Source organism: Allobosea massiliensis (assembly GCF_042655245.1).
GTDB lineage: Bacteria > Pseudomonadota > Alphaproteobacteria > Rhizobiales > Beijerinckiaceae > Allobosea > Allobosea massiliensis.
This window is the reverse complement of sequence record NZ_JBHSLU010000063.1, coordinates 115,581-169,693: the sequence shown is the minus strand read 5'-3', so window position 1 is coordinate 169,693 and position 54,113 is coordinate 115,581. Positions and strand designations below refer to the sequence as shown.

Below are 54,113 nucleotides of genomic sequence, written 5' to 3'. Positions count from 1 at the left end.
GGAAGACGGTGGTGTAGGCCGTTGCCAGCATGCGCGGCAGCGTGCGCTGCGAGCGGGCGCCGAGCGCGACGATTAGGCCGAGGGCCAGCCCGAAGGGCAGCGTCGCCAGCGCGATCGAGATGGTGATGCCGGCGCCCTGGAGCAGAGCGAGCCCCCAGCCGCCTTCGCCGAAACCGAGGAGCGCGAACTTGTCGAACATCGATGAGGGGTGCCGGGCCGGGGAGGCTCAAGCCGGCGCGGGAAGCCGCGCCGGCCGCGAAGGGCGAGCCGATCAGAGGATCGGAATCTTGAAGTACTTGTCGGCGATCTTCTTGTGCGAGCCGTCGGCTATGGTCTCGGCGATGGCCTTGTCGAACATCGCCTTGAGTGCGGTGTCCTCCTTGCGGACGGCGCCGCCGACGCCGGGGCCGTGGATGGTGGGATCGCGGGTGATCTCGCCGATCTTCTTGCAGCAGTCCTTGCCCTTGCCGTTGAGGAAATCCTCGAGCGAGAGCGAATCGGCGATGATGTAGTCGAGGCGGCCGCTGAGCAGGTCGAGGTTCGCCTCCTCCTGAGTCGGATAGGGCCGCGCGGTCGAATCCTTGTAGACCTTCTCGACATAGTTCGAATGGACGGTCGAGCCCTGGACGCCGATCGCCTTGCCCTTCAGGGCGGCGGGCGAGACATCGGTCGAGGTCGTGGTCTTCGGACCGATGATCCAGATCGGCGTCTTGGTGTAGACGGCGGTGAAATCGACGCGCTTCTTGCGCTCGTCGGTGGCGTTCATGCCGGCGATGATGATGTCGTATTTGTTCGAGAGCAGCGCCGGGATGATGCCGTCCCAGTCCTGCACGACCCAGGTGCACTTCACCTTCATCCGCTCGCAGAGCAGGTTGCCGTAGTCGATCTCAAAGCCCTCGAGCTCCTTCTTGGCGTTGAGATTGTTGAATGGCGGATAGGCGCCCTCGGTGCCGATCCGAACCTCCTTCCACTCCTTGGCCTGCGCCAGGGCGCCGCTGGCCCCGACGGCCGTCAGCAGGGCGGCGGCGATGACTCGTGCGAAACCTTTCATGGTACCTCCCAGTGGGTTCGGCCGGCCGGGCGTTCCCGGACCCGTTGCCGGCTCTGCCCACAGATTGGGCGATGGCGCCGCCGGCCCGCAAGGGGGCGCGAGCGGCTTTTGTGAGCCCGCGCGCCGAATTATGCGGCATGCGGATCGTCACCCTCCCGGAGAAGTCCGCTCTGGACGGCGATGCCGGGGTTGCCTACCACCGCCTCGCCCTCCCCTTCGGGAGCCCTGAGACTGTGAGACGCGCCCTTGATCCCCTGGACCCAGCTGGACACGGCCACCCTGCCCGGCGCCAAGGGGCGAGAATTGCGGCTGAAGCGCCGCGGCGCCGAGTTCTCGATCATGCTCGGCACGATCGAACTCATGAACAGCCGTCTCAGCGGCTCGGAGGAGGCACTCGCCACGCTGGTCGCGGCAAGGCTGGCGGGACACACCAAGCCCCGCATCTTGATCGGCGGACTCGGCCTGGGCTTCACGCTGCGCGCCGCGCTGGCGAGTTTCCCGGAGGCGGCCGAGATCACCGTGTCGGAGCTGATCCCCGCCGTGGTCGACTGGGCAAGAGGGCCGATGGCGGAGCTCTTCGCCGGCTGCCTCGACGATCCCCGCGTCAGCATTGCCGTTCAGGATGTCGGCCGCGTCATCGCCGATGGCGCCGGGCGTTACGACGCGATCCTGCTCGATGTCGACAATGGGCCGGAGGCGCTGACGGTCGCCGCCAACGATCGGCTCTACGAGGATGGCGGGCTCGGCCTCGCCAAGGCGGCGCTGCGCCCGGGCGGCATCCTCGCCGTCTGGTCGCAGGGCCCCGACCGGCGTTTCACCGGAAGGCTGCGCCATGCCGGCTTCGCGGTCGAGGAGGTGATGGTGCGGGCCCATCGCGGCAAGTCCGGCGCGCGGCACATCATCTGGCTGGCGCGGAAGGGGTGATCACGCCCCTTAAGGCCGCCCCTTCCCCAGCGCCCGCGCCTCGGCGATCAGGCAGAGTTCGGTGAAGAGCACCTGCGCCGCGCAATGGGCGGTGTTCGAGGTCGCGTCATATTGCGGGGCGATCTCGACCACGTCGGCGGCGACGATGTCGGCGCCCTTCAGCCCGCGCAGGATGGCGAGCGCCTCGCGCGGGGTCAGTCCGCCGACCTCGGGCGTGCCGGTGCCCGGCGCGAAGGCGGGATCGAGGGAATCGACGTCGAAGGAGACATAGGTCGGCCCGTCACCGATGACGGCAAGCGCCTTGGCGATCACGGCGTCGAGGCCGAGCCCGTCCATCTCGTCGGCATGGATCACGGTCATGCCGCTCTCATAGGAGAACTCCCAGAGATATTCGGCGCCGCCGCGGATGCCGATCTGGATGACGCGCTCCGGATCCAGCACGCCATCGAGCACCGCCTGACGGAACGGGCCGCCATGGTGGAACTTCGAGCCTTCATAGGGGCCGGACGTATCGCAATGGGCGTCGATATGGACCATGCCGACCGGCCGCTTCGCGCCGACCGCCTTCAGGATCGAATAGGTGATCGAGTGGTCGCCGCCGACGGCGAGCGGCGAGACGCCGGCCTCGACGATGGTGCGGAACGTCGCCTCGATGTCCTCGTGGCAGCTCTCCAGCGAATAGCGCGAGCGGAAGGGCACATCGCCGATATCGGCCGCCTTGAGCATGGTCAGCGGCGCGGTGCCCATGACATGGTCCATCGGGCCGATGCGCTCGATGGCCCGCACGGCACGGGGCCCGAGCCGCGTACCGGCGCGGTTGGTGACGCCGAGATCCATCGGCAGACCGATGATCGCGACATCGAGCCCTCCAAGGGCCGGAGCGGACAGCGCATCGGGGCGATAGGGCGCGCCGAGAAAGGTCGCGACGTCCGAGAACGGCCATTTCCGCTTGTCACCCTGGAACTGGCCGGCGGCGACCCTGGCGAAGTGGGGATCGTGGATTTCGGCGCCGCTGGCGTCCGCATAGCGCTGCCGCAGCCGCGCGAGCTTCTCTTGGTCCATTCTCACTCCTTGCGGCCTCTCAGGCCGGCAGACGTTCGAGCAGCGTCACGGAACTGCCGTGATAATCCGTCGATCGATAGCTCTTGTATCCGAGCTTGGAGGCGACCCGGAAGGAGGCTTCATGCGCAGGATCGATCATGCAGACGCAACGCCGGTCGCCCTGCGTCGCGGCGAACCAGCCTTGCGCTGCCCGCGCCGCCTCGCTCGCATAGCCCCTGCCATGGGCCGCGGCGGCGAGAATCCAGCCGATCTCGGGCGCCGCGTCGAAATCCGGCCCAAGGTCCCGGCGGCCGTAGAACAAGCCGACCTCTCCGATGACGGCACCGCTCGCCTTCTCCTCGACCATGAACAGGCCGTGCCCGAACAGCGACCAGTGTCCGGCGATGCGCAGGAGACGCTGCCACGCTTCCTCGCGATCGAGCGTGCGCCCTCCGACGAAGCGCACCACAGCAGGATCGCTGCGCCACGCGTGAAGCGCGTCGAGATCATCGGCCTGGGGTGGGCGCAGGCGCAGGCGTTCGGTGTCCAGCATCGGCTGCATTAACCACCTACGGCAACGCCTGGCCAAGAGGGCGCTCAACCTAGTCGAAAGTTGAATGCGACTTGCCCGAAAACGCTCGCGAAGGGCAGAGGCTTCCTCTAGAAAGCTGAGCAAGTCTCAATGCTTGGCGAGCGCGGCCGAACCGCCTCCCACCGCCACAACACTCCGAGGAGATGTCCCCACATGAAGCGCCGTCAGTTCATCCAGACCGCCACCGCAGGCGCCGCCGCCGCGGCGATCGCCTCCCCCGCCGTCGCGCAGGCGAATCCCGAGGTGAAGTGGCGTCTGGCATCCTCCTTCCCGAAGTCGCTGGACACGATCTATGGCGGCGCCGAGGTCATGGCGAAGATGGTCTCCGAGCTGACCGACGGGAAGTTCCAGATCCAGGTCTTCGCGGCCGGCGAAATCGTTCCGGCGCTGCAGGCTGCCGACGCCGTTACCAACGGCACGGTCGAGATGTGCCACACCGTCTCCTACTACTATGTCGGCAAGGACCCGACCTTCGCAGTGGCGGCCTCGGTGCCGTTCGGCCTGAATGCGCGCGGCCAGAACGCCTGGCTCTTCCAGGGCGGCGGCAACGACCTGTTCAACGAGTTCTACAAGAAGTTCAACATCTACGGCCTGCCCTGCGGCAACACCGGCGCCCAGATGGGCGGCTGGTTCCGCAAGGAAATCAAGACGCCGGCGGACCTGCAGGGCCTGAAGATGCGCATCGGCGGCATCGCCGGCCAGGTGCTCGCCAAGCTCGGCGTCGTGCCGCAGCAGATCGGCGGCGGCGACATCTATCCGGCGCTGGAAAAAGGCACCATCGACGGCGCCGAGTGGGTCGGCCCCTATGACGACGAGAAGCTCGGCTTCTCCAAGGTCGCGCCGTTCTACTACTATCCCGGCTTCTGGGAGGGTGGCCCGACCGTCCACGCCTTCGTCAACCTGGAAAAGTGGAACGCGCTGCCGAAGGCCTATCAGGCCGCGCTCACCGCCGCCTGCACCTATGCCAACACCCAGATGGCGGCCCGCTACGACATGCAGAACCCGGCCGCGCTGAAGCGCCTCGTCGGCGCCGGCACGCAGCTGCGCCCCTTCTCGCAGGAAATCCTGGAGGCCTGCCTCAAGGCCTCGAACGAGCTTTACAGCGAGATCTCGGCCAAGAACCCCGAGTTCAAGAAGGCGATCGACGCCATGGCTGCCTTCCGTGGCGACCAGTACCTCTGGTGGCAGGTGGCGGAGCTCAGCTTCGACGTCTTCCAGGTCCGCTCGCGCGCTCGCTGATCTCGCGCTGCGGAGGGCAGCGCCCTCATCCACGGGAAAGCCCGGCTTCGGCCGGGCTTTCTGCGTTTAGGGAACGGCACAGCCGCGCCTCGCGCAGGGCTCCGGCCTTCCCTAACGGAATTCATGCGAAGAACGCATGCTTTGCATGCATTTTTTGCTTGCGCTCACGCTCAGACCTGCTTTGCTGGCGAAATCGTGATGCTCGGCCAACGGGCACACAAGGCTCCAGGGGAGGAGACAGGAATGAAGCGTCGTCAATTTCTGAAGGTAGCGGGCACAGGGGCTGCCGCGGGTGTGATCGCCAGCCCGGCCATCGCGCAGGCGACGCCGGAGGTCCGCTGGCGCGTCACCTCCTCCTTCCCCAAATCGCTCGATACGATTTACGGCGCGTCCGAAGTGCTGGCCAAGGCGGTGTCGGAAGCGACGGACGGAAAGTTCCAGATCCAGGTCTTCGCCGCCGGCGAGATCGTGCCCGGCCTTCAGGCGGCCGACGCGGTGACCAACGGCACCGTCGAGATGTGCCACACCGCATCGTACTACTATGTCGGCAAGGATCCGACCTTCGCCTTCGGCACGGCCGTGCCCTTCGGGCTGAATGCGCGCCAGCAGAACGCCTGGTTCTACCATGGCGGCGGCAACGAGCTGCTGAACGAATTCTACAAGAAATACAACATCTATGCCCTTCCCGGCGGCAATACCGGCTGCCAGATGGGTGGCTGGTTCCGCAAGGAGATCAAGACGGTCGCCGACCTGCAGGGCGTGAAGATGCGCATTGGCGGCTTCGCCGGGCAGGTCTTGTCCAAGCTCGGCGTCGTGCCGCAGCAGATCGCCGGCGGGGACATCTATCCGGCGCTCGAAAAGGGCACCATCGACGCGGCTGAATGGGTGGGCCCCGCGGATGACGAGAAGCTCGGCTTCAACAAGGTCGCGCCGTTCTACTATTACCCCGGCTGGTGGGAGGGCGGCGCTTCGCTGCACTTCTTCCTGAATACGGCCAAATGGGACGCGCTGCCGAAGCTCTACAAATCCGTGCTCACCACCGCAGCGGCGCTGGCGAATGTCGATATGCAGGCCAAGTACGACGCCCGCAATCCTGGCGCGCTCAAGCGTCTCGTCGGCGCCGGAGCCCAGCTGCGGCCGTTCTCGCAGGAGATCCTCGAGGCCTGCCTGAAGGCGTCGAAGGAAGTCTATGCCGAGACCTCGGCGAAGAACCCGGACTTCAAGAAGGTCTACGACGCCATGTCGGCCTTCCGGAACGATGAGTATCTCTGGTTCCAGATCGCCGAATATACCTACGACAACTTCCTGATCCGCGCGCGCGCGGCCAATCAGCTCTGACAAGGAGCGACCGGCCGCTCCGCGGCCCAACTGACCCCACACCCCGGTCGCGAGGCCGGGGTTTTCCGATTCGGGGGCCCGCCCTATGCTGGCGCCACAGCGCCGCCTTCTTGTGCGGCGAGCCTACGGAAGATTCCCTTCTCGGACCGAGCTCATGATCCGCGTAACCGCCACGGCCCTCGCCCTTCTGCTGACCGCGGCGGCGGCTCCGGCCCAGTCGATCGGCGAGCCCCTGCCCGGCCGCGGCCCTGCGAAGCAGCGCGTGAAGCCGGTCCCGGCCGATGTCGGCGGCACGCGCTCCTGCCCCGAATACGGGCCCGGCTTCGTGCGCGTCGAGGGGTCGACCTCCTGCGTCCGCGTCGGCGGGTCGGTGCGGGTCGAGATGGGCAAGAGTTCGCGCAGCGGCTTCGGCACCTCGACCGGCGCGCTGGTCCAGCTCGAAGGACGTGGCGAGTCGACGCTCGGGCCGGTGCGCGGCGTGCTGCGGATGCGCGGGCAGCTCGATCGCGGGCTCGACTCGGGCAGCTACAATTACCGCTGACCGGTTCGGCGTGACGCGCCTGCGCTCATGCCACCAGCCGAGCGACTTCGCGGCGGAGCACGGGCAAAAGCTCCTGCTCGAACCAAGGATGCTTCCGCAGCCAGCCATTGTTGCGCCAAGAGGGATGCGGCAGCGGGATGATGCGAGGCGTCAGCGGCCGATCGAGGATCGTCCGCCATTGCGCCACCGTCTGCGAGAGGGTCCCGCCGCGCGCGGGGCCGAGATGCCAGGCCTGGGCGTACTGCCCGATGGCCAGCACGAGTTCGACCGCAGGCAGCGCAGCGAAGACGCGGTCTCGCCAGAGCGGCGCGCATTCGGCTCGCGGCGGCAGGTCGCTGCCCTTCGCGTCAAGCCCAGGGAAACAATGGCCCATCGGCACGATCGCCACCCGCGACGCGTCGTAGAAGCGAGCCTCGTCGAGGCCGAGCCATTGCCGAAGCCGCACGCCGGACGGATCGGTGAAGGGCCGTCCGCTGGCATGGACCCGTGTCCCCGGCGCCTGCCCAGCGACGCAGAGCCGGGCCGTGGCCGAGGCCTGGACGACCGGACGTGGCTCATGGGGAAGCGGCGGACCGCGCAACGGTGCATCCCGGCAAACCCGGCAGGCCCGCAGCTCGCGCAGAAGGGTGTTCAGCCCGTCCTGCGTCGTCATCGGCGGGCGAGGCGTGCGGAAGGCGGCGCCGCGGAGATCAACCCGTCGCAGCTCCAGGCGGGCGCGCCGGCGCTGGCTCCTTCGGTATCGCCCGCCGCGACGGTTCCCATGGCATTGATCTCGCCACCCGGCTGCCGGCGCAGGATGTAGAGCCGCTCGCTGCGCTCGACCGTGAAGCAATAGGTCCGCCGCGTCTCGCGCGGGCCATAATAGTAGCAGACGGAATCGGCGGTGGTGGTCCAGCAGGCGTCGGTGTTGGGCACGCCGCGGTTATGGCCCGTGGCGCGGCCGTCGGGATGGTGATGTTCGCTGAAGGGGCGGTTGGTGCCGGCATAGCGGCCGGCGACGGTGTTGCCTTCGAAGGCCTTGCGGATCGCCTCGCCGTCGAGGCGCTCCGCGGCGCGCGCGGCGCCGCCCGCCCCCATGAGCACGATGAGGACCGACAGGGCGATCCGAGCCTGCATCACCGCGAAGCGACGCGCCGTCGCGTCATCGGGATCTCCGGCGCCTTCGAGATCAGCCCGTCGCAATACCAGGCCTCGCCATGGTCACTGTGCTTGCGCGGATTGCCCGGCTCGACCGAGGCCAGCGCATTGATCTGGCGATTGCCGGCATTGCGCAGGATGTAGAGGTCGCGGTTCAGCTCCACGGTGAAGCAATGCACCGTGCGCTCGCTCTGCGGGCCATAGTAATAGCAGACCTGGTCGGCGCGTGTGGTCCAGCAAGCGTCGCGGTTCGGCTGCCAGCCATTGTGCCCGAGCGCGCGGCCGTCCGGGTCGTGATACTCGGTGAAGAAGCCGCCATTGGTGTAGCGGCCGCTGACGGTGTTGCCCTCGAAGGCGCGCCGGATCGCACCGCCGTCGAGACGCTCGGCCGCCCGCGCCGGCCCGATCAGCGCGGCCAGCGCCGCCAGCAGGAGGAGGCCGGTCCGCATCAGGCCTTCCAGCTCGGTCGCGCGGTCAACTCGGCATGCCAGCGCCGGATCTGGACGAAATCCTCCGGCAGCGGAATGCGCGAGGGCTTCATGAAGTCAATCGCGATGCCGGCCGTGATGTCGGCGACCGTGAGCTCCTCGCCGCAGACCAAGCGGCTGCCGGCGAGCTGAAGTTCGAGCAGCCAGAGGTGATCGTCGATCTGCTCGCGATTGGCCTCGGCCCATTCGGGCACCTGCGTCTCGAGCTCCGCCATCGAGGGGTGGGAGTGGCGAAACACCGCCGCGACGGCGGCGAAGAGACCGAGCTCGATGCGCCGGTTCCACATCTCGACCAGGGCCTGCTCGCGCGCATCGCGGCCGAAGAGCGGCGGCAGCGGGTGCAGGCTCTCGACATAGCGGCAGATCGCGATGGTCTCGGCCAGGGCCGTCCCGTCGTCCAGCACCAGCACCGGCAGGCGCTGCGCGGGGTTGAGCTTCGTGAAGGCCTCGCTCTTGTGCTCGCGCTTGCCGATGTCGACCGGCACGAGTTCGGGCAGCGGCACGCCCTTCTCGGCGAAGAAAATCCGCACCCTGCGCGGATTGGGAGCCCGCCCGCCATCGTAAAGCTTCATCGAGATCCTCTCCCCGTCGCCGCGCGACCCGACCATGACGGGGGCGGAGCGGTCAATTCCTTTCCAGCCGTTTCGTGATGGTTCTGTGGCGGCCTTCAGTGCGGGTGCATCCGCCGCCAGGTCTCCGGCCGCTCGAACCGCAACGCCCAGAGGCCGCGCCCCGCCGCCTGGGCCTGCGCCTCCTCGCTGCGATAGCCGCCATAGGCGACGGCATGACCCTCGCGCACCAGGGTGGCGTTGATGTCGGTCTCGCCCTGCCGGCATTGCGCCAGCCCCCGGCCGTAGCGATCGATCTTGCCGATCTCGCAGGTGACGAGACCGCGCGCCAGAAGGGCCTCGAGCGCGCGGCGCGACGCGCGACCGCACTCCACCGTGCGCCCGCCGGGATCGGTGCAGGTCTGGCGGAATTCGGGGGCATCCAGGCCCTGCAGCCGCAACTCCTCGCCGGCCAGGCGCAGGGAATCGCCGTCGATCGCGCGGGCGATCCCGACCAGCGAGCGCGCCGGGCCGAGACGGTACTGCAGCACGGCACCCGCGATGGCGAGCAGGCCGAGCAGGCCCAGCGCCACGACGAGGTCGACCGGACGGCCGACCCGCCGCCAGCCGAGGGGGCCATCCTTCCAGCGGGGGAATCCGAAGCGCGCCATCAAGTCGAGCTTAACGATTTGCCGACCATGATGGCAGACCCGGCGCGCACCCCGTGCCCCGGCAGAGGATGTCGCGTTTCTCGACCATGGCGGAAGTGACGGCTGAACAGGTGCAGCGCGGGCGCGGGCCGGACCCGACGGCCGTCGCACGCCGCAAGCTCGTCACCCGCGAGGTCAAGTCCGTGCGCGAGCGGCTGACCTCGTCCACAGGGCTGGAGCGGGCTTTCGACAACGAATTGCTGCGTGTCTTCGCCGAGTATCGGATGAACGGCTCGGTCGGCACGCTGGTCCTGGCTCTCGCGATCGCCGCCGCCGCCTGCCTGTGGGTTCCGGTCTACAAGGTCACGCCCTGGGTCGGTGCGGTGCTGCTGTCGACCATGCTCGTCGTCGTGATGAGCCGGCGCTTCCTGGCGGAACCGGCCAGCGGGGTCGCCATCCGGCGCTGGCGGCGGGCCTTCGCCGTTGCCGAAGGGCTGCAGGGCATCACCTGGGCGCTGATGGTGGTGATCTTCGCGCAGGTGGATGCGCCCGGCGCCAAGGTCTTCGTGACGACGACGCTGCTGATCGTGAGCGCGCTCACCGTGATGCTGGCGGCCTCGATCCCCATGGCGGTTTATGCGGGCATCGTCCCGATCATGATCGGCATCGCCGCCTTCTTCTGGGGGCGCACCGACATGGACAGCCTGACGACCGCGGTCATGGCCGCCGCCGCGCAGCTGTTCTTCGTCTTCCTCGCCAATCGCCTCTATGCCAGCTCGGTCTCGACCATCGCCTTCCGGGCCGAGAAGGACGCGCTGATCGCGGAACTCGAGACCGCGAACGCCAATTCCGACGAGGCTCGGCGCAAGGCGGAAGAGGCCAATCTCGCCAAGTCGCGCTTCCTGGCGACGATGAGCCACGAACTGCGCACGCCGCTCAACGCCATCCTCGGCTTCTCCGAGGTGATGAAGAACGAGGTGTTCGGCGAGCACGCCAACGCCGCCTACAAGGAATATTCCGGCGACATCCATGGCTCGGGGCAGCACCTGCTCGAGCTGATCAACGAGATCCTCGACCTGTCGCGCATCGAGGCCGGCAAATACGAGCTGCATGAGGAGGCGCTGTCGCTCGCCGACATCACGGAGGACTGCCGGCACATGCTCAACCTGCGCGCCAAGGCGAAGAGCCAGACGATCAGGGAGGCGGTCGAGCCCGACCTGCCCAAGGTCTGGGCCGATGAGCGGGCAATCCGACAGGTCGTCCTCAACATCCTCTCGAATGCGATCAAGTTCACGCCGCCGGGCGGCGAGATCACCATCAAGGTCGGCTGGACGGCGAATGGCGGGCAGTATGTCTCGATCGCCGATACCGGCCCCGGCATTCCCGAGGACGAGATCCCGGTCGTCCTGCAGACCTTCGGGCGCGGTTCGCTGGCGATCAAGACGGCCGAACAGGGCTCGGGCCTCGGCCTCCCGATCGTCAAGGGCCTCATCGATCTTCATGGCGGCGGCTTCAGCCTGAAGTCCAAGCCGCGCGCCGGAACGGAGGTGACGGTCACGCTGCCGCCGGTGCGCGTCATGGACACGTTGGCCGCCCTGCCCGAACCCGAAACGCGCGCCGCGTGATTCCTGCCCGAATCGTGCCACAGCTTCCGCCGCCATCTTTCTACCGCCGACCTGCCCTCCCAGCCTCCCCCTGCCCTCGGACTGTTCGATCATGACCCGGAAAACGCGTGTCGCCGTGCTCTATGGCGGGAAATCGGGCGAGCACGAGGTCTCGCTGAAGTCGGCGGCGTCCGTGCTGCGCTATCTCGACCGTGAGCGCTTCGAGCCGGTGCCTGTGAGCATCGACAAGAATGGCCGCTGGCAGTGTCATGATCTGCGCCGGATCGAGGCCGCCAACACGGAGAGCCTGCCGATCCCGGCCGAGTCACCGTCGGTTCGCTTCGAGCCCCAGGCGGATGGACGAACCGCGATCCTGCCCAGCGACGCCGATGCCGCTGCGATCGCGCCCGTGGACGTCGTGTTCCCGGTGATCCATGGCCCGCTCTGCGAGGACGGCTCGCTGCAGGGGCTGCTCGAACTCGCGGGCGCCGCTTATGTCGGCTCGGGCGTGCTCGGCTCGGCGGTCTCGATGCACAAGGACATCGCCAAGCGGCTCGCGGCGCTGGCGGGCCTGCCCGTCGCGCCCTATTTTGCGGTCGCGCGCCGCGACTATCGCCGGGCCCCCGTCGCCGCGACCGAAGCCGCCCGCGCCGGGCTGACGCTGCCGGTCTTCGTCAAGCCCTGCAACATGGGCTCGAGCGTCGGCGTTCACAAAGTGAAGCGCTGGGAGGATCTCGACGCCGCGCTGGCGGACGCCTTCGAATACGACCTCAAGGTCCTCATCGAGCAGGGCATCGACGCCCGCGAGATCGAGGTGGCCGTCCTCGACGGCGAACCGCCGGTGGCGAGCGTCGCCAGCGAGCTCAATGCCGGCCCGCAGCACGAGTTCTACTCCTACGAGGCGAAATACATCGATCAGGACGGCGCCAGCGTCGACCTGCCCGCCCGGCTCGACGCGGCGCAGATGGCGCGCGTGCGGCAGCTCGCCATCGACGCCTTCGTGGCGCTCGACTGCAGCGGGCTGGCGCGCGTCGACTTCTTCCTCGACCGCCAGAGCGGGGCCTTCTACTTCAACGAGATCAACACGCTGCCGGGCTTCACCGCGATCAGCATGTATCCGAAGATGATGGAAGCCTCGGGCATGCCCTACCCCGCCCTTCTGACGCGGCTGGTCGAACTGGCGCAGGAGCGCCATGCCGAGCGGGCGGGGCTGAGGACGAGCTACGAGGCCTGATCCTTCCCCGCCACGCCAGCCTGCGCGAAGGTCGCCATGCCGTTGTGGATCGCGGCCGCCGCCTTGACGAGGCTGGCGGCGAGAGCGGCGCCCGAGCCTTCGCCGAGGCGCATGTCGAGCGCCAGCAGCGGCGCCTTGCCGAGCGTCGCCAGCACCTGCGCATGGGCGCCCTCGGCCGAGAGATGGCCGGCGATGCAGTGGTCGATCGCGGAGGGCTCGATCGCGTGTAGGATGGCGGCGGCGGCCGTCACCACATAACCGTCGAGGATCACGGGAATGCGCTGCGAGCGGGCGGCGATGATGGCGCCGCAGATCGCCGCGACCTCGCGCCCGCCCAGACGGCGCAAGACCTCGAGCGGGTCCTTGAGATGGGGACGGTGGAGCGCGATGCCGGCCTCGACGGCGGCGATCTTCCGCTTCAGCCCGTCATCGTCGAGCCCGGTGCCGCGGCCGCACCAGAAGGCGGCATCGCCGCCATAGAGCGCGGCATAGATCGCGGCGGCCGAGGTGGTGTTGCCGATGCCCATCTCGCCGAGGCAGAGCAGATCCGTGCCGCCGACCAGCGCCTCCATGCCGAAGGCCATGGTGGCGACGCAGGCGCGCTCGTCGAGCGCGTCGGTTTGCGTGAAATCCCCCGTCGACAAATCGAGGGCGAGGTCGAAGACCTTGAAGCCGAGATCGAAGGCGGCGCAAATCTGGTTGATCGCCGCGCCGCCGGCCGCGAAATTCTCCAGCATCTGGCGGGTCACGGCCTGCGGAAAGGCCGAGACACCCTGCGCCACGACGCCGTGATTGCCCGCGAAGACGCAGACCAGGGGACGGTCGACCGAGGGCTTGCCTTTGCCCTGCCAGGCGGCGAGCCATTCGGCGATCTCCTCCATGCGGCCGAGGCTGCCGGCGGGCTTGGTCAGCTCTTTGTCGCGGGCGCGCACCAGGTTGGCGGCCGCCATGTCGGGGCCGGGCATCGCCGCGATCAGCTCGCGGATGTCGTCGAAGGGCAATCCAGAAACGGCCATGGCGGACTCTGTGGCTAAGGACGGGCGGCGAGGCTTCGGCGATGGCCCCGCCATCGTCGCTGCTGCTATAGGCTGCAGGGGATGAAGACAATCGAGGACAGGGATGAGGCGGCGCCGCAGGCCGCACCCGTGCCGCCGGCGAATGCCGAGCCGGCCTGGCCGGGCTGGGCCGTGGCCACCGCGATCTGCATCCGCTTCTATTCGCGCCTGCCGGTGCCGGCCCTGCCTGGCGAGGCCGATCCCCATGCCGCGCCCGATTTCCGCACCGTGCCGCGCGCCCTGCCCTTCGCGGCGCTGATCATCGCCCTGCCGGCGGCATTCGTGCTGGCTGGAGCCGGAGCCGCGGGGCTCGGCGGGCTGCTCTCGGCCACGCTCGCCATCGCGACGCTGGCCCTGACGACGGGCGCCCTCCATGAGGACGGGCTCGCCGACAGCGCAGACGGGCTCTTCGGCGGGCGCACGCCGGAGCGCCGGCTCGAGATCATGAAGGACAGCCGGCTCGGCAGCTATGGCGCCCTGGCGATGGGACTGGCGCTGCTGCTGCGCGTCTTCGCGCTGGCGCTGATCCTCGACCGGGCCGGGCCTCTGGCAGCGAGCGGTGCCCTCATGGCGGCGGCCGTGCTGTCGCGCCTGTCGGGCCTGCATCTGCTGGCCGGGATGGCGCCGGCCCGCCCGGTGGGTGCCTCGGCGTCGGTCGGGCGGCCGAGCCTGCAGACCGCCTGGCTGGCCTCCGCCCTTGGCCTCTTGCTCGCGGGCGGGCTCGCGCTGCCGTTTCGACTGCCACTCGCGGGGCTCGGGCTCGGGCTCGCGCTGATCGCCCTCGATGCGCTTCTCGTCAGGCGCCTTTGCCGGCGGCTGATCGGCGGCCAGACCGGCGATATCGCGGGAGCGACGCAGCAGCTCGACGAGATCGTGCTCTATCTCGGCTTCGCGCTGATGCTGGGGACTGGCCTGTCGTGACCGGCATCTCCTCGCCCTGCATCAAGCTCTGCCAGCTCGACCCGGCGACGCGGCTCTGCCTCGGCTGCGGCCGCTCGCTCGACGAGATCGGGCGCTGGAGCCACCTGAGCGAGGCGGAGCGCCTCGCGATCATGGCGCGGCTGGCGGGGCAGACGCCCCGCAAGACCTGAGGCGCGGCGTCGGCGCGTGGTCTGTCAGACCACCAGCGACCAGATGAAGCGGGCCGCGACAAGCAGCAGGAACAGGCCGAAGACGACCTCGAGCTTGCGCTTCGAGAGCCGGTGGGCGAGACGCGCGCCGATCGGCGCCGTCCAGATCGAGGTCGGGATGAACAGGATGAAGCCGATCAGCGAGACATAGCCGAGCGAGAGCGGCGGCAGCACGTCCAGCTTGGGCCAGCCGGCATAGATGAAGCCGAGCGCGCCGGGGATCGAGATCAGCACGCCGAGCCCCGAGGAGGTCGCGACCGCCTGGTGGATCGGGCGACCATAGAAGGTCATGAACAGGCTGGAGAGCTGTCCGCCGCCAATGCCCATCAGCGCCGAGAGCACGCCGATGACGCCGCCATAGATCGTCATCAGGACCTTGCCCGGCATCTCGGTGCCGAGCTGCCAGCGGTCCGACGCGAAGAGAAGCCGCAGCGCGCTGAAGATTGCGACGATGACGAAGATGATCTTGAACAGGTCGGCGGGCGCGAACCGGGCGATGTAGCTGCCGGCGATAACGCCGAGAACAACGGGAACCGCCCAGATCTTCAGGATCGACATGTCGACCATGCCCTTGGCGCGATGGGCGTTGAAGGAGCGGATCGAGGTCGGGATGATCACCGCCAGCGAGGTGCCGACGCAGAGCGGCATGCGGACATCCTCGGGCACGCCGATCACGCGGAAGACCTCGTAAAGGATCGGCACGATGACGGCGCCGCCGCCGACGCCGAAGACGCCCGCGAGCAGCCCGGTGATCGCCCCCGCCGCGACCAGCGAGATGGCGAGGAAGACGAGGTCGCCGACGGGAATTCCAGCAAGCATGACAGCGTTCCGATAGAAGGGGAGGCTGCTGTGGGGGATTTCCGGCGCCGGAGCAAGCGCGGCAGGGCGGAGCCGATATGCAGCGATGATCCGTCGTGCGCGGTCGGGCGCTGTCGCGCGCCCAGCAACACGCGTGCCGCGGGAAGGCTGCACGCATGCTCGCCTTGCGCGGCAGCCCCTACGCCGAGGCCGCTCGACCGCGGCACGGCCTGCTGATGATCTGCGCAGCGTCCGTCCGCCATGGGCGAGCAATTGCGAGGAGACCGTCAAAACGCAGCGAGACCGGCAGCAAGCCGGACAGCCATCAACAATCTGGGAGGATAAAGCGATGACAGACCCTACTGTTCACGACCATGGTCCCACCGAGACGAAAGAAGCGATCCTGTCGCGGCGCCGCCTGATCCACGCCGCAGGGCTCGGGGCGCTGGCCGCCGCCACCGGGCCGGCCTTGGCCCAGTCGACCGCCAATCGGCCGTCCCCACCCACCACCGTCACCACGCCGCCGCGCGATTTCAGCCGCCAGGGCGCTCCGACGACCTATTTCTGGGACCCGGACGTGATCGCGCTCGATCCGGCCTTCAACGGGCTGGCGCAGCCCAATGCGGCGATCCAGCGGATCTGGACCGGCGGCCTCTGGGTCGAGGGGCCGGCCTGGAACGCGCAGGGTCAGTACCTCGTCTGGAGCGACATCCCGCGCAACCGCCAGATGCGCTGGATCGAGGATGACGGCCATGTCAGCGTCTTCCGCGCGCCCTCGGGCAACAGCAACGGCAACAGCTTCGATTTCCAGGGACGGCAGCTCTCGTGCGAGCACCTGAACCGCCGGGTCGTGCGCTACGAGCTCGACGGCTCGGCGACGGTGCTGGCGGACTCGTTCGACGGAAAGAAGCTGAACTCGCCCAACGACATCGTTGCCCATCCCGACGGCAGCTACTGGTTCACCGATCCGCCCTATGGCGGGCAGCTCTACGAGGGCGCGCCCGACGCTCCGGGCGGCCCGAGCAACGCCAATGGCAAGATCAATCCCCGCCTCGGCCAGCCGCCGGGCATCGGGCTCGCCAAGCGGGAACTGCCGACCAACACCTACCGCATCGACCCGAGCGGGCGCGTCGAGCTCGTCGTGCCGGAATCGCAGGTGCCGGACCCCAACGGCCTGTGCTTCTCGCCCGACTTCAAGCGGCTCTACATCGCCTCGACCGGCAAGGGACCGGGCGATACCGGGCCGGGCGGCAAGGGCGACATCCATGTCTTCGATGTCGGCGCCGACAACAAGCTCAGCAATGGCCGCGTCTTCTCGGACTGCATGTTCGACGGCGTGAATTGCGGGCCGGACGGGTTGCGCTGCGATGTCGAGGGCAATCTCTGGGCTTCGTCCAACGCCGGACGCAATGTCGGCTATAACGGCGTCAACGTCTTCAACCCCGCCGGCAAGCTGATCGGCCGCATCCGCCTGCCGGAGGTCTGCGGCAATATCTGCTTCGGCGGGCCGAAGCGGAACCGCCTGTTCATGGCGGCGAGCCAGTCCATCTACGCGCTCTATCTGGGTACGCAGGGCGCCGGGCCAGGCTGAAGACCGCGCTGCGACCGGCCCGGCGCAAGGCCGGGCCGGCCGTCAGGCGAAGAGCGCCTCCAGTTTGGCGAGCGAGCCGGTCCAGCCATGGGTGTGGCCCTTGACCGCTTGCTCGTCGAAGAGCTGCTCGTGCAGCAGGGTCAGGATCGTGCCAGCGCCGTCGGGCTTGAAGGTGACCGTGACCTGCGAGACGCGCTCGGGCGTCGTGATCCAGGACCAGGAGAAGACCAGCTTCTCGTTCGCGACGACCTCGGCATAGATGCCGGAGACCTCGTGACGCTCGCCAGTGTCCTCCAGCATCACCGCGCGAAAACCGCCCCCGACGCGTGCATCGACCGAGACCTCCTGCGTCTCGACATTTTCCGGTCCGAACCACTGCATCAGCAGCTTCGGATCGGTCCAGGCCTCGAAGACCTCGGCCGGTGTAGCGTTGAGCCGGCGCTTGATCGTCAGGCTCGGCGTCGTCGGCACATCCCTGTCCATGAACGATCCTTGCGGTCGGCGCTCAATCTGCATCGGCGGGGGTTTTGCGGCGTGCCTCCAGCATCGCCTCCAGCGCGTCGAGGCGCTGCGTCCAGAATCTTTGATAGCTTGCGAGCCAGCCCATCGCCTCCTCCATCGGGTCGGCATTGAGGCGGCAGGAGACGGTACGCCCCTTCTTCGTCCGCGTGATCAGCCCGGCATCCGACAGCACGTCGAGATGCTTCATCACCGCCGGCAGCGACATCGCGAAAGGCCGCGCCAGTTCGCTGATCGAGACCGCCTCTTCGCCCTCGAGACGCGCCAGCAGCGCCCGGCGGGTCGGGTCCGACAGCGCCGCGAAGGTTCTGTCGAGCTGCGAGGATTCCAACTTAACCATTGCGTTAAGTTACTTTGGGGCGGCCGGGTGCGTCAACAGCGACGGGCGCGTCAATCCGACACGCCTTCGCGGCCGCCGACGGCCATGCAGGTGGCGGTCAGCATAGCGCAGAGCTTCTCGTCTCCGTCACGGACCGCGAAGACCTCGGCAAGGGCCAGCGTCAGCGTCCGCCCGGCCTTGACCACCTTGCCCCGCGCGATGAGCCTGTCGCCGGCGGCAGGCGCGAGCAGGTTGATCTTGAACTCGGCGGTCAGCACGCCCACCCCTGCCGGCATCCGGGTCAAAGCCGCATAGCCGCAGGCGGAATCGGCGATGGCCGCGACCGCACCGGCATGGACGAAGCCGTGCTGCTGTGAGACCTGCGGCCCGATCGGCAGATCGATCTCGACCTCGCCCGGCGCCACGAGCAGCAGCCGCGCGCCCAGCGTCGCCATAAGGCCCTGCTTGTTGAAGCTCTCGGCGACGCGGCGGCCGTTCTCGGTATCGGACAGGGCATCCGCCATCGTCAGGTCCTCAGGCGGCGCGGATGGCGTCGTGCCGCGAAACATGGGCCACCGCCGCGCGCAGATCGGCGAGGCCCGCACCGGCCGCGACGCAATGCTCGGCGAGATGGCGGCGGAACTGGCGCGCACCGGGACGGCCGGGGAACAGGCCGACGAGATGGCGCGTGAAGGCATGGAGCCGCCCGCCGGCCTCGACATAACGGGCGAGATGCGGCTCAAGCGCCTCCAACATGGCGAAGGCGTCCGCCACCGGCGCGTCCTCGCCGAAGAGCAGTGGATCGACCCGCAGCAGGATCTCCGGGTTCTGATAGGCCTCGCGCCCGATCATGACGCCATCGAGATGGGCGAGATGCCCGGCCCATTCCTCCGGGGCGCGGATGCCACCGTTGATGGCGATGGGCAGTCCCTGATGGGCCGCCTTCAGCCGATAGGCGCGGTCATAGTCGAGCGGCGGGATCTCGCGGTTTTCCTTCGGCGAGAGGCCCTGCAGCCAGGCCTTGCGGGCATGGACGATCAGCGCATCGACGCCTGCGCCCGTCACCGCCCGGGTGAGCGCCTCGAGAGCGGCTTCCGGATCCTGATCGTCGACGCCGATGCGGCATTTCACCGTGACGGGAATCGCGACGGCCGCCTTCATCGCCGCGACGCAATCCCCGACGAGCGCCGGCTCGCGCATTAGGCAGGCCCCGAAGGCGCCCCCCTGGACGCGGTCGGAAGGGCAGCCGCAGTTCAAATTGATCTCGTCATAGCCGAAATCGGCGCCGATGCGGGCGGCCTGCGCCAGCAGAGCGGGATCGTTGCCGCCGAGCTGCAGCGCGACCGGATGCTCGACCGCATCGAAGCCGATCAGCCGCTGCCGGTCGCCGCGGATCACCGCCTGCGCCGTCACCATCTCGGTGTAGAGCCGGGCGCGACGCGACATCAGGCGGTGGATGACGCGGCAATGCCGGTCGGTCCAGTCCATCATCGGCGCGACGGAAAAGCGCAGCTGCTCGGGCGAAAGGGCGGTCATGGCGGCTGACTAGCCGAAAATGCGGCGCGATGCACCTATGGCGGCCGCCCGCAGGATCAGGCTGCGACCAGCCCCAGCGCCCGCTCGATCCGCGAGCAGGCGCCACGGGCCTTGGCCTTTTCGTAGCAGCGCTTCAAGCGGCCGGTCGCATAGGCGCGCAGCACGATGGCGTGGACATAGCTCTTGCGGACGACGGCCGGCGTGTTGACCAGCCGCTCCGAGATCGCCCGCATGATGTCGGCGAGCTGGCGCTTCTTGCCCGTCTCGGTCGCGACCACCTCGCCGGCCAGCAGCAGTTCGGCCGCAGCCGCATTGGCGGCGAGCATACGCAGATCCTTGGCACTCACGGGCAGGCCGCTGACGCGCTTGAGATAGGCGTTTATCTCGCTCGCCCGGACCTCGGCGATGCCGCCATCCTCGCGCCGGTACTGCAGCAGGCGCTTGCCCGGCAGGGTCATAATCCGGGTGAGCGCACGGACCAGCGCCGGATCGGAATGGGCGCAGGCGATCTGCTTGCCGCTCTTGCCCTTGAAGGAGAGTTCGACGCGGCCGCCGGCGATGGTGACGTGGCGCTTGAGCAGGGTCGAGGCGCCATGGCTGCCATTGGTCTTGGCATAGGTCTCGTTGCCGACGCGGATATGGCAGCGGTCGATGATCGCCGCCGCGCAGGCGAGCGCCTTGTCCCGCGTGAGCTGCCGGTCCTTCAGGTCGCGGGCGATGGCGGCCCGCAGCTTCGGCAGGGCGCCGAGCAGGCATTTCAGCCGCTTCAGCTTGCGGCGCTCGCGCACCTTCTCCCAGCCGGGATGATAGCGATGCTGGATCCGGCCGGCCTCGTCATGGCCGACCGCCTGGAGATGCGCGCGGGAATCGGCCGCGATCCGGACATCGACATAGGCCGGCGGGATGGCGAGCGAACGGATGCGGGCCAGCGTCGCCTGATCCGTGATGCGGTTTCCGTCAGCATCGCGATAGGCGAATCCCTTGCCGGCGCGGTGGCGGGTGATGCTGAGGTCCGTCGGCGTGGCACGCTTCAGGCGGACAGGGGCTTCTTCCTTCTCCAGCAACGCCATGGCACCGTCCCCGATCTCGACGGCTCTACAATCGGCCCAGCCGGGGAAAGTTCCGGCTGGAACCGGGAGCCTCAGGCGAGCAGGCGCTGGTCGGCGAGATGGACGAGGCGGCCGGCGGCGATCGTCGCGACGACACGGGGATGGGGGCCTTCCTCAACGAGAACGAGATCCGCGCGCTTGCCGGGCGCGATGACGCCGCGGTCGTCGAGGCCCAGTGCCTGCGCCGGGGCGCGCGAAACCAGGGCCCAGGCCTCGGCTAAGCTGGCCGCGCCGCGGCGGGCGAGCAGGAACGGCGCCAGCGCCAGCGCCGGATAGTAGTAATCCGACGCCAGAATGCTGCAGAGCCCGGCGCGCACCATTGCCTCGGCGCTGGGGCAGCCCGTATGCGAGCCGCCGCGCACGACATTGGGGGCTCCGAAGACGATCGCCTCGCCGTGATCGGCGGCTGCGCGCGCGGTCGCCTCGTCGATCGGGAATTCGGCGACGGTCACACCCAGCGACCGGTACCAGGCGCGCATGTCGGGCGTCATGTCGTCATGGGAGAACATCGTCACGCCGGCCGCGCGCGCCGCCGCTGCGAGGCGCGCGATCGAGCCCTCGACCTCGCTCTTGCGGGCATAGACCGTCTCGACGAGGTCCATGAAGGCCTCCGTCGACAGGCCTGTGCGCTCGACCATCTTGCCGATCTTGTCGGGGCGGTGGCGCGTCTTCAGCGTCCCTTCGGTGTGGTCGTTGAAGGCGAGCACACCGACGCGCCCCTCCGCCAGCCAGGCGAGGATCTGCGGCTCGGCATCGAGGTTGAAGGTCTCGTGGCGCAGGTGGAAGCGCGTGTCGGCGCCCAGCTCCGGCTGCAGCCGCGCGATCGCCTCGGCCAGGGCGCGGGCATTCTCCGCCCCGCGCAGGCCCGGCTCCCAAGACCAGGTGACGCCGTGAAAGGCGGTGGTGATACCGCTCGCCAGCAGCGCCCGGTCGGCGTCCTTCAAGGCGAGGTCGATGTCGAAGGCAACGCGCGGCCGCGGCATGATGTGGCGCTCGAAGGCGTCGCCATGGCAGTCGACGAGGCCCGGCAGCACCAGAAGCCCGGTCGCGTCGAGCGTCAGCCGGGCGCCGCCGGCCCGGGCGAAACCGGCGATGAGCCCGTCCTCGAGCATGAGGTCGTGTCGCTCGAGCCCTTCGACCAGAACGGTCCCCCCCGTGATCGCGATCGACACATCCGTCTCCTTGCCATGCACCCGCCCTGCGGCGTTGCGCCTTCGCGCCCGGGCATGACGACAGCATGACACCGGCCGTCACCGAACCGTCAGGCAGCCGTCACCGGGCCGTCGCATGCCGGCCCTAGCGGCAGGGCTCCAGGGAACGGGAGAACGCCCCATGCTGAAGCCCATCGCCGTCGCGCTGCTCGCCGCAGCCGCCGCCTTCGCCGCGCCGGCCGCCCAGGCGCAGGATTCGATCCGCTTCGCCGTCACCGACATCGACGGCGCGGAATCGCTCCAGCGCGAGTTCGGCCCGTTCAAAGCCGCGTTCGAGAAGGTTGCCGACGTCAAGGTGCAGTTCTTCGCGGTGTCCGGCCGCACCGCCGCGGTCGAGGCGATGGCCGCCGGCCAGGTCGATTTCGTGCTGACGGGGCCGGCCGAGTACGTCGTGTTCAAGGCCCGGACCAATGCGGTGCCGGTCGTCGGCTGGCAGCGCCCCGACTATTTCAGCCAGGTCGCCGTGCTCGCGAGCGGGCCGATCAAGAGCGTCGCCGATCTCAAGGGCAAGACGATCTCCTTCGGCGAGATCGGCTCGACCTCGCAGCATCTCGGCCCGGCGCAGGCGCTCGCCGATTTCGGCCTGAAGTACAACGTCGACTACAAGCCGATCTTCGTGAAGCGCAACGTCGCGGTCGAGGCGATGAAGCGCGGCGACATCGCCGCCATCGGCCTCAACCTCACCCATCTCCAGCGCATCCGCGAGAGCGACACCAAGACCGGCTTCACCGTCGTGGCGCGCGGTCGCGACCTGCCGAACGACGTGATGATCGCCAGCCCCAAGGTGAAGCCGGAGATCGTCGCCAAGGTGCGCAAGGCCTTCCTCGACCACGGCACGGAGCTGATGAAGGCGGTCACCACCGGCACGGACGACAACCGCAAATTCGCCGGGGGCGTCTTCCTGCCCGAGGTCAAGGACAGCGACTACGACTATGTCCGCTCGATCTACGCCACGATCGGCATCACCGAATTCAACAAGTTCATCGAGTGACGACGCCCTCGCCCGCCCTCGGGCCGATGGTGACGGGGGCTGGCGTCCCCGTCATCGCCATCGACGGCCTGCGCAAGAGCTTCGGGCCGCGCACCATCATCGAGCGGCTCGACCTCTCCGTCCCCGCCGGCGAGTCGCTGGCGCTCATCGGAGCCAATGGCACCGGCAAATCGACGCTGCTGCGCATGATCGTGCGGCTGGCGGAAGCCGACCAGGGCCGGTTGAGCGTGCTCGGCGAGACGGTCGGCGATCTGCGCGGCTCGGCGCTGAAGCGCTTCCGGGCGCGAGTCGGCGTGGTCTTCCAGAAGCATAATCTCGTCGCGCGGCTCAGCGCGCTCTCCAATGTCGTGCATGGCGTCCAGGCGCGGCGCTCCGGCCCGCGCTCATGGGCGCAGTCGCTCGCGCCGGCTGCGGTGCGCGACGAGGCGATGGCCTGTCTGGAGGCCGTCGGGCTGGCCGACAAGGCGCTGCAGCGGGCCGATTCCCTCTCGGGCGGGCAGTCCCAGCGCGTCGCCATCGCGCGGATGCTGATGCAGCGGCCGGAGCTGGTGCTGGCCGACGAGCCGGATGCCAGCCTCGACCCGCGCGCCGGCCGCGAGATCATGGAGCTGCTGTTCCGGCTGACGCGCGACAAGGGCCTCACGCTGGTCTTCGTCTCGCATCATATGGCGCATGCGCTGCGCTTTTCCGACCGCATCGTCGGGCTGGGCGGCGGGACGATCGCCCTTGACCGCCGGGCCGGTCATTGCACCGAGGCCGAACTCGCCGCCTTCTTCGAAGAGCCGGGCGGCGATACAGCGCCCCAAGAGGAGCCGGTGCGCGCGCCGGCGCCGGTGTTCGCATGAGCCTGTCTCAGACTGCCCGGCCCCCCTTCGCCGTCGATCGCTTCGAGCGGCCGAGCGCCGTCGCCTTCATGGGCGGCTTCCTCGCATTGGCGCTGGTGATCTGGTCGTTCAGCGGCTCGGAACTCTCGGCCGAGAAGCTGATCCGCGGCATCCCCTATATGGGCAACATCCTGACGCGGATGTTCCCGCCCGATCTCAGCCGCCTCGAGCAGATCCTCTGGTCGCTGGCGACGACCTTCCAGATGGCGGTCTCGGGCTGCGTGCTCGGCCTGATCCTGAGCTTTCCGCTGGCGATCCTCGCCGCCGACGGGCTGTCGCCGCATCCGATCGTGCGGGTTCTGGCGCGCGGGCTGATCGCCTTCTTCCGGACAGTGCCGGATCTGATCTGGGCGCTGTTCTTCGTCATCGCCGTCGGGCTCGGCCCCGCGGCCGGCGTGCTGGCGCTGATGATCGACACGATCGGCTATGCCGGGCGCTTCTTCGCCGAGGCGATGGAGGAGACCGACAAGGGCCCGCGCGAGGCGCTGTCGACCATCGGGGCGAGCAAGACCGGGCTGATCTTCTCGGCGGTCGTGCCCAACGCGATGCCGTCCTTCATCGCGACCTCGCTGTTCTGCGTGGAGAAGGCGACACGGGCCTCGGTCGTACTGGGGCTGGTCGGCGCCGGCGGCATCGGCGTCGAGCTCAAGGTGGCGTTCGACCTGTTCGACTACGACACCGCGCTGACGATCATCCTGGCCGTCTTCGCGCTGGTGGTCGCGGTCGAGCAGATCGGCGGCTGGCTGCGGCGCCGCATCATCTGACGCCGCAGGCCGGCTTTCGCCTGATCCTGCCGTCCCGCAGGGGCGGCAGGATGCTCAGACGGCTAGCTCGCGAGAATGGCGACGCCGGCGAGAGCCAGTCCGCCGCCGGCGACACGGGCGAGCAGCGGCGCCCGCGCCGCGAGCAGTCCGGCCAGCCCAAGTCCGGCACCGTGCAGGGCGGCCGTCGCCAGTACGAAGCCGAGCGCATAGCCGAGCCCGCTCGCTCCTTGCGGCAACTCGGCGCCATGGGCATGGCCGTGGAAGACCGCGAAGATCGCGCACGCGGCTGCGCCCGCAGCCAGCGGCGGCGTCGCCCGCAGCGCGATGGCGAGGCCGAGCACGACGACGGAGACGGCGATGCCGATCTCGACACCCGGCAGGGACGAACCGGACATGCCCCAGAGGCCGGCGAGGACCATCATGCCGACAAAGGCGAGCGGATAGGCAAAGCGGGCTCGCCCGCCGGTGAGCCCGGCCCAGAGACCGACCGCGACCATGGCAAGGACATGGTCGACGCCGAAGAGCGGATGCAGCAGGCCGGCCCCGAAGCCATGCACGGCGCCGGCTCCGGTATGGGCGAGAGCAGGCCCGGCCAGCGCCGTCGCGATCACCACCAGCCCCGCCCGTTCTGCCGTTCCGCGCATCGCCGTCTCCCCTGCATGTCCGTCACGCGGCCGGAGCGGCCCGCAGGCCACCCGCCGTCTCGATGAAGTCGATCACGGCATCGACGCCCTCGCCCGCCTTGGTGTTGGTGAAGGCGTAAGGTCGCTTGCCGCGCATCGTCTTCGTGTCGCGTTCCATGACTGCAAGATCCGCGCCGACATGGGGGGCGAGATCGGTTTTGTTGATGACGAGCAAATCAGAGCGGGTGATGCCGGGGCCGCCCTTGCGCGGGATCTTCTCGCCGGCTGCGACGTCGATGACGTAGATCGTCAGATCCGCCAGCTCGGGCGAGAAGGTGGCGGCGAGATTGTCGCCGCCGGATTCGATCAGGATCATGTCGAGGTCGGGGAACTTGCCGCGCATCTCCTCGACCGCGGCGAGGTTGATCGAACAGTCCTCGCGGATCGCGGTGTGCGGGCAGCCGCCGGTCTCGACGCCCATGATGCGCTGCTGCGGCAGCGCGCCGGCCACCGTCAGCAGCCGCGCATCCTCCTTGGTGTAGATGTCGTTGGTGATGGCGCAGAGGTCGTAGCGGTCGCGCATGCGCTTGCAGAGCACCTCCATCAAAGCCGTCTTGCCGGAGCCGACGGGGCCGCCGATGCCGACGCGGAGGGGGCCATGGGGAGAACGCGACATCTGTGAAGTTCCTTGAGCGATCAGGCGGTGCGGCGGGCCGGTGCGGCCCGGAGCGTGGATGAAGAGGGTTGCAATTCGCGCGCCGCGCTCACGAGCGGAACAGCCGCGAATACTGCGTCTCGTGGCGCAGCGAGGCGAGATCGGAGCGGAAGGCGCAGCCGCCGAGGTCGTCCAGCGTCGCGGGCACGGCCTCCGCCGCAGCGGCCTGCACGGCCGGCATCAGGGCCGCGGTGAGCCGCTGTCCGTCGGTCTGGCCGACGATGCCCAACCGCACCGAGGCCGAGACCAGATTGGCGACGAAGGCGAGACCGTAGGCCTCCAGCGAGGCCGCAAGCGGCAAGCCATGCCCCGCGCTGGCCGCCGCGACGGCCAGCGGATAGGCGATGTCGTCGGGGGCGACGCGCTTGAGCCGTTCGATCGCCTCGCAGGGCCAGGCGGCCCGCAGCGCCGTCACGAAGGCATTGCCCTGCGTGACCGTCTCCAACCGGCGCTCGGCGGAATTGGCCAGCGCCAGGGCGAGTTCGGCGATCTCGGCCAGAGCTGCGTCGTCACCGGCCTCGGTGGCGCGGGCGGTGCAGGCGAAGAGGATCAGGTCGTTGCGCAACGAGCCATGGGCGACCAGCGCCTCGAGCCAGTCCCGCAACGTCTCGGCGTCATGCAGATCGCTGCATTCGAAGGCCCATTCGAGGCCGTGAGAATAGGCGAAGGCGCCGACCGGGAAGGACGGCGACAGCCAGACCATCAGGGGCAGATGGGCCGCCATGGCGCTCAGTGATCGTGGCTGCGGCCCTTGTGGCCATGTTCGGCGCCATGCTTGTGGCCATGATCGTGATGGGCGTGATCGCGGTGGGCGTGATCATGCCCGCAGCCGCAGGCGTCGCCATGGTCGTGCGAATGCGCGTGGGCGTGGGAATGAGCGTGCGCCTCGGCCTTGTGACCATGATCATGCGAGCCATGGTCATGGTGATCATGGTCGTGGGCGTGATGGTCATGGTCGTGGTGATGATGCCCGTGATGGCCGTGGGCGTGGCTGGGGTGGTCGCAATTGGCGTGGTCGTGGTCGTAGGCGCCGCGCTCCGGCTGGAAGGGGCGCATCACCGAACTCATCGCACAGCCCTGGCCGCGCACCATCTCGGCCAGGACATGGTCGTTCTCGATATAGATCGCGTCGGCGGTGATCTCGGCCGGCGTGTGCCGGTTGCCGATATGCCAGGCGACGCGCATCAGCCGCAGCGGGTTCTCGGCCTTGATCTCCAGCAGGCTCTGCGGCGCAGCCTTGACCAGGACGAGCCGGCCATCCTCGAGCTTGACCGCATCGCCGTCCCCGAGGGCGGTGGCCTTGTCGAGATCGAGCAGCACGTCCAGCCCACCATCGGCCTTGAGCGCGAGGCGGCGGCGGTTGCGGTCGTCATGGTCGAGCGTCAGCGTATCGACGACGCGGTCTTGCCTGACGGCGGCCTTGCGAACGACGGAGGTGGCGCGAAGCATGATGATGGTCCGTGACTTAAAGCGAGATCAGAGGCGGTCGATCGACCGCGGCTCGATCACTTCGATCACCGGAGGCGCCATGACGCAAGCCCTCGTCGCCCGGAGGAACGCAGCCATGTGCTCAGAGCGCATGTGGCGATCGATATCGGCGCGTGTCTCCCAGCTCTCGAAGGAGACGAACCGACAGGGTTCCGTCAGGCTCTCATGAAACTCGTAGCCGAGGCAGCCGGGCTCGCGGCGGGTGGAGTCGATGCAGGCTGTGGCGGCCTCGACGAAGGTTTCCCAGGCATCGGGGCGAACCTCGATGCGGGCGATGACGAGAAAGGGATCGGACAAGAGGCCAGGCTCCGAAACGCAACGGACGAGTCCGGCTACGCGGCGGAATCGAGAGCAGATGCAGATCCCGACCAGATCGGCGGTCAGCGCGGCTGGGACTTCACCTCGGCGTCGAATTTCTTGAGCAGACGCGAGCGCTCGGCGGGCGAGCCCCAGCGCGGGGTGTCATAGTCGATCAGCTTCATCTCCGAGAAATTCGGCGCGTCGGGGGACAGCGTCGTATTCCGGTTCGAGGGAATCGAGTTGATCTTGAGCTTCGCGTTGATGTTCTGTGCCTCAGGCGAGAGCGTGAAATCGACGAAGCGGCGCGCGGCCTCGGGATTGCGGCCACCCTTGATGATGGAGACCGAGCCGGTCTCGTAGCCCGTGCCCTCGCAGGGAGCGACGGTTTCGATCGGCGCGCCCTGCAGCTTCTGGGTCAGCATGTCGTGGATGAAGGCGATCCCCACCGTCGTCTCGCCGAGCGCGGTCGCCTTCACCGGGGCGATACCGGATTTGGTGTACTGGTTGATGTTCTTGTGCAGGGCCTTGAGATACTCGAAGCCCTTCTCCTCGCCCAGGCGCTGAACCGTCGTGGCGAGGAAGACATAAGCCGTGCCCGACGAGTTCGGGTCCGCGATCTGGACCTCGTCACGAAGCTTGGGATCCAGCAGGTCCGCCCAGCATTTGGGAGCGGGGATGCCGCGCTTCTTCAGCAATTCGGTGTTGTAGCCGATCCCGAGCGCCCCGAGATAGATTCCACTGGTGCGGAACTTCGCCTGCTCAGCATGGCGCTGCGCCCAGTCGAGCAGCTCCGGCAGCTTCGGCGACTTGTATTCGTCGAGAAGCCCCTCTTCCGCCGCCTGGAGATGCGGCTCTCCGGGACCGCCCCACCAGACATCGCCGCGCGGATTGCCGGCCTCGGCCTTCACCTGCGCATAGACCTCGCCCGTGCTCTTGCGAACCATCGCGACCTTGATGCCGGTCGATTTCTCGAAGAGCGTCGCACCTTCGCGGCACTGTTCTTCGAGGATCGAGCAGTAGACCGTGACCTCCTGCGCCGCAGCGGGAGCTGGAGCGGCCGCGCCAAAGCTTGCGGCCACGAGCGAAAAAGCCGCGGCTATGCGGGCCGTGTTGCAGCGATCCATGGCGTCCATCCCAGTCGACGATTGTTTTGCTGACTAGAGAACGGACGCGGCGTGGCTGTCAATCACGGCGGTCAGCTGTCGCGCGTGCGGTCCGGGAGGGCGTCGACCGCCTCGTCTGCCCCCTGATCCCGGTCGAGAACGCCTTCGCGCAGCACCTTCGTCGCGGCATCGGCCTTCGCCTCCGGCGCGATGGCGAGCGGTTCGGTTTCCGGCGTCGCGGTCAATCCGATCGCCGGGGGCTTGCTAGCGTCGTTGCGCGCGCTCGCAGCGAAGGTGGCGAGTGCTTCAGGCTGCTGTCCCTCGGGACCCGTGTCTGTGGCCATGGCGAACCTCCCTGTCCTGATGGGAGACAAACGCCAAGGCTGCGTGGGCTGTTCCGCGCCGCGATCCGGCGCGTCAGAACAGGAAATAGCGCTGCGCCAGCGGCAGTTCCTTAGCGGGTTCGCAGACGAGCAGTTCGCCGTCGGCGACGACCGCGTAGGTCTCCGGATCGATCCGGATGTCGGGCGTGGCGTCGTTGTGGATCATGCTCTTCTTGGAAATGCCGCCGCGCACGTTCTCGACCGCGACCATCTCCTTCTCGGTGCCAAGCCGGTTGCGCAGGCCGTTGGCCATCGCGGCCTGCGAGACGAAGACCAGCGAGGTCGAGGTCACCGCCTTGCCGAAGGCGCCGAACATCGGGCGGTAATGCACCGGCTGCGGCGTCGGGATCGAGGCGTTGGGGTCGCCCATCGGGGCGGCTGCGATCATCCCGCCCTTGAGGATCAGATCCGGCTTGGCGCCGAAGAAGGCCGGCGACCAGACGACGATGTCGGCGAGCTTGCCGATCTCGATCGAGCCGATATGGCGCGAGATGCCATGGGCAATGGCCGGGTTGATCGTGTATTTCGCGACATAGCGCTTGGCGCGGAAATTGTCGGCGCCGGTGCCGACATCCTGCGCCAGCGTGCCGCGCTGGAGCTTCATCTTGTGGGCGGTCTGCCAGGTGCGGGTGATGACCTCGCCGACGCGGCCCATGGCCTGGCTGTCCGACGACATCATCGAGAGCGCGCCGAGATCGTGCAGGATGTCCTCGGCAGCGATCGTCTCCTTGCGGATGCGGCTCTCGGCGAAGGCGAGATCCTCCGGGATCGACGGCGACAGGTGATGGCAGACCATCAGCATGTCGAGATGCTCGTCGAGCGTGTTGACGGTGAAGGGCCGCGTCGGATTGGTCGATGACGGCAGGACGTTGGGCAGGCCTGCGACCTTCATGATGTCGGGTGCGTGGCCGCCACCCGCCCCTTCCGTGTGGAAGGCGTGGATGGTGCGGCCCTTGAAGGCGGCGATCGTGTCCTCGACGAAGCCGCTCTCGTTCAGCGTGTCGGTGTGGATCATCACCTGCACGTCGTAGTCGTCGGCGACGGAGAGGCAGTTGTCGATCGCGGCGGGCGTCGTGCCCCAGTCCTCGTGCAGCTTCATCGCGCAGGCGCCGGCCTCGACCATCTCGATCAAGGCGCCGGGCAGCGCGGCATTGCCCTTGCCGGCGAAGGCGAGGTTCATCGGGAAGGCGTCGGCGGCCTTGATCATCTGGCCGAGATGCCAGGGGCCGGGCGTGCAGGTCGTCGCCAGCGTGCCATGGGCCGGGCCGGTGCCGCCGCCGAGCATGGTGGTGAGCCCGCTCATCAGCGCATCCTCGATCTGCTGCGGGCAGATGTAGTGGATATGGCTGTCGAAGCCGCCGGCCGTGACGATCTTGCCCTCGCCCGCGATGACCTCGGTGCCGGGGCCGACGATGATCGTCTCTTCGGGATCGAAATTGCCGAAGCCGCTCTGGATGTCGGGGTTGCCGGCCTTGCCGATGGCGCAGATCCGCCCGGCGCGGATGCCGATGTCAGCCTTCACGATGCCCCAGTGGTCGAGGATCAGCGCGTTGGTGATGACGGTGTCGACGGCGCCGTCGGCATTGCGGACCTGGCTCTGGCCCATGCCGTCGCGGATGACCTTGCCGCCGCCGAACTTCACCTCCTCGCCATAGGTGGTGAAGTCCTTCTCGACCTTGATGACGAGATCGGTGTCGCCGAGGCGCACCGTGTCGCCGGTGGTGGGGCCGAACATCGCGGCATAGGCGTTGCGGGGGAAGTTGAAGGGCATGAACGCGTCTCCTCGAAGCGGATCGGGGCCGGAGGCAGCTCAGAGCTTGCCCATCACGTCCTGACGGAAGCCATAGACCTCGCGCTTGCCGGCGAGCGCCACGAGCCGGACCTCGCGGGTCTGGCCCGGCTCGAAGCGCACGGCGGTGCCGGCCGGGATGTCGAGCCGGAAGCCCCTCGCCTTGTCGCGCTCGAAGGACAGCGCCGGATTGGCCTCGAAGAAATGATAATGCGAGCCGATCTGGATCGGCCGGTCGCCGGTGTTGGAGACGGTGAGGATCAGGCTCTCGCGGCCCTCGTTCATGACGAGGTCGCCCGGCAGCGTCGTCACCTCGCCGGGCCTGAGGCGCCCGGCGGAGCCGCGGATCGGCTCATGCACGGTGACGAGCTTGGTGCCGTCCGGGAAGGTCGCCTCGATCTGCACGTCGTGGATGAGTTCGGCCACGCCGTCCATCACCTGATCGGCCGACAGCACCTGCGCTCCCGCCTGCATCAGATCGGCGACGGAACGGCCGTCGCGCGCGCCCTCGACCACGAAGTCGGTGATCAGCGCGACGGCCTCGGGATAGTTCAGCTTGACGCCGCGCTCGAGCCTGCGTCGCGCGACCATGGCGGCCATGGCGACGAGCAACTTGTCCTTTTCGCGCGGCGTCAGATTCATGACTTGCCCTTCTCTTCGTCCTCGTCGGCGGCGTCCGGACCCTCGTCCTCGCCGTCCTCGTCGTCCGATTCCTCTTCGTCTTCGTCCTCGACGCCGAAATCGGCATATTCGTAGGCGAAGACGATCTCGCCCGTCGCCGGATCGAACGCGCTCGCGGTCGATTCCTCGAAGGCCTCGATCAGCATCTCGGCGTCATCGGGCCCGTCGACGTCGAAGCGGCGCACAGCCTCCTCGCCCTCGCCGCTCAGCGCCAGTTCGATCGCCCAGCCCCGCGCTCCGGTGTCGTAAATGCATTTCAGACCCTGGATCGCCAGCATGATGCTCTCCTCAAGTTGACCAAGTGCGCGGCAGCGCACGGCCGGTCAGATGCCCGAGCAGCGTGACGAGCACGCGACGCAGGGCCTGGGCATCGGGAGAGAGAAGGCGGACGATCAGAAGATCCGAAACGAGGCCGGCGCCGAGTTCGACCGCGGCGGACTGGGCCTCTTCGGCGAGTGCGCGGACCTGCTCCAGCCTGTCGGCGAGATCGCCACCGGCAATGAGGATCGTCGCGACGGCGCGGGCGCCGGCGCCGATCGCCGAGCGCCCCAGCGTCTGCGCGATCGCGCCCTCGAGCCGGACATCCTCGGCGAAGACGAGCTTCCCCTCCCGGCGGATGCGCCAGCGATCGCGGAGCGCCCCGCGCGCGACGCTTTCACCCATGGCGCTGCGGCCGAAGAACACGCTCTCGCAGGCGACGAGCCTTGCATCGGCGGCGAGATCGACGGCGAGGCGCCGGTTGAGGCGCGCGCCAGAGAACAGGATGCTCTCCTGGGGCACCCAGCAGAGCGAGGCCCCGGCGGCCACCGTCAGCCCGGTCTCGATCCGGGTATCGGCACCCTGGCTGCGGTAGATCTTCTCGGCGGCCTGGGTGGTAACGACCGCCTCGCTTCCGGGACCGAGATCGACCGTCACGCTCATCGCGTCGCCGCCGGCCATGCCGCCGCCGGTGTTGATCAGCACGGCCTCGCTGGTCGCGTCGAAGGTGGTGGGGAAACGGGCGCGGTAGCCGCCGGACTCCAACAGATCCAATCTGTGCGTCCGGCTGCCGACGCGGCCGAAGCGCAGCGCCACCCCGCCCGCAGCGCGGACATAGGCTGGCAGCACGGGCTCGGAGGCGGCCGGTACGGGCGGCGCAAACATGAAAGGTCCCGGATCGGGCTGGCGGAGTCGAACGACGCTGCAATCTTCCGCGCGCGCCGATTTCCGGCAAGGGCCTCACCGGCGGACGCTGCCCAAATGATGGGCAATCGCGGCTAGCCGATGGTCAGCCGCGCGCCGCGAGAAAGGCCTCGATCTCCGTGCGCTGCGGGGCACCGGCCCGGCCGCCGAAACGCGTGCATTTGATCGCCGCCGCCGCCGAGGCGAAACGGATCGCCGCACGCTCCCCCTGCCCCTCTGCGAGGCCGAGCGCGAAGGCGCCGTGCCAGACATCGCCGGCGCCGAGCGTGTCGACGGCCTCGACCGCGAAGGCCGGCAGATGAGCGATCGTGCCATCCTCGACGAAGAGCACCCCGTCCTTGCCGAGCGTGACCGCCAGCCAGGTCGGCCCCTCGCGCGCGATCCGGGCGAGACCGGCGCGCGGGTCCTCCTCGCCGGAGAGTTCGGCCAGGGCCTGGGCACTGAAGGCAACATGGCTCGCGGTCGCGACCAGATCGGGATGGGGCGGCCTTCGGTCGCCGTCGAGCACGCCGGGCACGCCCGCCGCGCGTGCGAGCCGCAGCGCCGCGAGCGCGCCCTCGCCCCAGCGCGTGTCGGCGAGCACGGCCCGCGCCCCGTCCGGCAAGGTGGCCGGGAGCCAGTCCGTCTGTTCCGGCATCTCGGGGTCGGAGTAAGAGATCACCATCCGCTCGCCCTGCGCATCGACGAGAATCGCCGAGACGGGCGAGCGCAGGCCGGCCACGCGGCGGGCGAAGGTCGTATCGACGCCTTCACGCGCCAGATCGGCCACGATCGCGTCACCGGCCAGATCGTCCGCGAGGCGCGTCGCCAGCCAGCAGCGACCGCCGAGCCTGGCGATCGCGACCGATGCGTTGCCGGCGCAGCCGCCACCGACGACGGCGAGGGCCTTGGAGCGGTATTTTTCGCCGCGGGTGGGGAGGGTCTCGACGCTGTAGACATAGTCCAGCGTCGAGATGCCGAGACAGAAGACGCCGGTCATGCGCGCGGCGGCTCAGCTTCGGGGCCGAAACGGACCCCGTCGATATCGGTATGGAGAAAGTCGTTGCCCTTGTAGGCGAGCTTCAGTCCCGAGGCGCGTGCGGCCGCATAGGCGAAGCAATCGCCCATGTTCAGGCGGGCGGGATGGCCGGTCAGCAGATGATAGCGGGCCGCGCATGTATGAGCTGCGCGGCCGGTCTCCGCGTCGATAGCCTGCAATTGAGCTCCGGTCATCGTCAGGAACTCCATCGTCGCAGAGTAGGCCTCATCGATCGAGATCCTGCGAAGCTTGGCAATCCGACAGGACGCCTCGAACACCGCGAGCGGCGAAGAGGCGAGTTTCTCGCTTTCGACGATGGCGACGCGTATCGCAGGCGCCTCGACCTCACCAGCCATAGCCGCAACGAGTACGGATGCGTCAAGAAACATTCAGATTTCGCCCGACTCGCGGTCGAAAAACTCCTTATGCGTCATGCCGTCATCGATGACGGGATGGTCGGCGAAACGCTCGTGGATGCGCGCGAAGGCCGCATCAACGCGCCTGCGTCGTTCTTCCCGTCGCGCGAGTTCGCGCTCTACGGCTAGCCCGATAGCTGCCTGCAAGGTGATCCCGTCCCGCTCTGCCAGTTCGCGGACCATGCGATCGATCTTCGCGTCGCGAACGAGAATGCCCATGATAGCCTCCCTGATATCAACCGAAGATATCAGGGAGATCCGCCTGCTTCAACTCAGTTCCGCCGCCTTCACCACACGCCGGTGTTCGGCATGCTCGCCCACGGCTCGGCCGGGGGTTTCGGGTCGCCCTTCTGGAGCAGTTCGATCGAGATGTTGTCGGGCGAGCGGACGAAGGCCATGTTTCCGTCGCGCGGCGGGCGGTTGATGGTGACGCCGGCCTTCATCAGCTTGTCGCAGGTGGCGTAGATGTCGTCGACCTCGTAAGCGAGATGGCCGAAATTGCGCCCGCCGGTGTAGGTCTCGGGGTCCCAGTTATAGGTCAGCTCCAGCGTCGGGCGGCCGCGGCTGCCCTGCTGGCGAACGGTCTCGACCTCGTCGGGCGCGGCCAGAAAGACCAGAGTGAAGCGGCCCTTCTCGTTCTCGATCCGGCGGGTCTCGACCAGGCCGAACTTGTTCACATAGAAATCCAGCGAGGCGTCGAGATCGGTCACGCGGACCATGGTGTGGAGATAGCGCATCGTTTTCGTCCGTTTCCTCTTCGGCCCGACGATTCCGGCGGGCGCATCCTGGCGGCGTTCACCGAATGGTGTCGGGTTGATCCTACCGTTGAATCGGGCGAAAGCATCGCCGCTCGTGAACACAGTTCCAAGACGCAGCCGGCAGGACAGGCCATGAGCTCAACGCAAGACGGTCTGGAGGGCACGCCTGCCCGCGCCAGCGCCGCCCAGATGGCGCAGATCAAGCAGCGCGCCGCGATCCTCTCGGTGATGGCGACGCTGCTGCTCACCGGCGCCAAGATCGTCGGCGCGATCCTGTCGGGCTCGCTCGCCCTGCTGACAGACGCGCTCCAGGGGCTGATCGATGTCGGCTCGACGCTGTTCACGTGGTTTGCCGTGCGCGTCTCGGACAAGCCGGCCGATGACGAGCACCATTACGGCCATGGCAAGGTCGAGGCGCTGGCGGCGCTCGTCGAGACCGCGATCCTGTTCACGCTGGCGGGCGCGATCCTCTGGGAAGCCGGCAACCGGCTCTGGACGGGGCTGATCGAGACCGTCTCGGTGACGCCCATCGTGATCGGCATCATGCTGCTCTCGATGGTGGTGGACGCGATCCGCTGGCGTTCGCTGACGAAAGTCGCGAAGGAGACCGGCAGCGAGGCGCTCGCCGCCGAGGCGACGCATTTCTCCGCCGATTTCGTCGGCTCGGCCCTCGTGCTGGCCGGCCTCGTCGGCGTCTGGTACGGCGTCGCCCGGGCCGACACCATCGCCGCCTTCGCGATCGCGGCCTTCACCGCGCTGTCGGCCTACCGGCTGGGGCGGCGGACCATCGACACCCTGCTCGACGCGGCGCCCAAGGGGGTGAGCGAACGCCTGCGCGAGGGCGCCGAGGGCGTGCCCGGCGTGGTCGGCGTCAACTGGCTCAAGGTCCGCCCGACGGGCGGGCGCATCCATGGCGAGATCGGCATCACCGTCTCGCGCACGCTGCCGCTGGAGCGGGTGGCGGCGATCCGCGAGGCGCTGACGGCGGAGTTCGAGCGGATCGAACCCGGCGCCGCGATCGCGGTCACGACCGACCCGGTTCAGGTCGACGACGAGACCGCGCTGGAGCGCGTGCTGCTGATCGCGCTCAAGCTGAAGATCCCGGTGCACCACGTCTCGGTGCACACGATCGGGCAGCGGCTCTCGGTCAGCCTCGACATGGAGGTCGAGGCGCGCCTGACGCTGGGCGAGGCGCATGAGATCGCGACGCGGCTGGAGGCGGCGATCCGGGACGAGTTCGGCGGCGAGACCGAGGTCGAAACCCATATCGAGCCGATGGAGACCGGCGCCCCGGCCGGCCATGACGCGGCCTGGGACACCGTCGAGGACATCGGCAAGGCGCTGGCCACCGAGAGCGCGACGCTGAAGGGGCCGATTCACGACATCCACAATGTCAGGGTTCGCCAGACCTTGAACGGCCTTGTCGTGAACTACCATTGCCGCGTCGACCCAGCGCTCGACGTCGCCTCGGTCCATGCCGCCGTCGACCAGATCGAGCGCGCGGTCAGGATCGCGCGGCCGCAGGTCTGCCGGCTCGTCAGCCATGCCGAACCCGCCATTGCCGGGCCCGCAAGCTAGACACAGGCGCGATCCCGCAGAGTTGCGGCCCGACGACGCGGCCCACCCTTCCGGCCGCAGGGCCGGCGGGTTAGAGACCCTTCCAGCGATCCGGCGCGCCGGATGATCCGAAACGCCGCCTGCCCGAGTTTCTCATGCGCTCCGAAGACACGCCCCTGATCCGTCTCGAGGACTATCGCCCGTCCGACTGGCTGATCGACACGGTCGATCTCGACATCAGCCTGCATCCGACGAAGACGCGCATCCGCTCGCAGCTCGGTCTGCGGCCGAACCCGGCCGGGCGGCCGGGTGCGCCGCTCGTTCTCGACGGCGACGAGCTCAAGCTGGTGGCGCTGCGGCTCGACGGGCTTCTGATCGACGAGACCGCCTACAGCGCCAGCCCGCAGCAGCTGACGCTGCACGCCCCACCGGCGCGGCGCTTCACGCTGATGATCGACACCGAGGTCGACCCCTCCGCCAACACCAAGCTGATGGGGCTCTATCTCTCCTCGCATGTCTACTGCACGCAGTGCGAGGCGGACGGCTTTCGCCGGATCAGCTACTTCCTCGACCGGCCGGACGTGATGTCGGTCTACACGGTGCGGCTGGAGGCGAAGAAGCTGATCGCCCCGGTGCTGCTTTCCAACGGCAATCTCGTCGCCGCGGGCGACGTGCCGGGCGGCGAGCGGCATTTCGCCGTCTGGCACGACCCTCACCCCAAACCCGCCTATCTCTTCGCCCTGGTCGGCGGGGCGCTCGACGTGCTCCGCCAGACCTATGTGACCGCCGAGGGGCGCAGCGTGGACCTCGCCGTCTATGTCGAACCCGGCAAGGCCGACCGGGCCGGCTGGGCGATGGACTGCCTGGTGCGCTGCATGCGCTGGGACGAGCGCGTCTTCGGCCGCAATTACGATCTCGACGTGTTCAACGTCGTCGCCGTGTCGGATTTCAACATGGGCGCGATGGAGAACAAGGGCCTCAACATCTTCAACGACAAATACGTCCTGGCCGATCCGCTGACGGCGACCGACGGAGACTATGCCTCGATCGAGGCGATCATCGCGCATGAGTACTTCCACAACTGGACCGGCAACCGCATCACCTGCCGGGACTGGTTCCAGCTCTGCCTGAAGGAGGGCCTCACGGTCTTCCGCGACCAGGAGTTCTCAGCCGACGAGCGTTCCCGAGCGGTGAAGCGCATCGCCGATGTCAGGACGCTGCGCACGACGCAGTTCTCGGAGGATGCCGGGCCGCTGGCGCATCCGGTGCGGCCGCGCGCCTACAAGGAAATCAACAACTTCTACACGCCGACGGTCTATGAGAAGGGCGCGGAGGTGATCCGCATGCTCAAGCTTCTGGTGGGCGAAGCCGCCTTCCGCGCCGGCATGGACCTCTATTTCGAGCGCTGCGACGGCACCGCCGCGACGATCGAGGATTTTCTCGCCTGCTTCGCCGAGACCTCCGGCCGCGACCTGACGCATTTTGCGCGCTGGTACGAGCAGGCCGGCACGCCGACGATCGTGGCGTCGGGCCGCTATGACGCGGCGGCGCGCAGCTACACGCTCGATCTCGCCCAGAAGACGGCGCCGACGCCCGGCCAGCCGGAAAAACAGCCCGTCGTCCTCCCGGTCGCGCTCGGCTTGGTCGGGCGCAGCGGCGACCTGCCGCTGGCCACGGACTCGCCGGCCTATGCCGGCGCCGGGCTGATCGTGCTCGACCAGCCTTCGCTATCGGTGACCTTCAGCGACGTGGGCGAGCCGCCGATCCCCTCCCTGCTGCGCGGCTTCTCGGCGCCGGTGAGGCTCGAGCTCGACCTCGCGGATGGCGATCTGCTGCGGCTGTTCTCGTCCGACAGCGACCCGTTCAACCGCTGGCAGGCTTGGCAGACGGTGGCCATGCGGGCGCTCGTCGAAGCCGGACGCGAGCCCGCCCAGCTCGAGGCCCTGCGCGCCACGGGGCGGGCGCTGGCGGAGGGACTCAGCGACTTCCTGCGCGACCAGGCGCCCGCGGACCCGGCCTTCGCCGCCCAGGTCCTGCGCCTGCCGGCAATGGGAGACGTCGCGCGCGAGATCGGCCGGGACGTGGATCCCGACGCGATCCAGGCGGCCCACCGCGCGCTCTCGACCGAAATCGGCCTGCGGCTCGGACCGCAACTGCTCGAGCTGCGCGAAAAGCTCGGCGGGTCGGCGCCGTACAGCCCCGATGCGGCCTCCGCCGGGCGCCGTGCGCTGCGCAACGAGGCGCTGGGCCTGATCGCGCTCGCCTCGCCGCAGGAGGGCGCCCGCCTCTGCGAGGCACAGTTCGCCGCCGGCGACAACCTGACAGACCGGCTGGCCGCGCTGGCGGCGATGACGCTCGTTCCCGGCGAGGCTCGCGAGGCGCTCATCGCCCGCTTCGCCAAGACCTACGCAGCGGAACCGCTCGTCCTCGACAAGTGGCTGATGGCCCAGGCGCTGATCCCCGAAGCCTCGACGCTGGATCGCGTCCGGGAGCTGATGCAGCACCCGGCGTTCTCGATGGGCAACCCGAACCGCATCCGGGCGCTGATCGGCGGCTTCGCGGCCAACCTGACCCAGTTCAACCGCACCGACGGCACCGGCTATGCCTTCGTGGCCGAGATGGTGATCGCGCTCGACCGGACCAACCCGCAGGTCGCCTCCCGGCTGCTGTCATCGTTCAAGAGCTGGCGCATGCTCGAGCCGGGCCGCAGGACGCTGGCGCAGGGGCGGCTCGCCCAGGTGGCGGCGACCCCGAATCTGTCCCGCGATGTCGCCGACATCGCCGAACGGACCCTCGCCTGAAGAGGTTAACGGCGACCTGTCGAAAAGATTAACGCTTCATTACGCGCGCAGGATTCAATCGGTTAAACGCCACAACCCCAAGGCGAATTCGACGCAATCGATTCAACTCAAGGCTAGACAAACCGACTCACTCGGATTCAACTGAACGTGATTCGCGGGGATGCGGCACGTCTCCCGATCTACTGTCGGTAAAGTATCCGAAGGGGGACGGGGCATGACGCGTGCCAACGCGGGCTGCGCATCTGTGCGCGCAGAGTCGATTCTGGGTGTCGCTCGATCACTGACACATCCGCTCTACCAGCGTTTCGAGAGTCTCGAGCCGACCATCCGAACCGTCATTCCCAGCCTGGTCGCGCTCTTCATCATCCTTCTCGCCACCGGCGCCGCGATCCAGACCACCGCGATGCGCGAGGATGCGCTCACTGATGCGGCCGGCGACATGGATCTCGTCTCGGCCCTGCTCGCGCGTGAGCTCGACAACGCCTCGCAGCGAGGACTGGCGCCGGGGATGGTGCTCTCCTCCCTCGCCTCGCGCCATCTCGCTGCCCATGGCCGCATCGTCCATGTCAGCGCCGAGGACGGCCATGTCGTCGCCAGCGAACCCGCGATTGGCCAGACCCGCCGCACCCTCGTCGATTTTCTCGGGCCGACCCAGCCGCTCACCGCCTTCGGCGACCGCGCCGGCGTGATGCGCATCACCCTTCCGGACGGCGTCGAGGCCATCGCTGCCGTGCGCAACCTCGCCTCTCCGCTGGGCCAGGTCGCGGTGCTGCACCCGGTCTCGCGCGTGCTGTCGATCTGGCAGCAGCGCCGCAGCGGGCTCGCCCTTCTCTTCGCTACAGCCGGCATCGTGCTGACCGCCATCACCATCGGCTTCATCGTCCAGTCGCGCCGGGCGCGCGCCGCCGACGAGGATTGCGACTGCATCCGCGAGCGCATCGACACCGCGCTGAACCGCGGTCATTGCGGGCTGTGGGACTGGGATCTCGCCCGCGGCCGGATCTACTGGTCGGACTCGATGTACGCCATGCTCGGCTATGCCCGCACGGGACAATACATGTCCTTCGGCGAGGTGAGCGGCTTCATCCACCATGAGGATGTCGATCTCTACGCGCTGGCCGACGCGATCAGCCGCGGCGAGGCGAGCCATCTCGACCAGGAGTTCCGCGTCCGCGACAGCGCCGGCAATTGGATCTGGCTGAAGGCGCGCGCCGAGCTTGTCACCGACCGCCGCACCAACGCCAAGCACCTCGTCGGCATCGTGGTGGACATTTCCGAGCAGCGCCGCATGGCCGAACGCACGGCCACCGCCGATGCCCGCCTGCGCGACGCGGTCGAGGCCATCTCCGAGGCCTTCGTGCTGTGGGATGCCGACAACCGCCTCGTGCTCTGCAACGCCAAGTACCAGCAGCTCCACAAGCTGCCGCCGGAACTCGCCGTGGCCGGCGTCCGCCATGACGAGATCATGCGCTCGAGCGCCCAGCCCACCATCGACCAGGAACCGCTGCGCTCGCTGCGCGGCGCCGACGGCTCCTCCTCCTATGAGGCGCGCCTCTCGGACGGGCGCTGGCTGCAGATCAACGGCCGGCGCACCAAGGATGGCGGCTCGGTCTCGGTCGGCACAGACATCACCAAGCTGAAGCAGCAAGAAGAGCGGCTGACCCAATCGGAGCATCAGCTCCTGATGCACGTCACCGACCTCAAGGCCTCGCGCCAGAAGCTCGAAATGCAGGCCCAGCAGCTCGCCGACATGGCGGAGCGCTATCTCGAACAGAAAGCCGCGGCGGAAAGCGCCAACCGCGCCAAATCCGAGTTCCTCGCCAATATGAGCCATGAGCTGCGCACGCCGCTGAACGCCATCATCGGCTTCTCCGACGTCATGCAGAGCAACATCTTCGGACCGCTGGGCGAGAAATACGCCGACTATGTCCGCGATATCCATTCGAGCGGCGAGTATCTCCTGCGCTTCATCAACGACATCCTGAACATGGCCCGCCTGGAATCCGGCAAGGTCAGCCTCGAGAAATCGGACGTCGCGATCGGGCTCGTCATCGACGAGGCGGTTCGGGAGGTTCAGGACGAGATCGACCGCAAGGGGCTCACGCTCACCGTCGAGGGCGCCCGCGACGCGCATCTTGAGGCGGATCCGCACGCGCTCTACCAGATCCTCGGCAACCTGCTCGACAACGCCGTCAAGTTCACGCCGCAGGAGGGCCAGATCGCGGTCCGCATCCGCCCGGTGCCCGGCGCGATCAACATCTTCGTCGAGGACAGCGGCATCGGCATCCCGCGCGACAAGATCGACCGCATCGGCCGCCCCTTCGAGCAGGTCGAGGGCGACCTCACCCGCAGCTACCAGGGTTCGGGCCTCGGGCTCGCCATCGCCCGCTCCCTCACCGAGCTGCATGGCGGCTCGCTGCGGCTGCGCTCGACGATCGGCGCCGGGACCATCGTCATGGTCCATCTGCCTCTCGATGGCGGTGCCCGTGCGATAGCCAAGGCGGCCTGAGCCGCTCCGCCGTCAGCCAGAGCGGGCGACGCCCAGAACCCTGTTGAAGATGGTGCGCACCCCTGCGCGCACCTCGTCCAGCTCCGCCCGCAGGACCTTGATGTCCGGCCGGCCCACCGAGGTGGCGATGCGCGTCATGACGCGGGCGGGCACGGCCGCCGGGTCGAAGGCCTCCTCCACCGTGAAGCGCTGCCAGAGCTGAACGTCGCCGATCAGCCTCGCCGCCTCCTCCAGCGCCGCCGCATCGGGGGCCGCCAGCGGTCCCGCCGCGCGCGCGGCCGCGAAGACCGAGAGGGTGTCGCGGACGAGCAGCGCCGGGTGATCCGCGGCATGGGCGAGCACGAGATACTGTGCCAGGAAGTCCAGATCGGTCAGCCCGCCCAGCGCGAGCTTCAGGTCCCAGGGGTTTTTCTCGCCCTTCTCCTTCGCGATCAGCGCGCGCATCTGCGCGACCGCGGCAGCGACCTTCGCCGGCTCGCGGCGCCGGCTGAGGATCGCGCGGATGGAGGTCTCGGCGCGCGCGGCGAGCTCAGGATCACCCGCCACGACGCGCGCACGGGTCAGCGCCATTTCCTCCCAGATCTCGGCCTCACCGCGGTGATAGGCCTCGAAACCCGCGAACTGGGTCGCGGCCGGGCTCTTGTTGCCCGACGGGCGCAGCCGCATGTCGACCTGGTAGAGCGTGCCGCGCCGGGTCGGCACCGTGAGCGCCGCGACGAGGCGCTGGGTGAAGCGGACATGCCAGGTCACCGGATCGAGACTGCGGCGGCCATCGCTCGGCCCTGCCTCCTCCGGACGGTCGTAGAGCAGCATCAGGTCGAGGTCGGAGGATGGCGTGAGCTCACCCGCTCCGAGCCGGCCGAGACCCAGCACGACGCTCTGCGCGCCTTCGATCACGCCGTGATCGGCTGAAAAGGCCGCGCGGGTGTCGGTAAAGGCCACGCGAAGGCAGGCTTCCGCCACGGCGCAATAGGCCTGGGCGGCGGCCTGGGCGGGGTAGACGCCGGAGAGCAGCCTGGCGCCGACGAGGAAGTTCTCCTGGCGGGCGGCGTCGCGCAGCCGGTCCAGCCCCTCCTCGACGCTCGGCGGCGGTGAACCGACGACACCGCGGATGCGGCGCTCCAGCGCGTCGCTGTCGAGCGCAGCCTGGCCGAAGGCGGGGTCGATGACGCCGTCGAGCACATGTGGGTGGAGCGCGGCCACCCTGGCGAGGCGCGGCGCGCTGCCGAGGATTTCGGCGAACAGCGTCAGCAGCGCGTCCTGCGAGCGCAGCAGCGTCAGCAGTTCGACCGCGGCCGGCATCCGCACGAAGGCATTGTCGAGATGGGCAAGCGCGCCGTCGGGATCGGCGGTGCGGCCGAGCGCGACGAGCAGGGCGGGCGTGAGTTCCGTCAGGACTTCGCGGGCGCGGGGGCTGGTGACGGCGGCGCGGCGGCCGAAATGCCAGCCCCGCACCGTCTCGGCCGCCGTCTGGGCCTGGCGGAAGCCCAGTTTCTGCAGCGTCTCCAGCGTCTGCGGATCGATCTCGGAGCCGGTGAAGCTCAACGTCCCGGCCTCGCTGGCGAGGCTCGGCCCCTCCTCGAACAGCAGGGCGTAATGGCCCTCGACCCGGCGGGCATGGGCGGTCAGCGCCTTGCCGAAGGCGGCCGTCGAGGGATAGCCGCAGAAGCGGGCGAAGGCTTCGAGATCGGCCGCCGCCTTGGGCAGCGTCTGAGTCTGCTCGTCATGGCGCATCTGCAGGCGGTGCTCGATCGTCCGTAGCCAGCGATAGGACTCCGCCAGTTCGTCGCGGGCGGTAGGGGTGATCCAGCCCTCCCGCGTCAGCTCGGCCAGCATCTCCAGCGTGCGCGGACCGCGGAGCGCCACGCGCCGGCCGCCGAAGACGAGCTGCTGCGTCTGCACGAAGAACTCGATCTCGCGGATACCGCCGCGGCCGAGCTTCACGTTGTGGCCGGCGACGGCGATGGTCTCGTGGCCCTTCACCGTCTGGATCTGACGCTTCATCGCGTGGATGTCGGCGATGGTCGCGAAGTCGAAATATTTGCGCCAGATGAAGGGGGCGAGGTCCTTGAGAAAGCGCTGGCCGAGCGGGAGATCCCCGGCCACGGGCCGCGCCTTGATCATCGCCGCGCGTTCCCAGTTCTGGCCGACGGTCTCGTAATAGGCATAGGCCGAGGGCAGCGGCACGGCGACATGGGTCGAGGCGGGATCGGGCCGCAGGCGCAGATCGACGCGGAAGACATAGCCGTCGGGCGTCCGCTCCTGGATGATGCGGGCGATCTGCTGGGTCAGCTTGACATAGAAGCTGGTCGGCTCGGCGACGCCGACGGCCTCCGCCACCTCGGGATCGAAGAAGACGACGATGTCGATGTCGGAGGAGTAGTTCAGCTCGCCGGCGCCATGCTTGCCGAGCGCGAGCACGACGAGGCCGGATCCCGCTCCCGGGTCGGCGGGATCCGACAGCCGAATGCGCCCGAGATCGGCGGCCTGACGCAGGACATGATCGGTCGCGAGCCGGACCGCGATGTCGGCGGTGGCCGTCAGCGCGGCGGTGACGGTTTCGACGTCCCAGACGCCGCCGATGTCGGCCAACGCGATCAGAAGCGCCATGCTGCGCCGGAAGCGGCGGAGCAGCCGCATCAGCTCCGGCGCGTCGCCCGCGGCTGCACCGGCCCGTGCCACGTCCGCGAGTAGCGCATCGCGGCGCGCTTCCGGCGCTTCGGTCAGGCAGGCGAGCAGCCCCGAAGGGTCCTGCCGCATGATCTGGGTGAGGAAGGGTGCATGCGCCAGCAGGCCTGCAACGAGCGCGGCGCTGCGTTCATTCCCGGCGACATGCGCCGCCAGCGCCTCGGCGGCCTCGGGATCGTGAAGCCGGTCGATCAGGTCCTTCGCCAGGATCTGGGCGGCTTTTGCCCGCGCCGGCAGCACAGGCGCCGCCTTCAACCGCTCACACAGACGCATCGTCATCGCCGTCCCCCTCACAGGGAGGGGACGCCAACAGGGTTCGGCGCCGCTGTCGAGCCGGGACGCGCGGACGGAGGCGCCGTGTCCACAGCCTTGGCGTTGCCGGCCGTTTCGGTGGCGGGCCGCGGCGGCTCGGGCGTGGCCTCCAGCACCGGCAGGGCGATGACGACGCGCAGGCCCGGAGCGTTGTCCTCCAGCCGCAACTGGCCGCCATGCAGGCGCACCACGCCGGCGGCGAGCGCGAGGCCGAGCCCAAAGCCCGGCTTGCTGCGGCTGGCATCGAGCCGCACGAAACGTTCGAGCACGCGGGCGCGGTCCTCCGGCGGGATACCCGGCCCGTGATCGGCGACGGAGAGCAGGATCTCGTCCCGCTCCCGCCACGCGGCGACCGTCACCTCCGCCCGCCCGCCCTCGGGCGGCTCGCCATATTTCAGGGCATTGTCGATGAGATTGGCCAGCGCCTGGCCGATGAGTTCGCGATTGCCGATGACCCGCAGCCCGGGCGCGATCTCCGTGACCAGCGATAGCCCCGCCTCCTCCGCCAGCGGCTCGTAGAGTTCAGCGAGGCCGGAGACGATCTCCGAGAGATCGAGCCCGTCCATGCTGTCCCGGATACGGCCGGTCTCCAGCCGCGCGATCATCAGCAGCGCGTTGAAGACGCGGATCAGGTTGTCGGCCTCGTCGATCGAGCCATCGAGCGCAGCGCGGAGCTCGTCGGGCGAGGTCGCGGTGCGCAGCGCCTCCTCCGCGCGGTTGCGCAGCCGCGTCAGCGGCGTCTTCAGGTCATGGGCGATGTTGTCCGAGACCTGCTGCATGCCGGCCATGAGTTCGCCAATGCGCTCCAGCATGGCGTTGAGGTTGAGCGCGAGGCGATCGAGCTCGTCGCCCGTGCCGGAGATGGCGAGGCGGCCCTTCAGGTCGCCGGCCATGATCGACTGCGCGGTGCCGGTCATGTCGTCGATGCGCTTCAGCACGCGCCGCGCGACGAACCAGCTCGCGAAGCAGCCGAGAACGAAGACGACGAGCAGCGACCAGCCGGCCGCGCGGCGGATCACGATGCCCAGCCGCTCGCGCTCCTCGACATCGCGCCCGACCAGCAGGCGGAAGCCGGCCGGCAGCACGAAGACGCGCACGATCGCCCGGCTCGGGCGGTCCACGGCCTCGCTGGTGCGGGCATATTCGATCTCCGCCTCGCCCGGCCGGTCGAGTGTGCCGGGAGGCAGCGCCTCGACATTGCCGGCGATGCGCTCGCCGACCGGCGTGGTGACGAGATAGAGAGAGGCGCCTGGCGCGCGCGAGCGGCGCTCCACGACATTGACGAGGCGCCGGATGCCGCCCTGGCGCTGCTGCTCGGCCAGGCCCTGGATCTCCGCGTCGATGGTCGAGCGGATCTGGTCGTCGAGCAGGCGCTTGGCGTTCCAGGCGACATAGCCGAGCAGAAGCCCGGCAAAGAGCGCGAAGATAACGAGATAGACCGCCGTCAGCTTGAAAGCGGTGGTGCGGAACAGCGTCGGCAGGAAGCGCTGCACGGGGCGCGCCGTCCCCGCGCCGGCGGCGGCCGGTTCAGCGGGCCGTGTCACGGATCATGTATCCCGCGCCGCGGATGGTGTGGATCATCGGGTGCTCGAAACCCTTGTCGATCTTGGCGCGCAGGCGGCTGACATGCACGTCGATGACGTTGGTCTGGGGGTCGAAATGATAATCCCAGACGTTCTCCAGCAGCATGGTACGCGTCACCACCTGGCCCGCATGCTTCATGAGGTATTCGAGCAGGCGGAACTCACGGGGCTGCAGCAGGATCTCCGTGCCCGCGCGCGTCACGCGATGGGCGAGCCGGTCGAGATCGAGATCGCCGACGCGGTAGGTCGTCGGCTCGGAAGCCGGGGCAGCGCGACGGCGCGACAGCACCTCGACCCGCGCCAGCAGCTCCGAAAACGCATAGGGCTTGGGCAGGTAGTCGTCGCCACCGGCGCGCAGGCCCTTCACCCGGTCGTCGACCTGCGCCAGGGCAGAGAGAATGAGAGCGGGCGTCGCGTCATTCTGCTCGCGCAGCGAACGGATCAGCGAGAGCCCGTCAAGACGCGGCAACATGCGGTCGACCACCAGGACGTCGTAACCGCCGCCCTCGGCCATGGCGTAGCCTTCCAGACCATCGCCGGCATGGTCGGCGACATGGCCGGCCTCGCGGAAGGCCTTGGTCAGATAGGCCGCAGCCTCGGCATCATCTTCGACGATCAGCAGTCGCATCGGCCAAGCCTATCCCAGAACGACGAAAAATGGCAGGCCGGAGGATACGCATCCGGCCTGCCGCGGTGAAGGCTGGCCTCCCGGCGCGGGGGCGACGGTCTGCCGGGAGGACACGAGCCTTGCCTCAGATCCGATGCCGGCCAGAAGCCGGCATCGGCCTCATCAGGATCAGGCGGCCGGCTGGCGGCCGACCTCGAAAGCGATCTCGCGCTCCTTGCCGTCGCGCCAGACGGAGAGCTTCACCTTGGTGCCGGGCGCGAAGCTGGCGATACGGCGCGAGAGTTCGCGGGCATCCTTGATCGCGACGCCGTCGACCGAAAGAATCGTGTCACCGCGCTTGATGCCGGCCCTGGCTGCAGGCCCGGTGCGCTCGGCGGCCGCGACGAGGGCGCCGTGCGGCTCCTTCAGCCCGATCGCCTCCGCGACCTCGGCGGTCACCGGCTGGATCTGCACGCCGATGAAGCCGCGCGCCACCGTGCCGTCCTTCTTGAGGGCGGTGACGACCTGTTCGACCGTCGAGGCCGGGACGGCGAAGGCGATGCCGACATTGCCGCCCGAGGGCGAGAAGATCGCGGTGTTGACGCCGACGACCTCGCCCTTCTGGTTGAAGGTCGGCCCGCCGGAATTACCGCGGTTCACCGCCGCGTCGATCTGCAGGAAGTCGTCATATGGGCCCGAGCCGATGTCGCGACCCTGAGCCGAGACGATGCCGGCCGTGACCGTGCCGCCGAGGCCGAAGGGGTTGCCGACCGCCAGCACCCAGTCGCCGATCCGCGGCTTCGCCGTGGCGAGCTGGACGAAGGGGAAGCTGCCGCCCTCGTTGACCTTCAGCAGAGCGAGATCGGTGCGCGGGTCGGTGCCGATGACCTTGGCCTCGAGCGTCTTGCCGTCGTCGGTGACGATCTGGACCTCGGAGGCCTTGTCGACGACGTGGTTGTTGGTGACGATGTAGCCGTCCTGGCTGATGAAGAAGCCGGAGCCCTGCGACATGCCCTGGCGCGGCTGCGGCCGGCCGGGAACGGCGCCGCGCGGCATCTGCTGCTCGAAGAATCGGCGCAGGCCCGGCGGCAGGTCGTCCAGGCTGCCCTGGCCATCATCGGCGGCCTCGATCGTCTGCTTGACGCGGACCGAGACGACCGCCGGCTTCACCTTCTCGACCATGTCGGCGAAGGAGGGCAGATTGGTCTGGACGCCCGAGAGCTGGATCGGCTGGGCGAAGGCGGGATGGTCGAACTTCAGCGCGCCGTCGGCGAGCCCGGCGGCGAGGCCGATGCCCAGCGTGGCGGCACCGGCGAGAAGGGCGCCGCGCTTCAGGATGGACCGGGGGCGATGGGTGTTGGTGGTCATGGCGGAACCTCGAAACATTCGGCAGGGCCTTCCCTGCTCGTGACGAGGACCATGACGGGCTCAGCCTTACGCCGCTTTCGCCCGAAGATGACGATTTTGTAAGGTAACTGATCGTGTCCGGAGGTTTCCGCGCTGGATCAGGGCGCCTCCGAATCCAGAAGCCGCTGCAACCGGCGGCGCTCCTCCTCCGACAGCGGCGCGGCGGCGTCCGGCGCCGGCATGGCCCGGCCGCGCCGCCAGGTGAAGAGCAGCGCCGCGAGCAGGATCAGCAGCGGCGCGGCCCAGAGCAGCGCCGTCCTGACATCGAAGGGCGGCCGCAGCAGCACGAAATCGCCATAGCGCGCGACGACGAAATCGCGCACCGCGGTGTCGCTGTCGCCGGCGACGAGCCGCTCGCGCACGAGCACACGCAGATCCTTGGCGAGCGGCGCGTCCGAATCGTCGATCGACTGGTTCTGGCAGACCAGGCAGCGCAACTCCGACGAGATCGCGCGGGCGCGGCGCTCCATGGCGGGATCCGGCAGAACCTCGCCGGGCTGGACCGCCAGGCCGGGCGACAGGCTGGCGCACGCGATCGCGGCGGCGACAATCAGGCGGAGCGAAAGCAGGCGACGCACCGCGCTCACTCCGCCGGCTGCGGGACGGCCACCGGCTGGGGAGCCTGGCGCCGGGGAGCCGCCAGCCGGAAGCGGCGATCCGTCAGCGACAGCGCGCCGCCGAGCGCCATCACGATCGAGCCGATCCAGATCAGCAGGATCAGCGGCTTGTCGTAGAGCCGCACGGCGATGCCGCCATCGGCCTGCGGCTCTCCCAGCGCCACATAGGCCTGGCTCAGGCCGACCGTACGGATGCCGGCCTCGGTGGTCGGCATGTTACGGGCGGTGTAGACGCGCTTGGCGGCCTCGATCGGCCTCAGCTCGCGATTGCCGGCGAAAAGCTGGAAGCGCGCCACCTCGGCCCGGAAATTCGGGCCGCTGCGCGGCAGGACGGATTCGAGAACCACGGTATAGCGCCCGCTGGTCAGCCGCTCGCCTGGCTTCAGCACGCCGATGGCTTCGGTGCTCCACGCGGCCGCCGCGATACCGATGACGCTCACGCCGACGCCGGCATGGGCGAGCGCGGTCCCCCAGGCAGAGCGTGGCAGGCCCTTGGCCCGCGACCACATCGCCGGCCAGCCACTGGCGCGGGCGACGATGCGATCGCCCAGATCGAAGGCCGCGCCGAGCACGAGGAAGACGCCCAGGCCGATGCCGAGCGGCGCCAGCACGGGACCGCCCCAGCTCCAGGCGACCAGAGCAAAGGCCGCCACCAGGGAGAGCGCGAAGGCGGCCATGTTGCGCTGGGCGGCACCGAGCAGATCGCCCCGCTTCCACGCCAGGGTCTGGCCGAGCGGCAGCAGCAAGAGCAGCGGCACCAGGACAGGGACGAAGGTCGCGTTGAAGAAGGGCGGGCCGACGGAGATCTTGTCGGCGGTCAGCATCTCCAGCACCAGCGGATAGAGCGTGCCGACGAAGACGGTGGCGCAAGCGGTGGCGATGAAGACGTTGTTGACGACCAGCGCGCCTTCCCGGGACACCGGCGCGAACAGACCGCCCTGCCGCAGCAACGGTGCCCGCCAGGCGAAGAGCGCCAGCGATCCCCCGACGAAGAAGACGAGGATGCAGAGGATGAACAGACCGCGCGCGGGGTCTGTCGCGAAGGAGTGGACCGAGGTCAGAACGCCGGAGCGGACGATGAAGGTGCCGAGCAGGGAGAGCGAGAAGGTCAGGATCGCGAGCAGGATCGTCCAGACCTTCAGCGCGTCGCGCTTTTCCATCACCACGGTCGAATGGATCAGTGCCGTGCCGGCGAGCCAGGGCATCAGCGAGGCGTTCTCGACAGGGTCCCAGAACCACCAGCCGCCCCAGCCGAGCTCGTAATAGGCCCAATAGGAGCCCATCGCGATGCCGAGCGTGAGAAACACCCAGGCCAGCAGCGTCCAGGGCCGCACGGCGCGGGCCCAGACGGCGTCAATCCGCCCATCGATCAGCGCCGCGACGGCGAAGGCATAGGTGATCGAGAAGCCGACATAGCCGACATAGAGCAGCGGCGGATGGATCGCGAGGCCGAGATCCTGGAGGATCGGGTTGAGGTCCTGGCCGTCCGGCGGCGCCGGCACCATGCGCCGGAACGGGTTCGAGGTCAGCAGGGTGAAGGCCAGGAAGGCGACCGTGACCAGGCCCTGGGCGGCGAGCGTGCCGGCCCGCAGCCGCACCGGCAGCGACCGGCGCGACAGCGCGACGAGTGCCCCGAACAGCGTCAGGATCAGCACCCAGAGGAGCATCGAGCCCTCATGATTGCCCCAGACGGAGGTCAGCTTGTAGATCAGCGGCTGCGTGGAGTGCGAATTGGCGACGACGTTCTCGACCGAGAAATCCGAACGCACATAGCTCGTCACGAGCGCCGCGAAAGACAGTGTCACCAGCAGGAAGCAGATCAGCGCTGCAGCCGAGCCGACGCTGGCGAGCGCGCGATCATGGCGCGCCACGCCCCAAAGCGGGACGATCGACTGGACGACGGCGACGCCCAGAGCCAGCGCGAGCGCGAAATGGCCGATCTCGACGATCATGAACGCCTCATGGTGCAGCCTTGGGAGCCGGTTTCGACGACGCGGCCGGCGCAGCGGGATCGCCGGGCTGCCAGTGTCCTTGCTTCTTCAGCGCGTCCGCGACCTCGCGGGGCATGTAGTTTTCGTCATGCTTGGCGAGGACGGAGTCGGCGCGGAACTGGCTGCCGCCCTGGAACACGCCCTCCGTCACCACGCCCTGCCCTTCGCGGAAGAGATCGGGCAGGAGGCCCTCATAGCTGACCTTGATGACCGTGCGGCTGTCGGTGATCGAGAAGGCGACGCGCTGGCCCGGGCCGCGAACGACTGAGCCCTGCTCGACCAGCCCGCCCAGGCGCATGCGGGTGCCCGGCGCCACGCTCTTCTCCGCGATCTCGCTCGGGCCGTAGAAGAACACGATGGTGTCGCGCAGCGCGAACAGCACGAGGCCAGCCGCCAGAAACAGCACCGCACCGGCCGCCCCGATCAGCATCAGGCGCCGCTGCTTGCGGGTATAGCGCCGCTTCGCGGCGAGCGGCCGCGCAGGCTCGACCGTGGTCATGGCGCGGCCTCCTTCAGGGCCAGTTCCTCCGCCAGCGCATCGAGCGCAGCCGGTGCCGCGGCCTCCTGCGCCAACCGCGCACGCGCCAGAACAAGCGACTGGCGTGCAGCGGCTTTGTCGCCGAGAACGACCTGCGAGCGGATCAGGCGAGTCCAGTCCGACAGCGAACCGCCGCCCGTCTGCAGCCGTGCCGCGAGCCCTTCGACCATGCCCCGAATCGCCGCTTGCTGTTCGGCGGGCGCGAGCGCGGCGACTCCCCCGGCCTTCTCGGCCTCGAGCCGGGCCAGACGTTGCCGCACCGCCTGTGCCCAGGGGGCGTCGGCAGGCGCTTCCGCCAAGAGCGTGCGCAACGCTTCGGCAGCGCCCGTGGCGTTGCCATCCTGCTCCTGGCCGATCGCGAGGAAGAAGCGGGCACGCGGGTTCTTCGGGTCGAGGCGCAGGGCGTCCGTGAAGCTCGCGCGTGCCGCCGCCGTGACGACGCCGCCTGCCGACAGCGTGCGCGCCTCACCGAGCCCGGCATGGGCCTCGGGGCTCGCCTCGCCATGGCGGATCGCCTGAGCAAAGGCTGTCGCCGCATCCTCATAGCGGCCCTGGCGCAGATAGACCGGCGCGACCACGGACCAGCCCTTTCCATCGGACGGATTGGCGGCGAGATGGGTTTCGATGCGGGTGAGAGCGAGCGCGAAATCCTGCCGCGACGGGTCGGCCTGGAGGCGGGCGGCGAGCGGCTGGTCCGGCTGACCGGGCGAGCCATAAGCTCCGTAGACGAGAAGGGCGAGCAGCGGCACGCAGGACAGGGCAAGCGCCGAGCTGGCGCGGCGACGGCGCAGCGATGATTCGGTGACCCCTTCCGGCCCACTGTCGTCACCTGCCGCGCGCAGCAGGCGGCGCGCGGCTTCCGCGCGGGCGGCATCGGCCTCGGCCGGGCCGATCAGGCTGCGCGCGAGGTCACGGTCGATCTCGCCCAGCTGCGAGCGATAGAGGCTGCGGGCGTCGGCGCCATCCGCAAAAGCCAGCGCCCGGCCACGTCCAAGGGGCCAGAGCAGGGCGAATATCGCCGCCCCCGTCATGATCGCGAAGATGATCCAGATCAGCATGCCACGCTCATAGCCAAAACCGGCGTCGGCTTCATGCCCGAAGATGGCGACATAGGGTCACGCAGACCAGGCATGTTCAGACCGAGGGAAGCACGAGGCGGGCGCGCAGGCCGCCCAGCGGCGAGCGCTCGAGCGCGAGTTCCCCGCCATAGAGCTTCGCCAGATCGACCACGATGGAGAGTCCCAGCCCGGAGCCGGGTGTCGCCTCGTCCAGACGGCGGCCACGCTTGAGCACATCGGCCAGCGCCTCTTCAGGCAGGCCCGGCCCGTCATCGTCGATGAGCAGGGCGATCCGCTCCACGCCATCCGGTCGGTCGAGCGCTACAGTCACCTTCGCCTTCGCCCATTTGAAGGCGTTGTCGAGCAGGTTGCCCAGCATCTCCTCCAGATCCTGCCGATCGCCACGGAAGCGCACCGATGCCGGAACCGTATGGCTCCCGACAATCGCGCGCCCCTGGGCGATCTTTGCAAAAGTCCGGATCAGGGCGTCCAGCGAAGGCGCGACCTCCGTCACGCCGCCCAGCGCGCCGGACAGGGCTGCAGCCCGCGCCCGGTCGAGATAGTACTGCACTTGGTCGCGCATCACTGCAGCCTGGGTCCGCACGGTCTGCGGCAGGTTGGCGTCGCCGGCCTCGGCCTCGTTGAGCATCACGCTGAGCGGCGTCTTCAGCGCGTGGGCGAGATTGCCGACCTGCGTCCGAGCACGGTCGAGAATTTCGTGATTGGCGTCGATGAGGAGATTGAGCTCGCCCGCGAGTGGCGCGAGATCCGGAGGATAGGTGCCGATGATGCGCGGCGCCTCACCTGTCCGAACCATCCCGACCGCGGCGCCGAGACGCTTCAGAGGGCGCAGGCCGTAGCGCACCTGGACGATGGAGGAGGCCACGAGGGCGAGGCCGAGCAGCACGAAGGTCATTGTCAGGGCTAGGCGGAAATCGCGGATATCGGCGTCGATCTCGTCGGAGGGGGCCGCGACGGCGACGGTGAAGCGGCCGTCCTCGCCGACATCGATCTCGCGTTCGAGGATGCGCAGGTTCCGGTCGTCCGGGCCGGAGATGTAGCTCTCCCGCAGCCCGCGGGCATTGGGGGCGATCGGCTGATCGAGGAGCTTCGGCAGCTGTCCGCCGACCAGGGAGCGCGAGGCGCGGATGCTGGGCCTTTCACCGTCGAGACGGATAATCTGCCAGTACCAGCCGGACAGCGGCAGGTCGAAGCGCGGCTCGCCGAGATCGCCGATCGCCTGCCGTTCGGTCTCGGGCGGAGCCGCAAGATCCGCGATCAGTTCCTTGATGTAGACGCTGAGCCGTTCGTCGAAACCACGTTCGGCCGAGCGCCGATAGAAGGTCGTCAGGCCGAAGCCGGCCAGCATCAGCACCAGAGCGCAGCAGATTGCCGCCGAGATGAAGAGCCGCGCGCCCAGCGAGTAGCGATGCGAGCGGAGCGGCATCGGCGGGGATCAGACCTTCTCGGGCGCCGCTGCGATATAGCCCAGCCCGCGAACGGTCTCGATCACCTCGACGCCGAGCTTCTTGCGCAGCCGTCCGACGAAGACCTCGATGGTGTTGGAGTCGCGGTCGAAATCCTGGTCGTAGAGGTGCTCGACCAGTTCGGTGCGCGACACCACGCGGCCCTGATGATGCATGAGATAGGCGAGCAGCCGGTATTCGTGCGAGGTCAGCTTGACCGGGTTGCCGT

57 protein-coding genes (2 of these 57 cut by a window edge) are annotated in these 54,113 nt (G+C 68.7%); 15 read left to right on the top strand and 42 right to left on the bottom strand.

Going from position 1 to position 54,113, the window contains the following annotated elements; genetic code table 11:
- Positions 1-199: the start of an ABC transporter permease gene (locus ACFPN9_RS18600; RefSeq protein WP_066715978.1), read on the bottom strand. The gene continues 530 nt to the left of window position 1, outside the view; only the first 199 of its 729 coding nucleotides appear in the window; the start codon lies at positions 197-199; its stop codon lies beyond the left edge, outside the window.
- A 72-nt stretch (positions 200-271) separates the two neighbouring features.
- The gene (locus ACFPN9_RS18595; RefSeq protein ID WP_066715976.1) at positions 272-1,051 is read right to left on the bottom strand and encodes a transporter substrate-binding domain-containing protein; all 780 of its coding nucleotides are present in this window, start codon (positions 1,049-1,051) and stop codon (positions 272-274) included.
- Positions 1,052-1,297: 246 nt separating this feature from the next.
- Between ACFPN9_RS18595 and ACFPN9_RS18590 the strand changes: the two genes are divergently transcribed.
- The gene (locus ACFPN9_RS18590) at positions 1,298-1,975 is read left to right on the top strand and encodes a spermidine synthase (protein WP_377817430.1); all 678 of its coding nucleotides are present in this window, start codon (positions 1,298-1,300) and stop codon (positions 1,973-1,975) included.
- A 9-nt stretch (positions 1,976-1,984) separates the two neighbouring features.
- Here ACFPN9_RS18590 and speB read toward each other — a convergent pair whose 3' ends face one another.
- Entirely contained in the window at positions 1,985-3,037 is a 1,053-nt protein-coding gene (gene speB, locus ACFPN9_RS18585) for an agmatinase (RefSeq protein WP_066715972.1), read from the bottom strand.
- A 19-nt stretch (positions 3,038-3,056) separates the two neighbouring features.
- The gene (locus ACFPN9_RS18580) at positions 3,057-3,569 is read right to left on the bottom strand and encodes a GNAT family N-acetyltransferase (protein WP_197426496.1); all 513 of its coding nucleotides are present in this window, start codon (positions 3,567-3,569) and stop codon (positions 3,057-3,059) included.
- Between the two features lie 192 nt (positions 3,570-3,761).
- Here ACFPN9_RS18580 and ACFPN9_RS18575 point away from each other — a divergent pair, with 192 nt between their 5' ends.
- From ACFPN9_RS18575 to ACFPN9_RS18565, 3 genes are all read left to right on the top strand, one after another.
- Entirely contained in the window at positions 3,762-4,847 is a 1,086-nt protein-coding gene (locus ACFPN9_RS18575) for a TRAP transporter substrate-binding protein (protein ID WP_066715969.1), read from the top strand.
- A gap of 243 nt (positions 4,848-5,090) precedes the next feature.
- A complete protein-coding gene (locus ACFPN9_RS18570; protein ID WP_066715966.1) occupies positions 5,091-6,185 on the top strand; it encodes a TRAP transporter substrate-binding protein in 1,095 nt (364 codons plus the stop codon).
- 154 nt (positions 6,186-6,339) lie between these two features.
- Positions 6,340-6,726 (top strand): porin family protein, encoded by a 387-nt coding sequence (locus ACFPN9_RS18565; RefSeq protein ID WP_066715965.1) that lies wholly within the window; start codon positions 6,340-6,342, stop codon positions 6,724-6,726.
- Positions 6,727-6,751: 25 nt separating this feature from the next.
- Here ACFPN9_RS18565 and ACFPN9_RS18560 read toward each other — a convergent pair whose 3' ends face one another.
- The 5 genes from ACFPN9_RS18560 to ACFPN9_RS18540 form a co-directional block, all read right to left on the bottom strand.
- Entirely contained in the window at positions 6,752-7,378 is a 627-nt protein-coding gene (locus ACFPN9_RS18560; protein ID WP_066715963.1) for a uracil-DNA glycosylase family protein, read from the bottom strand.
- Entirely contained in the window at positions 7,375-7,842 is a 468-nt protein-coding gene (locus ACFPN9_RS18555) for a hypothetical protein (protein ID WP_066715961.1), read from the bottom strand. The genes ACFPN9_RS18560 and ACFPN9_RS18555 overlap by 4 nt, the downstream gene beginning before the upstream one ends.
- Positions 7,842-8,312 (bottom strand): hypothetical protein, encoded by a 471-nt coding sequence (locus ACFPN9_RS18550; RefSeq protein WP_066715960.1) that lies wholly within the window; start codon positions 8,310-8,312, stop codon positions 7,842-7,844. Before ACFPN9_RS18550 ends, ACFPN9_RS18555 begins: the two co-directional genes overlap by 1 nt.
- Positions 8,312-8,923, bottom strand: a complete 612-nt coding sequence (locus ACFPN9_RS18545) for a glutathione S-transferase family protein (RefSeq protein WP_066715988.1) — start codon at positions 8,921-8,923, stop codon at positions 8,312-8,314. Before ACFPN9_RS18545 ends, ACFPN9_RS18550 begins: the two co-directional genes overlap by 1 nt.
- A 95-nt stretch (positions 8,924-9,018) precedes the next feature.
- Positions 9,019-9,570: a thermonuclease family protein gene (locus ACFPN9_RS18540; protein ID WP_082735309.1), complete on the bottom strand. Its 552-nt coding sequence runs from the start codon at positions 9,568-9,570 to the stop codon at positions 9,019-9,021.
- 86 nt (positions 9,571-9,656) lie between these two features.
- On the opposite strand from ACFPN9_RS18540, the gene ACFPN9_RS18535 reads away from it, so the two are divergent.
- Complete coding sequence (locus ACFPN9_RS18535) at positions 9,657-11,174, top strand: sensor histidine kinase (RefSeq protein WP_066715984.1); 1,518 nt, start codon at positions 9,657-9,659, stop codon at positions 11,172-11,174.
- 91 nt (positions 11,175-11,265) lie between these two features.
- Positions 11,266-12,387 (top strand): D-alanine--D-alanine ligase family protein, encoded by a 1,122-nt coding sequence (locus tag ACFPN9_RS18530; protein ID WP_066715959.1) that lies wholly within the window; start codon positions 11,266-11,268, stop codon positions 12,385-12,387.
- On the opposite strand, the gene cobT is transcribed toward ACFPN9_RS18530, so the two are convergent.
- Positions 12,375-13,403, bottom strand: a complete 1,029-nt coding sequence (gene cobT, locus ACFPN9_RS18525) for a nicotinate-nucleotide--dimethylbenzimidazole phosphoribosyltransferase (RefSeq protein ID WP_066715955.1) — start codon at positions 13,401-13,403, stop codon at positions 12,375-12,377. The two genes, ACFPN9_RS18530 and cobT, sit on opposite strands and share 13 nt — an antisense overlap.
- Before the next feature lie 81 nt (positions 13,404-13,484).
- On the opposite strand from cobT, the gene ACFPN9_RS18520 reads away from it, so the two are divergent.
- Both ACFPN9_RS18520 and ACFPN9_RS18515 read left to right on the top strand, forming a co-directional pair.
- Positions 13,485-14,363, top strand: a complete 879-nt coding sequence (locus tag ACFPN9_RS18520) for an adenosylcobinamide-GDP ribazoletransferase (RefSeq protein ID WP_082735308.1) — start codon at positions 13,485-13,487, stop codon at positions 14,361-14,363.
- Positions 14,360-14,533, top strand: coding sequence for a DUF1289 domain-containing protein (locus ACFPN9_RS18515; protein ID WP_066715954.1), 174 nt, complete (start codon positions 14,360-14,362; stop codon positions 14,531-14,533). The genes ACFPN9_RS18520 and ACFPN9_RS18515 overlap by 4 nt, the downstream gene beginning before the upstream one ends.
- A 24-nt stretch (positions 14,534-14,557) precedes the next feature.
- Here ACFPN9_RS18515 and ACFPN9_RS18510 read toward each other — a convergent pair whose 3' ends face one another.
- Positions 14,558-15,391: a sulfite exporter TauE/SafE family protein gene (locus ACFPN9_RS18510; RefSeq protein ID WP_066715953.1), complete on the bottom strand. Its 834-nt coding sequence runs from the start codon at positions 15,389-15,391 to the stop codon at positions 14,558-14,560.
- Positions 15,392-15,719: 328 nt separating this feature from the next.
- Between ACFPN9_RS18510 and ACFPN9_RS18505 the strand changes: the two genes are divergently transcribed.
- On the top strand, positions 15,720-16,961 hold the full coding sequence (locus ACFPN9_RS18505) for an SMP-30/gluconolactonase/LRE family protein (RefSeq protein ID WP_066715951.1): 1,242 nt from the start codon (positions 15,720-15,722) through the stop codon (positions 16,959-16,961).
- Between the two features lie 42 nt (positions 16,962-17,003).
- Here ACFPN9_RS18505 and ACFPN9_RS18500 read toward each other — a convergent pair whose 3' ends face one another.
- From ACFPN9_RS18500 to ACFPN9_RS18475, 6 genes are all read right to left on the bottom strand, one after another.
- On the bottom strand, positions 17,004-17,444 hold the full coding sequence (locus ACFPN9_RS18500) for an SRPBCC family protein (RefSeq protein ID WP_066715949.1): 441 nt from the start codon (positions 17,442-17,444) through the stop codon (positions 17,004-17,006).
- A 22-nt stretch (positions 17,445-17,466) separates the two neighbouring features.
- Positions 17,467-17,820, bottom strand: a complete 354-nt coding sequence (locus ACFPN9_RS18495) for an ArsR/SmtB family transcription factor (protein WP_066715947.1) — start codon at positions 17,818-17,820, stop codon at positions 17,467-17,469.
- A gap of 50 nt (positions 17,821-17,870) precedes the next feature.
- Positions 17,871-18,323 carry a PaaI family thioesterase gene (locus ACFPN9_RS18490; protein WP_377817423.1) on the bottom strand — a complete coding sequence of 151 codons (453 nt, stop codon included), beginning with the start codon at positions 18,321-18,323 and terminating at the stop codon, positions 17,871-17,873.
- A gap of 10 nt (positions 18,324-18,333) precedes the next feature.
- A complete protein-coding gene (dusA, locus tag ACFPN9_RS18485) occupies positions 18,334-19,335 on the bottom strand; it encodes a tRNA dihydrouridine(20/20a) synthase DusA (RefSeq protein ID WP_377817422.1) in 1,002 nt (333 codons plus the stop codon).
- A gap of 56 nt (positions 19,336-19,391) precedes the next feature.
- A complete protein-coding gene (locus tag ACFPN9_RS18480; protein WP_066726011.1) occupies positions 19,392-20,405 on the bottom strand; it encodes a DNA topoisomerase IB in 1,014 nt (337 codons plus the stop codon).
- A gap of 71 nt (positions 20,406-20,476) precedes the next feature.
- Positions 20,477-21,616, bottom strand: coding sequence for an alpha-D-ribose 1-methylphosphonate 5-triphosphate diphosphatase (locus ACFPN9_RS18475; RefSeq protein ID WP_066726038.1), 1,140 nt, complete (start codon positions 21,614-21,616; stop codon positions 20,477-20,479).
- Positions 21,617-21,776: 160 nt separating this feature from the next.
- On the opposite strand from ACFPN9_RS18475, the gene ACFPN9_RS18470 reads away from it, so the two are divergent.
- From ACFPN9_RS18470 to phnE, 3 genes are read left to right on the top strand one after another with little or no spacing between them, the layout of a single operon-like run.
- Entirely contained in the window at positions 21,777-22,646 is an 870-nt protein-coding gene (locus tag ACFPN9_RS18470; protein ID WP_066726007.1) for a PhnD/SsuA/transferrin family substrate-binding protein, read from the top strand.
- Positions 22,643-23,491, top strand: coding sequence for a phosphonate ABC transporter ATP-binding protein (locus ACFPN9_RS18465; protein ID WP_197426723.1), 849 nt, complete (start codon positions 22,643-22,645; stop codon positions 23,489-23,491). Before ACFPN9_RS18470 ends, ACFPN9_RS18465 begins: the two co-directional genes overlap by 4 nt.
- Complete coding sequence (phnE, locus tag ACFPN9_RS18460) at positions 23,488-24,294, top strand: phosphonate ABC transporter, permease protein PhnE (RefSeq protein WP_066726004.1); 807 nt, start codon at positions 23,488-23,490, stop codon at positions 24,292-24,294. Before ACFPN9_RS18465 ends, phnE begins: the two co-directional genes overlap by 4 nt.
- Positions 24,295-24,356: 62 nt before the next feature.
- Here the strand turns inward: phnE and ACFPN9_RS18455 are convergent, their stop codons facing one another.
- The 15 genes from ACFPN9_RS18455 to ACFPN9_RS18385 all read right to left on the bottom strand — a co-directional run bounded on the left by ACFPN9_RS18455 (position 24,357) and on the right by ACFPN9_RS18385 (position 34,729).
- Positions 24,357-24,938, bottom strand: coding sequence for a HupE/UreJ family protein (locus tag ACFPN9_RS18455; protein WP_066726037.1), 582 nt, complete (start codon positions 24,936-24,938; stop codon positions 24,357-24,359).
- A 22-nt stretch (positions 24,939-24,960) separates the two neighbouring features.
- Positions 24,961-25,593, bottom strand: coding sequence for an urease accessory protein UreG (gene ureG / locus ACFPN9_RS18450; RefSeq protein ID WP_066726001.1), 633 nt, complete (start codon positions 25,591-25,593; stop codon positions 24,961-24,963).
- A gap of 88 nt (positions 25,594-25,681) precedes the next feature.
- On the bottom strand, positions 25,682-26,356 hold the full coding sequence (locus ACFPN9_RS18445; protein ID WP_066725998.1) for an urease accessory protein UreF: 675 nt from the start codon (positions 26,354-26,356) through the stop codon (positions 25,682-25,684).
- Between the two features lie 5 nt (positions 26,357-26,361).
- Positions 26,362-27,081 (bottom strand): urease accessory protein UreE, encoded by a 720-nt coding sequence (locus tag ACFPN9_RS18440; protein ID WP_066725994.1) that lies wholly within the window; start codon positions 27,079-27,081, stop codon positions 26,362-26,364.
- 27 nt (positions 27,082-27,108) lie between these two features.
- Positions 27,109-27,417, bottom strand: coding sequence for a putative quinol monooxygenase (locus ACFPN9_RS18435; RefSeq protein ID WP_066725991.1), 309 nt, complete (start codon positions 27,415-27,417; stop codon positions 27,109-27,111).
- 83 nt (positions 27,418-27,500) lie between these two features.
- Positions 27,501-28,544 (bottom strand): ABC transporter substrate-binding protein, encoded by a 1,044-nt coding sequence (locus ACFPN9_RS18430; protein WP_066726036.1) that lies wholly within the window; start codon positions 28,542-28,544, stop codon positions 27,501-27,503.
- Between the two features lie 71 nt (positions 28,545-28,615).
- On the bottom strand, positions 28,616-28,867 hold the full coding sequence (locus ACFPN9_RS18425) for a hypothetical protein (RefSeq protein ID WP_066725988.1): 252 nt from the start codon (positions 28,865-28,867) through the stop codon (positions 28,616-28,618).
- 73 nt (positions 28,868-28,940) lie between these two features.
- Positions 28,941-30,677, bottom strand: a complete 1,737-nt coding sequence (gene ureC / locus ACFPN9_RS18420; RefSeq protein ID WP_066725985.1) for an urease subunit alpha — start codon at positions 30,675-30,677, stop codon at positions 28,941-28,943.
- 39 nt (positions 30,678-30,716) lie between these two features.
- A complete protein-coding gene (locus ACFPN9_RS18415) occupies positions 30,717-31,337 on the bottom strand; it encodes an urease subunit gamma (protein ID WP_066725983.1) in 621 nt (206 codons plus the stop codon).
- Complete coding sequence (locus tag ACFPN9_RS18410; protein ID WP_066725980.1) at positions 31,334-31,654, bottom strand: hypothetical protein; 321 nt, start codon at positions 31,652-31,654, stop codon at positions 31,334-31,336. Before ACFPN9_RS18410 ends, ACFPN9_RS18415 begins: the two co-directional genes overlap by 4 nt.
- A gap of 10 nt (positions 31,655-31,664) precedes the next feature.
- Positions 31,665-32,519, bottom strand: a complete 855-nt coding sequence (locus tag ACFPN9_RS18405) for an urease accessory protein UreD (protein WP_066725978.1) — start codon at positions 32,517-32,519, stop codon at positions 31,665-31,667.
- Positions 32,520-32,643: 124 nt separating this feature from the next.
- Positions 32,644-33,537: a PfkB family carbohydrate kinase gene (locus ACFPN9_RS18400; RefSeq protein WP_066725975.1), complete on the bottom strand. Its 894-nt coding sequence runs from the start codon at positions 33,535-33,537 to the stop codon at positions 32,644-32,646.
- Positions 33,534-33,965, bottom strand: a complete 432-nt coding sequence (locus tag ACFPN9_RS18395) for a type II toxin-antitoxin system VapC family toxin (RefSeq protein WP_082732829.1) — start codon at positions 33,963-33,965, stop codon at positions 33,534-33,536. The genes ACFPN9_RS18400 and ACFPN9_RS18395 overlap by 4 nt, the downstream gene beginning before the upstream one ends.
- Positions 33,966-34,211 (bottom strand): type II toxin-antitoxin system VapB family antitoxin, encoded by a 246-nt coding sequence (locus ACFPN9_RS18390; RefSeq protein ID WP_066725969.1) that lies wholly within the window; start codon positions 34,209-34,211, stop codon positions 33,966-33,968. It lies immediately after the preceding gene.
- Positions 34,212-34,279: 68 nt separating this feature from the next.
- A complete protein-coding gene (locus ACFPN9_RS18385; protein ID WP_066725966.1) occupies positions 34,280-34,729 on the bottom strand; it encodes a VOC family protein in 450 nt (149 codons plus the stop codon).
- A 153-nt stretch (positions 34,730-34,882) separates the two neighbouring features.
- Here ACFPN9_RS18385 and ACFPN9_RS18380 point away from each other — a divergent pair, with 153 nt between their 5' ends.
- The 3 genes from ACFPN9_RS18380 (at position 34,883) to ACFPN9_RS18370 (ending at position 41,617) form a co-directional block, all read left to right on the top strand.
- Positions 34,883-36,328 carry a cation diffusion facilitator family transporter gene (locus ACFPN9_RS18380; protein WP_377817415.1) on the top strand — a complete coding sequence of 482 codons (1,446 nt, stop codon included), beginning with the start codon at positions 34,883-34,885 and terminating at the stop codon, positions 36,326-36,328.
- A 134-nt stretch (positions 36,329-36,462) separates the two neighbouring features.
- On the top strand, positions 36,463-39,108 hold the full coding sequence (gene pepN / locus ACFPN9_RS18375; protein ID WP_066725960.1) for an aminopeptidase N: 2,646 nt from the start codon (positions 36,463-36,465) through the stop codon (positions 39,106-39,108).
- A gap of 214 nt (positions 39,109-39,322) precedes the next feature.
- On the top strand, positions 39,323-41,617 hold the full coding sequence (locus ACFPN9_RS18370; protein WP_377817413.1) for a PAS domain-containing sensor histidine kinase: 2,295 nt from the start codon (positions 39,323-39,325) through the stop codon (positions 41,615-41,617).
- Positions 41,618-41,629: 12 nt separating this feature from the next.
- Here ACFPN9_RS18370 and ACFPN9_RS18365 read toward each other — a convergent pair whose 3' ends face one another.
- From ACFPN9_RS18365 to ACFPN9_RS18320, 10 genes are all read right to left on the bottom strand, one after another.
- The gene (locus ACFPN9_RS18365; protein WP_377817411.1) at positions 41,630-44,584 is read right to left on the bottom strand and encodes a bifunctional [glutamine synthetase] adenylyltransferase/[glutamine synthetase]-adenylyl-L-tyrosine phosphorylase; all 2,955 of its coding nucleotides are present in this window, start codon (positions 44,582-44,584) and stop codon (positions 41,630-41,632) included.
- Positions 44,585-44,595: 11 nt separating this feature from the next.
- Complete coding sequence (locus ACFPN9_RS18360) at positions 44,596-46,110, bottom strand: HAMP domain-containing sensor histidine kinase (RefSeq protein ID WP_156446682.1); 1,515 nt, start codon at positions 46,108-46,110, stop codon at positions 44,596-44,598.
- Between the two features lie 34 nt (positions 46,111-46,144).
- Positions 46,145-46,828 carry a response regulator transcription factor gene (locus ACFPN9_RS18355; protein WP_066725951.1) on the bottom strand — a complete coding sequence of 228 codons (684 nt, stop codon included), beginning with the start codon at positions 46,826-46,828 and terminating at the stop codon, positions 46,145-46,147.
- Between the two features lie 168 nt (positions 46,829-46,996).
- Positions 46,997-48,175 carry a Do family serine endopeptidase gene (locus tag ACFPN9_RS18350; protein WP_066725942.1) on the bottom strand — a complete coding sequence of 393 codons (1,179 nt, stop codon included), beginning with the start codon at positions 48,173-48,175 and terminating at the stop codon, positions 46,997-46,999.
- Between the two features lie 137 nt (positions 48,176-48,312).
- Positions 48,313-48,783: a cytochrome c-type biogenesis protein gene (locus tag ACFPN9_RS18345; RefSeq protein WP_197426724.1), complete on the bottom strand. Its 471-nt coding sequence runs from the start codon at positions 48,781-48,783 to the stop codon at positions 48,313-48,315.
- A 14-nt stretch (positions 48,784-48,797) separates the two neighbouring features.
- Positions 48,798-50,783, bottom strand: coding sequence for a heme lyase CcmF/NrfE family subunit (locus ACFPN9_RS18340; protein ID WP_066725938.1), 1,986 nt, complete (start codon positions 50,781-50,783; stop codon positions 48,798-48,800).
- Positions 50,784-50,790: 7 nt separating this feature from the next.
- On the bottom strand, positions 50,791-51,321 hold the full coding sequence (ccmE, locus tag ACFPN9_RS18335) for a cytochrome c maturation protein CcmE (RefSeq protein ID WP_066725935.1): 531 nt from the start codon (positions 51,319-51,321) through the stop codon (positions 50,791-50,793).
- Positions 51,318-52,418: a c-type cytochrome biogenesis protein CcmI gene (gene ccmI, locus ACFPN9_RS18330; protein ID WP_066725932.1), complete on the bottom strand. Its 1,101-nt coding sequence runs from the start codon at positions 52,416-52,418 to the stop codon at positions 51,318-51,320. Before ccmI ends, ccmE begins: the two co-directional genes overlap by 4 nt.
- Positions 52,419-52,494: 76 nt before the next feature.
- Positions 52,495-53,865: a sensor histidine kinase gene (locus ACFPN9_RS18325; RefSeq protein WP_377817409.1), complete on the bottom strand. Its 1,371-nt coding sequence runs from the start codon at positions 53,863-53,865 to the stop codon at positions 52,495-52,497.
- 9 nt (positions 53,866-53,874) lie between these two features.
- Positions 53,875-54,113: the 3' end of a response regulator transcription factor gene (locus tag ACFPN9_RS18320; RefSeq protein WP_066725926.1), read on the bottom strand. The gene runs 430 nt beyond the window's last position; only the last 239 of its 669 coding nucleotides appear in the window; the start codon falls outside the window, past its right edge; it ends in the stop codon at positions 53,875-53,877.

Bases quoted from the DNA above. Each gene is read 5' to 3' on its own strand.
- ACFPN9_RS18545 (WP_066715988.1), bottom strand. From the start codon at position 8,923: ATGAAGCTTTACGATGGCGGGCGGGCTCCCAATCCGCGCAGGGTGCGG.
- ACFPN9_RS18555 (WP_066715961.1), bottom strand. From the start codon at position 7,842: ATGCAGGCTCGGATCGCCCTGTCGGTCCTCATCGTGCTCATGGGGGCG.
- ACFPN9_RS18595 (WP_066715976.1), bottom strand. From the start codon at position 1,051: ATGAAAGGTTTCGCACGAGTCATCGCCGCCGCCCTGCTGACGGCCGTC.
- ACFPN9_RS18425 (WP_066725988.1), bottom strand. From the start codon at position 28,867: ATGGCCACAGACACGGGTCCCGAGGGACAGCAGCCTGAAGCACTCGCC.
- ccmE (WP_066725935.1), bottom strand. From the start codon at position 51,321: ATGACCACGGTCGAGCCTGCGCGGCCGCTCGCCGCGAAGCGGCGCTAT.
- ACFPN9_RS18430 (WP_066726036.1), bottom strand. From the start codon at position 28,544: ATGGATCGCTGCAACACGGCCCGCATAGCCGCGGCTTTTTCGCTCGTG.
- ACFPN9_RS18495 (WP_066715947.1), bottom strand. From the start codon at position 17,820: ATGGTTAAGTTGGAATCCTCGCAGCTCGACAGAACCTTCGCGGCGCTG.
- ACFPN9_RS18400 (WP_066725975.1), bottom strand. From the start codon at position 33,537: ATGACCGGCGTCTTCTGTCTCGGCATCTCGACGCTGGACTATGTCTAC.
- ACFPN9_RS18395 (WP_082732829.1), bottom strand. From the start codon at position 33,965: ATGTTTCTTGACGCATCCGTACTCGTTGCGGCTATGGCTGGTGAGGTC.
- ACFPN9_RS18350 (WP_066725942.1), bottom strand. From the start codon at position 48,175: ATGACCACCAACACCCATCGCCCCCGGTCCATCCTGAAGCGCGGCGCC.
- ACFPN9_RS18550 (WP_066715960.1), bottom strand. From the start codon at position 8,312: ATGCGGACCGGCCTCCTCCTGCTGGCGGCGCTGGCCGCGCTGATCGGG.
- ACFPN9_RS18510 (WP_066715953.1), bottom strand. From the start codon at position 15,391: ATGCTTGCTGGAATTCCCGTCGGCGACCTCGTCTTCCTCGCCATCTCG.
- phnE (WP_066726004.1), top strand. From the start codon at position 23,488: ATGAGCCTGTCTCAGACTGCCCGGCCCCCCTTCGCCGTCGATCGCTTC.
- ACFPN9_RS18580 (WP_197426496.1), bottom strand. From the start codon at position 3,569: ATGCTGGACACCGAACGCCTGCGCCTGCGCCCACCCCAGGCCGATGAT.
- ACFPN9_RS18490 (WP_377817423.1), bottom strand. From the start codon at position 18,323: ATGGCGGATGCCCTGTCCGATACCGAGAACGGCCGCCGCGTCGCCGAG.
- ACFPN9_RS18500 (WP_066715949.1), bottom strand. From the start codon at position 17,444: ATGGACAGGGATGTGCCGACGACGCCGAGCCTGACGATCAAGCGCCGG.
- ACFPN9_RS18355 (WP_066725951.1), bottom strand. From the start codon at position 46,828: ATGCGACTGCTGATCGTCGAAGATGATGCCGAGGCTGCGGCCTATCTG.
- ACFPN9_RS18455 (WP_066726037.1), bottom strand. From the start codon at position 24,938: ATGCGCGGAACGGCAGAACGGGCGGGGCTGGTGGTGATCGCGACGGCG.
- pepN (WP_066725960.1), top strand. From the start codon at position 36,463: ATGCGCTCCGAAGACACGCCCCTGATCCGTCTCGAGGACTATCGCCCG.
- ACFPN9_RS18520 (WP_082735308.1), top strand. From the start codon at position 13,485: ATGAAGACAATCGAGGACAGGGATGAGGCGGCGCCGCAGGCCGCACCC.
- ACFPN9_RS18570 (WP_066715966.1), top strand. From the start codon at position 5,091: ATGAAGCGTCGTCAATTTCTGAAGGTAGCGGGCACAGGGGCTGCCGCG.
- ACFPN9_RS18390 (WP_066725969.1), bottom strand. From the start codon at position 34,211: ATGGGCATTCTCGTTCGCGACGCGAAGATCGATCGCATGGTCCGCGAA.
- ureC (WP_066725985.1), bottom strand. From the start codon at position 30,677: ATGCCCTTCAACTTCCCCCGCAACGCCTATGCCGCGATGTTCGGCCCC.
- ACFPN9_RS18480 (WP_066726011.1), bottom strand. From the start codon at position 20,405: ATGGCGTTGCTGGAGAAGGAAGAAGCCCCTGTCCGCCTGAAGCGTGCC.
- ACFPN9_RS18540 (WP_082735309.1), bottom strand. From the start codon at position 9,570: ATGGCGCGCTTCGGATTCCCCCGCTGGAAGGATGGCCCCCTCGGCTGG.
- dusA (WP_377817422.1), bottom strand. From the start codon at position 19,335: ATGACCGCCCTTTCGCCCGAGCAGCTGCGCTTTTCCGTCGCGCCGATG.
- ACFPN9_RS18340 (WP_066725938.1), bottom strand. From the start codon at position 50,783: ATGATCGTCGAGATCGGCCATTTCGCGCTCGCGCTGGCTCTGGGCGTC.
- ACFPN9_RS18565 (WP_066715965.1), top strand. From the start codon at position 6,340: ATGATCCGCGTAACCGCCACGGCCCTCGCCCTTCTGCTGACCGCGGCG.
- ureG (WP_066726001.1), bottom strand. From the start codon at position 25,593: ATGTCGCGTTCTCCCCATGGCCCCCTCCGCGTCGGCATCGGCGGCCCC.
- ACFPN9_RS18380 (WP_377817415.1), top strand. From the start codon at position 34,883: ATGAGCTCAACGCAAGACGGTCTGGAGGGCACGCCTGCCCGCGCCAGC.
- ACFPN9_RS18470 (WP_066726007.1), top strand. From the start codon at position 21,777: ATGCTGAAGCCCATCGCCGTCGCGCTGCTCGCCGCAGCCGCCGCCTTC.
- ACFPN9_RS18505 (WP_066715951.1), top strand. From the start codon at position 15,720: ATGACAGACCCTACTGTTCACGACCATGGTCCCACCGAGACGAAAGAA.
- ACFPN9_RS18575 (WP_066715969.1), top strand. From the start codon at position 3,762: ATGAAGCGCCGTCAGTTCATCCAGACCGCCACCGCAGGCGCCGCCGCC.
- ACFPN9_RS18530 (WP_066715959.1), top strand. From the start codon at position 11,266: ATGACCCGGAAAACGCGTGTCGCCGTGCTCTATGGCGGGAAATCGGGC.
- ACFPN9_RS18385 (WP_066725966.1), bottom strand. From the start codon at position 34,729: ATGCGCTATCTCCACACCATGGTCCGCGTGACCGATCTCGACGCCTCG.
- cobT (WP_066715955.1), bottom strand. From the start codon at position 13,403: ATGGCCGTTTCTGGATTGCCCTTCGACGACATCCGCGAGCTGATCGCG.
- ACFPN9_RS18365 (WP_377817411.1), bottom strand. From the start codon at position 44,584: ATGACGATGCGTCTGTGTGAGCGGTTGAAGGCGGCGCCTGTGCTGCCG.
- ACFPN9_RS18325 (WP_377817409.1), bottom strand. From the start codon at position 53,865: ATGCCGCTCCGCTCGCATCGCTACTCGCTGGGCGCGCGGCTCTTCATC.
- speB (WP_066715972.1), bottom strand. From the start codon at position 3,037: ATGGACCAAGAGAAGCTCGCGCGGCTGCGGCAGCGCTATGCGGACGCC.
- ACFPN9_RS18370 (WP_377817413.1), top strand. From the start codon at position 39,323: ATGACGCGTGCCAACGCGGGCTGCGCATCTGTGCGCGCAGAGTCGATT.
- ACFPN9_RS18410 (WP_066725980.1), bottom strand. From the start codon at position 31,654: ATGCTGGCGATCCAGGGTCTGAAATGCATTTACGACACCGGAGCGCGG.
- ACFPN9_RS18560 (WP_066715963.1), bottom strand. From the start codon at position 7,378: ATGACGACGCAGGACGGGCTGAACACCCTTCTGCGCGAGCTGCGGGCC.
- ccmI (WP_066725932.1), bottom strand. From the start codon at position 52,418: ATGCTGATCTGGATCATCTTCGCGATCATGACGGGGGCGGCGATATTC.
- ACFPN9_RS18415 (WP_066725983.1), bottom strand. From the start codon at position 31,337: ATGAATCTGACGCCGCGCGAAAAGGACAAGTTGCTCGTCGCCATGGCC.
- ACFPN9_RS18445 (WP_066725998.1), bottom strand. From the start codon at position 26,356: ATGGCGGCCCATCTGCCCCTGATGGTCTGGCTGTCGCCGTCCTTCCCG.
- ACFPN9_RS18440 (WP_066725994.1), bottom strand. From the start codon at position 27,081: ATGCTTCGCGCCACCTCCGTCGTTCGCAAGGCCGCCGTCAGGCAAGAC.
- ACFPN9_RS18405 (WP_066725978.1), bottom strand. From the start codon at position 32,519: ATGTTTGCGCCGCCCGTACCGGCCGCCTCCGAGCCCGTGCTGCCAGCC.
- ACFPN9_RS18535 (WP_066715984.1), top strand. From the start codon at position 9,657: ATGGCGGAAGTGACGGCTGAACAGGTGCAGCGCGGGCGCGGGCCGGAC.